The organism is Kytococcus schroeteri (genome assembly GCF_042433515.1).
In the GTDB taxonomy this organism is placed as follows: Bacteria; Actinomycetota; Actinomycetes; order Actinomycetales; family Dermatophilaceae; genus Kytococcus; species Kytococcus schroeteri.
Map to the genome: position 1 here is coordinate 1 of NZ_JBHLVH010000001.1, position 54,997 is coordinate 54,997.

Annotated in this window: 55 protein-coding genes and 1 pseudogene (1 of these 56 cut by a window edge); 28 read left to right on the top strand and 28 right to left on the bottom strand. The window is 72.9% G+C overall.

Annotated elements, in window-relative coordinates; all coding sequences use genetic code 11:
* Window positions 1–562, bottom strand: a pseudogene (locus ACFFHC_RS00005) (ISL3 family transposase); the annotation flags it as partial.
* 345 nt (window positions 563–907) lie between these two features.
* On the opposite strand from ACFFHC_RS00005, the gene ACFFHC_RS00010 reads away from it, so the two are divergent.
* Both ACFFHC_RS00010 and ACFFHC_RS00015 read left to right on the top strand, forming a co-directional pair.
* Window positions 908–1,279, top strand: coding sequence for a DUF2599 domain-containing protein (locus tag ACFFHC_RS00010; RefSeq protein ID WP_379802474.1), 372 nt, complete (start codon window positions 908–910; stop codon window positions 1,277–1,279).
* A 123-nt stretch (window positions 1,280–1,402) separates the two neighbouring features.
* The gene (locus ACFFHC_RS00015) at window positions 1,403–1,744 is read left to right on the top strand and encodes a hypothetical protein (RefSeq protein WP_070705252.1); all 342 of its coding nucleotides are present in this window, start codon (window positions 1,403–1,405) and stop codon (window positions 1,742–1,744) included.
* 46 nt (window positions 1,745–1,790) lie between these two features.
* Here ACFFHC_RS00015 and ACFFHC_RS00020 read toward each other — a convergent pair whose 3' ends face one another.
* The 6 genes from ACFFHC_RS00020 to kynA form a co-directional block, all read right to left on the bottom strand.
* On the bottom strand, window positions 1,791–3,065 hold the full coding sequence (locus tag ACFFHC_RS00020) for a kynureninase (protein ID WP_083323569.1): 1,275 nt from the start codon (window positions 3,063–3,065) through the stop codon (window positions 1,791–1,793).
* A 10-nt stretch (window positions 3,066–3,075) separates the two neighbouring features.
* The gene (locus ACFFHC_RS00025; protein ID WP_070705251.1) at window positions 3,076–3,492 is read right to left on the bottom strand and encodes a type II toxin-antitoxin system VapC family toxin; all 417 of its coding nucleotides are present in this window, start codon (window positions 3,490–3,492) and stop codon (window positions 3,076–3,078) included.
* A complete protein-coding gene (locus ACFFHC_RS00030) occupies window positions 3,489–3,776 on the bottom strand; it encodes a hypothetical protein (RefSeq protein WP_070705250.1) in 288 nt (95 codons plus the stop codon). Before ACFFHC_RS00030 ends, ACFFHC_RS00025 begins: the two co-directional genes overlap by 4 nt.
* A 90-nt stretch (window positions 3,777–3,866) precedes the next feature.
* On the bottom strand, window positions 3,867–4,247 hold the full coding sequence (locus ACFFHC_RS00035) for a hypothetical protein (RefSeq protein ID WP_379802475.1): 381 nt from the start codon (window positions 4,245–4,247) through the stop codon (window positions 3,867–3,869).
* A gap of 251 nt (window positions 4,248–4,498) precedes the next feature.
* Window positions 4,499–5,221 (bottom strand): hypothetical protein, encoded by a 723-nt coding sequence (locus tag ACFFHC_RS00040; RefSeq protein ID WP_070705248.1) that lies wholly within the window; start codon window positions 5,219–5,221, stop codon window positions 4,499–4,501.
* Window positions 5,222–5,323: 102 nt separating this feature from the next.
* Entirely contained in the window at window positions 5,324–6,163 is an 840-nt protein-coding gene (gene kynA, locus ACFFHC_RS00045; protein ID WP_379802476.1) for a tryptophan 2,3-dioxygenase, read from the bottom strand.
* A gap of 396 nt (window positions 6,164–6,559) precedes the next feature.
* On the opposite strand from kynA, the gene ACFFHC_RS00050 reads away from it, so the two are divergent.
* Window positions 6,560–6,865, top strand: a complete 306-nt coding sequence (locus ACFFHC_RS00050; protein WP_379802477.1) for a hypothetical protein — start codon at window positions 6,560–6,562, stop codon at window positions 6,863–6,865.
* Window positions 6,862–7,572, top strand: coding sequence for a M50 family metallopeptidase (locus ACFFHC_RS00055; RefSeq protein WP_379802478.1), 711 nt, complete (start codon window positions 6,862–6,864; stop codon window positions 7,570–7,572). Before ACFFHC_RS00050 ends, ACFFHC_RS00055 begins: the two co-directional genes overlap by 4 nt.
* A gap of 120 nt (window positions 7,573–7,692) precedes the next feature.
* Here the strand turns inward: ACFFHC_RS00055 and ACFFHC_RS00060 are convergent, their stop codons facing one another.
* A complete protein-coding gene (locus ACFFHC_RS00060; RefSeq protein ID WP_379802479.1) occupies window positions 7,693–8,652 on the bottom strand; it encodes an ArsR/SmtB family transcription factor in 960 nt (319 codons plus the stop codon).
* 73 nt (window positions 8,653–8,725) lie between these two features.
* Between ACFFHC_RS00060 and ACFFHC_RS00065 the strand changes: the two genes are divergently transcribed.
* Window positions 8,726–10,042 carry an MFS transporter gene (locus ACFFHC_RS00065; RefSeq protein WP_379802480.1) on the top strand — a complete coding sequence of 439 codons (1,317 nt, stop codon included), beginning with the start codon at window positions 8,726–8,728 and terminating at the stop codon, window positions 10,040–10,042.
* Window positions 10,043–10,066: 24 nt separating this feature from the next.
* Here the strand turns inward: ACFFHC_RS00065 and ACFFHC_RS00070 are convergent, their stop codons facing one another.
* The gene (locus ACFFHC_RS00070; protein WP_379802481.1) at window positions 10,067–11,101 is read right to left on the bottom strand and encodes a pirin family protein; all 1,035 of its coding nucleotides are present in this window, start codon (window positions 11,099–11,101) and stop codon (window positions 10,067–10,069) included.
* 37 nt (window positions 11,102–11,138) lie between these two features.
* Between ACFFHC_RS00070 and ACFFHC_RS00075 the strand changes: the two genes are divergently transcribed.
* Window positions 11,139–11,651, top strand: coding sequence for a low molecular weight protein-tyrosine-phosphatase (locus ACFFHC_RS00075; RefSeq protein ID WP_141494712.1), 513 nt, complete (start codon window positions 11,139–11,141; stop codon window positions 11,649–11,651).
* 139 nt (window positions 11,652–11,790) lie between these two features.
* On the opposite strand, the gene ACFFHC_RS00080 is transcribed toward ACFFHC_RS00075, so the two are convergent.
* The 3 genes from ACFFHC_RS00080 to ACFFHC_RS00090 form a co-directional block, all read right to left on the bottom strand.
* Window positions 11,791–13,332 carry a hypothetical protein gene (locus tag ACFFHC_RS00080; RefSeq protein WP_379802483.1) on the bottom strand — a complete coding sequence of 514 codons (1,542 nt, stop codon included), beginning with the start codon at window positions 13,330–13,332 and terminating at the stop codon, window positions 11,791–11,793.
* Window positions 13,333–13,436: 104 nt separating this feature from the next.
* Window positions 13,437–15,047 carry an alkaline phosphatase D family protein gene (locus ACFFHC_RS00085; protein ID WP_379802484.1) on the bottom strand — a complete coding sequence of 537 codons (1,611 nt, stop codon included), beginning with the start codon at window positions 15,045–15,047 and terminating at the stop codon, window positions 13,437–13,439.
* Between the two features lie 186 nt (window positions 15,048–15,233).
* Window positions 15,234–15,647, bottom strand: a complete 414-nt coding sequence (locus ACFFHC_RS00090) for a phage holin family protein (protein WP_070705242.1) — start codon at window positions 15,645–15,647, stop codon at window positions 15,234–15,236.
* 61 nt (window positions 15,648–15,708) lie between these two features.
* On the opposite strand from ACFFHC_RS00090, the gene hisC reads away from it, so the two are divergent.
* From hisC to ACFFHC_RS00120, 6 genes are all read left to right on the top strand, one after another.
* The gene (gene hisC / locus ACFFHC_RS00095; protein ID WP_070705241.1) at window positions 15,709–16,821 is read left to right on the top strand and encodes a histidinol-phosphate transaminase; all 1,113 of its coding nucleotides are present in this window, start codon (window positions 15,709–15,711) and stop codon (window positions 16,819–16,821) included.
* A 152-nt stretch (window positions 16,822–16,973) separates the two neighbouring features.
* Window positions 16,974–18,224, top strand: coding sequence for a pyruvate dehydrogenase (acetyl-transferring) E1 component subunit alpha (gene pdhA / locus ACFFHC_RS00100; protein WP_070705240.1), 1,251 nt, complete (start codon window positions 16,974–16,976; stop codon window positions 18,222–18,224).
* Window positions 18,225–18,229: 5 nt separating this feature from the next.
* Window positions 18,230–19,219 (top strand): alpha-ketoacid dehydrogenase subunit beta, encoded by a 990-nt coding sequence (locus tag ACFFHC_RS00105; protein ID WP_070705239.1) that lies wholly within the window; start codon window positions 18,230–18,232, stop codon window positions 19,217–19,219.
* Between the two features lie 22 nt (window positions 19,220–19,241).
* The gene (locus tag ACFFHC_RS00110; RefSeq protein ID WP_379802485.1) at window positions 19,242–21,101 is read left to right on the top strand and encodes a dihydrolipoyl dehydrogenase family protein; all 1,860 of its coding nucleotides are present in this window, start codon (window positions 19,242–19,244) and stop codon (window positions 21,099–21,101) included.
* Window positions 21,102–21,393: 292 nt separating this feature from the next.
* Complete coding sequence (locus ACFFHC_RS00115; protein WP_101849503.1) at window positions 21,394–21,933, top strand: NUDIX domain-containing protein; 540 nt, start codon at window positions 21,394–21,396, stop codon at window positions 21,931–21,933.
* Complete coding sequence (locus tag ACFFHC_RS00120) at window positions 21,930–23,135, top strand: MFS transporter (RefSeq protein WP_180802225.1); 1,206 nt, start codon at window positions 21,930–21,932, stop codon at window positions 23,133–23,135. The genes ACFFHC_RS00115 and ACFFHC_RS00120 overlap by 4 nt, the downstream gene beginning before the upstream one ends.
* Here the strand turns inward: ACFFHC_RS00120 and ACFFHC_RS00125 are convergent.
* Both ACFFHC_RS00125 and ACFFHC_RS00130 read right to left on the bottom strand, forming a co-directional pair.
* Window positions 23,056–24,012, bottom strand: a complete 957-nt coding sequence (locus ACFFHC_RS00125) for a type II CAAX endopeptidase family protein (protein WP_070703440.1) — start codon at window positions 24,010–24,012, stop codon at window positions 23,056–23,058. The genes ACFFHC_RS00120 and ACFFHC_RS00125 overlap by 80 nt on opposite strands.
* Window positions 24,013–24,080: 68 nt before the next feature.
* Complete coding sequence (locus ACFFHC_RS00130; RefSeq protein ID WP_238138158.1) at window positions 24,081–25,451, bottom strand: MATE family efflux transporter; 1,371 nt, start codon at window positions 25,449–25,451, stop codon at window positions 24,081–24,083.
* A 121-nt stretch (window positions 25,452–25,572) separates the two neighbouring features.
* Between ACFFHC_RS00130 and ACFFHC_RS00135 the strand changes: the two genes are divergently transcribed.
* Window positions 25,573–26,892 carry a sensor histidine kinase gene (locus ACFFHC_RS00135; protein WP_379802487.1) on the top strand — a complete coding sequence of 440 codons (1,320 nt, stop codon included), beginning with the start codon at window positions 25,573–25,575 and terminating at the stop codon, window positions 26,890–26,892.
* The gene (locus tag ACFFHC_RS00140) at window positions 26,889–27,569 is read left to right on the top strand and encodes a response regulator (RefSeq protein ID WP_379802488.1); all 681 of its coding nucleotides are present in this window, start codon (window positions 26,889–26,891) and stop codon (window positions 27,567–27,569) included. The genes ACFFHC_RS00135 and ACFFHC_RS00140 overlap by 4 nt, the downstream gene beginning before the upstream one ends.
* A 37-nt stretch (window positions 27,570–27,606) precedes the next feature.
* On the opposite strand, the gene ACFFHC_RS00145 is transcribed toward ACFFHC_RS00140, so the two are convergent.
* A complete protein-coding gene (locus tag ACFFHC_RS00145; RefSeq protein ID WP_070703442.1) occupies window positions 27,607–28,203 on the bottom strand; it encodes a TetR/AcrR family transcriptional regulator in 597 nt (198 codons plus the stop codon).
* A 68-nt stretch (window positions 28,204–28,271) separates the two neighbouring features.
* Between ACFFHC_RS00145 and ACFFHC_RS00150 the strand changes: the two genes are divergently transcribed.
* Window positions 28,272–28,751, top strand: coding sequence for a DUF4188 domain-containing protein (locus tag ACFFHC_RS00150; RefSeq protein WP_070703443.1), 480 nt, complete (start codon window positions 28,272–28,274; stop codon window positions 28,749–28,751).
* A gap of 40 nt (window positions 28,752–28,791) precedes the next feature.
* On the opposite strand, the gene ACFFHC_RS00155 is transcribed toward ACFFHC_RS00150, so the two are convergent.
* The 4 genes from ACFFHC_RS00155 to ACFFHC_RS00170 all read right to left on the bottom strand — a co-directional run bounded on the left by ACFFHC_RS00155 (window position 28,792) and on the right by ACFFHC_RS00170 (window position 31,724).
* Entirely contained in the window at window positions 28,792–29,217 is a 426-nt protein-coding gene (locus ACFFHC_RS00155; RefSeq protein ID WP_070703444.1) for a ChaB family protein, read from the bottom strand.
* A 72-nt stretch (window positions 29,218–29,289) separates the two neighbouring features.
* The gene (locus ACFFHC_RS00160) at window positions 29,290–30,198 is read right to left on the bottom strand and encodes a ferredoxin family protein (RefSeq protein ID WP_070703445.1); all 909 of its coding nucleotides are present in this window, start codon (window positions 30,196–30,198) and stop codon (window positions 29,290–29,292) included.
* On the bottom strand, window positions 30,195–31,439 hold the full coding sequence (locus tag ACFFHC_RS00165; RefSeq protein ID WP_141494371.1) for a cupin domain-containing protein: 1,245 nt from the start codon (window positions 31,437–31,439) through the stop codon (window positions 30,195–30,197). Before ACFFHC_RS00165 ends, ACFFHC_RS00160 begins: the two co-directional genes overlap by 4 nt.
* On the bottom strand, window positions 31,440–31,724 hold the full coding sequence (locus tag ACFFHC_RS00170; RefSeq protein WP_141494372.1) for a BatC protein: 285 nt from the start codon (window positions 31,722–31,724) through the stop codon (window positions 31,440–31,442).
* Window positions 31,725–32,142: 418 nt separating this feature from the next.
* Here ACFFHC_RS00170 and ACFFHC_RS00175 point away from each other — a divergent pair, with 418 nt between their 5' ends.
* Window positions 32,143–34,788 (top strand): replicative DNA helicase, encoded by a 2,646-nt coding sequence (locus tag ACFFHC_RS00175; protein WP_141494373.1) that lies wholly within the window; start codon window positions 32,143–32,145, stop codon window positions 34,786–34,788.
* A gap of 66 nt (window positions 34,789–34,854) precedes the next feature.
* Here ACFFHC_RS00175 and ACFFHC_RS00180 read toward each other — a convergent pair whose 3' ends face one another.
* Window positions 34,855–35,361 (bottom strand): FBP domain-containing protein, encoded by a 507-nt coding sequence (locus ACFFHC_RS00180; RefSeq protein WP_070705747.1) that lies wholly within the window; start codon window positions 35,359–35,361, stop codon window positions 34,855–34,857.
* 271 nt (window positions 35,362–35,632) lie between these two features.
* Here ACFFHC_RS00180 and ACFFHC_RS00185 point away from each other — a divergent pair, with 271 nt between their 5' ends.
* A complete protein-coding gene (locus ACFFHC_RS00185; RefSeq protein ID WP_379802489.1) occupies window positions 35,633–35,935 on the top strand; it encodes an antibiotic biosynthesis monooxygenase family protein in 303 nt (100 codons plus the stop codon).
* Between the two features lie 12 nt (window positions 35,936–35,947).
* Here ACFFHC_RS00185 and ACFFHC_RS00190 read toward each other — a convergent pair whose 3' ends face one another.
* Both ACFFHC_RS00190 and ACFFHC_RS00195 read right to left on the bottom strand, forming a co-directional pair.
* The gene (locus ACFFHC_RS00190) at window positions 35,948–36,796 is read right to left on the bottom strand and encodes a GH25 family lysozyme (protein WP_379802492.1); all 849 of its coding nucleotides are present in this window, start codon (window positions 36,794–36,796) and stop codon (window positions 35,948–35,950) included.
* 105 nt (window positions 36,797–36,901) lie between these two features.
* Entirely contained in the window at window positions 36,902–37,753 is an 852-nt protein-coding gene (locus tag ACFFHC_RS00195; RefSeq protein WP_379802494.1) for a spermidine synthase, read from the bottom strand.
* A gap of 119 nt (window positions 37,754–37,872) precedes the next feature.
* Between ACFFHC_RS00195 and ACFFHC_RS00200 the strand changes: the two genes are divergently transcribed.
* Window positions 37,873–39,180 (top strand): YncE family protein, encoded by a 1,308-nt coding sequence (locus tag ACFFHC_RS00200; RefSeq protein ID WP_379802495.1) that lies wholly within the window; start codon window positions 37,873–37,875, stop codon window positions 39,178–39,180.
* Window positions 39,181–39,217: 37 nt separating this feature from the next.
* On the opposite strand, the gene lplAB is transcribed toward ACFFHC_RS00200, so the two are convergent.
* The 3 genes from lplAB to ACFFHC_RS00215 form a co-directional block, all read right to left on the bottom strand.
* Window positions 39,218–40,279, bottom strand: a complete 1,062-nt coding sequence (lplAB, locus tag ACFFHC_RS00205; RefSeq protein ID WP_141494377.1) for a lipoate-protein ligase LplAB — start codon at window positions 40,277–40,279, stop codon at window positions 39,218–39,220.
* Window positions 40,280–40,322: 43 nt separating this feature from the next.
* Window positions 40,323–40,940 carry a maleylpyruvate isomerase N-terminal domain-containing protein gene (locus tag ACFFHC_RS00210; RefSeq protein ID WP_141494378.1) on the bottom strand — a complete coding sequence of 206 codons (618 nt, stop codon included), beginning with the start codon at window positions 40,938–40,940 and terminating at the stop codon, window positions 40,323–40,325.
* Between the two features lie 73 nt (window positions 40,941–41,013).
* Window positions 41,014–42,354, bottom strand: coding sequence for an MFS transporter (locus tag ACFFHC_RS00215; protein WP_141494379.1), 1,341 nt, complete (start codon window positions 42,352–42,354; stop codon window positions 41,014–41,016).
* 195 nt (window positions 42,355–42,549) lie between these two features.
* Here ACFFHC_RS00215 and ACFFHC_RS00220 point away from each other — a divergent pair, with 195 nt between their 5' ends.
* Together ACFFHC_RS00220 and ACFFHC_RS00225 are read left to right on the top strand one after the other, a co-directional pair.
* Window positions 42,550–43,260 carry a C39 family peptidase gene (locus ACFFHC_RS00220; RefSeq protein WP_070705743.1) on the top strand — a complete coding sequence of 237 codons (711 nt, stop codon included), beginning with the start codon at window positions 42,550–42,552 and terminating at the stop codon, window positions 43,258–43,260.
* Window positions 43,261–43,370: 110 nt separating this feature from the next.
* Entirely contained in the window at window positions 43,371–44,339 is a 969-nt protein-coding gene (locus ACFFHC_RS00225) for a LuxR C-terminal-related transcriptional regulator (protein ID WP_202816741.1), read from the top strand.
* Between the two features lie 13 nt (window positions 44,340–44,352).
* On the opposite strand, the gene ACFFHC_RS00230 is transcribed toward ACFFHC_RS00225, so the two are convergent.
* Window positions 44,353–45,267, bottom strand: coding sequence for a cation diffusion facilitator family transporter (locus ACFFHC_RS00230; protein WP_070705741.1), 915 nt, complete (start codon window positions 45,265–45,267; stop codon window positions 44,353–44,355).
* Between the two features lie 145 nt (window positions 45,268–45,412).
* Between ACFFHC_RS00230 and ACFFHC_RS00235 the strand changes: the two genes are divergently transcribed.
* The 5 genes from ACFFHC_RS00235 (at window position 45,413) to ACFFHC_RS00255 (ending at window position 49,779) form a co-directional block, all read left to right on the top strand.
* A complete protein-coding gene (locus ACFFHC_RS00235; RefSeq protein WP_070705740.1) occupies window positions 45,413–46,300 on the top strand; it encodes a dienelactone hydrolase family protein in 888 nt (295 codons plus the stop codon).
* Window positions 46,301–46,539: 239 nt separating this feature from the next.
* Window positions 46,540–47,346 (top strand): molybdate ABC transporter substrate-binding protein, encoded by an 807-nt coding sequence (gene modA, locus ACFFHC_RS00240; RefSeq protein WP_379802499.1) that lies wholly within the window; start codon window positions 46,540–46,542, stop codon window positions 47,344–47,346.
* On the top strand, window positions 47,343–48,170 hold the full coding sequence (locus ACFFHC_RS00245; RefSeq protein WP_379802500.1) for an ABC transporter permease: 828 nt from the start codon (window positions 47,343–47,345) through the stop codon (window positions 48,168–48,170). Before modA ends, ACFFHC_RS00245 begins: the two co-directional genes overlap by 4 nt.
* A complete protein-coding gene (locus ACFFHC_RS00250; RefSeq protein WP_379802501.1) occupies window positions 48,167–48,832 on the top strand; it encodes an ATP-binding cassette domain-containing protein in 666 nt (221 codons plus the stop codon). The genes ACFFHC_RS00245 and ACFFHC_RS00250 overlap by 4 nt, the downstream gene beginning before the upstream one ends.
* An 80-nt stretch (window positions 48,833–48,912) precedes the next feature.
* The gene (locus ACFFHC_RS00255) at window positions 48,913–49,779 is read left to right on the top strand and encodes a dienelactone hydrolase family protein (RefSeq protein ID WP_379802502.1); all 867 of its coding nucleotides are present in this window, start codon (window positions 48,913–48,915) and stop codon (window positions 49,777–49,779) included.
* Window positions 49,780–49,929: 150 nt separating this feature from the next.
* Here the strand turns inward: ACFFHC_RS00255 and ACFFHC_RS00260 are convergent, their stop codons facing one another.
* Complete coding sequence (locus ACFFHC_RS00260; protein WP_141494381.1) at window positions 49,930–51,477, bottom strand: S8 family serine peptidase; 1,548 nt, start codon at window positions 51,475–51,477, stop codon at window positions 49,930–49,932.
* A gap of 153 nt (window positions 51,478–51,630) precedes the next feature.
* On the opposite strand from ACFFHC_RS00260, the gene ACFFHC_RS00265 reads away from it, so the two are divergent.
* Together ACFFHC_RS00265 and ACFFHC_RS00270 are read left to right on the top strand one after the other, a co-directional pair.
* Window positions 51,631–52,122, top strand: coding sequence for a lamin tail domain-containing protein (locus ACFFHC_RS00265; protein ID WP_168168488.1), 492 nt, complete (start codon window positions 51,631–51,633; stop codon window positions 52,120–52,122).
* A 101-nt stretch (window positions 52,123–52,223) separates the two neighbouring features.
* Window positions 52,224–53,972 carry a pyruvate dehydrogenase gene (locus tag ACFFHC_RS00270; protein ID WP_379802503.1) on the top strand — a complete coding sequence of 583 codons (1,749 nt, stop codon included), beginning with the start codon at window positions 52,224–52,226 and terminating at the stop codon, window positions 53,970–53,972.
* A gap of 42 nt (window positions 53,973–54,014) precedes the next feature.
* Here ACFFHC_RS00270 and ACFFHC_RS00275 read toward each other — a convergent pair whose 3' ends face one another.
* Entirely contained in the window at window positions 54,015–54,698 is a 684-nt protein-coding gene (locus tag ACFFHC_RS00275; RefSeq protein WP_379802504.1) for an HNH endonuclease family protein, read from the bottom strand.
* A gap of 155 nt (window positions 54,699–54,853) precedes the next feature.
* On the opposite strand from ACFFHC_RS00275, the gene ACFFHC_RS00280 reads away from it, so the two are divergent.
* On the top strand, window positions 54,854–54,997 hold the 5' end (the start) of the coding sequence (locus ACFFHC_RS00280) for a cytidine deaminase family protein (protein WP_070705532.1). Its footprint extends 327 nt past the window's final position; only the first 144 of its 471 coding nucleotides appear in the window; its start codon is at window positions 54,854–54,856; the stop codon falls past the right edge of the window.

Consider the following 54,997-nt stretch of genomic DNA (forward strand, 5'->3'; position numbering starts at 1 on the left):
CTACCGACTCCGCATGCTCCTCATCGGCGGAGGACTCACCCCATGACCCACGCTCAACTCCGAAGAGCCCCTTCACGTCATCGAATCGGGTCGGGTCGTCCAGCAGGAGCCGCTGGCCTTCGGCCAGCACAGCGGCGTTGGCTGTGTCCCAGGAGACGGCGAGAGCCTCGGCGAGGCGAGCAACGGTGAGGTGTTGGCAGACGAGTCCGACCAGCGCCCACCGCAGCGCGGTCCGGGACAGCTTCGCTCGGGGCTCGGCGGCACGGGTGGTGTCTTGCCGCCAGACGTGCCCGCAGCCGGTGCACTTGTAGCGGCGGACCGTGAGCAACAGCGTGGTCGGCCGCCACCCCAGCGGTTCGTGGGCCAGCTTCCTGGTGACGGTGTCCCGCGCCCTCCCCTCGCAGCCGCAGCGCCGGCGCCAGCGCGCCGCATCGTCCTCTTCGACGCGGCACAGGAGCACCGCTCGGTCCGGCTCCACCTGCTGGCCCACGACCACGAGACCGAGCTCGTCGAGGCGGCAGAAAGTCGTCACATCAGGGGTCGCGAAGGTAGCGTCAGGCACGTCGAGGTCTTCCTGGATGGGCAGTGTGAGAACTTCCATCCTCGGAAGGCCTCGACCACTATCCGGGCACCGACGCGCCGCGCCCTCCCACCACGGCTGCTGCGTCGCCTACACCCTCATCTGGGAAGAGCCTTGTTCACTCAGTTCGACGCGCCTGGCCGACTTGTCGCGGAGTAGCGAATCGACATGCCCCCTGGGTTCCGCATCCGGGTTCTCCCGGAGGCTGCTGGCGTTGCCATCGAGGACTCTCGCGGGAATCTGGTGGCAGGCATGGCGCCGGCTTGGGCGCGGTCGTCATCGGGCAAGAACCTGGGGACGCGCTATGTGTGGGATGAGCAGCGTGGGATGCTTGCCCAGGAGATCGACCCGTCAGGCTTGTTGCCCGAAGATTTCCCTGTGGTCGCCGACCCGTACTTGGGAAAGCGGCTCTATCACAAATCCACGATCTCTGGCACCAAGTCTCGGTACAAGGTCAATGCCTTCGTGACGCCCTGGGGGCGGGCGTGGACTGGGCGCGCCACCTTCGGCTATCACCGGGATGAGGTCCGCTCCCAGCTGGGTGGTCGAGCGGGTTGGTACACGGGAACTATCCGTGAGCAGCACTACTGCCATGTGTTCTTCGGGGGTCCTACCCACTGGGAGCCGGACTACAACCTGGAATCTTGGCGTCGGTATGTGAGTTGGTGGCGTCAAGCTCAAAACAAGTGCAACCCTTGATCTCAGGAGGCGGTTCTCGTGCAGCTGAGAAGATGGACTCTTCTCTCCGTGGTGACATGTCTGCCCATGCTTGTGGCGGGTTGTGCTGGCGTGGGTTCTCCGGACCCGCGTGAGGGGGACAGTGTGGCCACGGCCGCGGCGTTCTTCCACCGAGTGGAGCGCGGCGACGGTGACGCCGCTCGAGGCCTGGTGGTCGGCAGTGCTCCGGAGCAAACCGACGACGACGCGGCGGTCCGCTTCTATGCGGACCACTTCTCCTTCCCCGAGGGTGACTGCGACTTGGCCGACGACTGGAAGAGCAGTCAGCACAGGTCTTCTGAGATGACGATCCCCGCGGGCGTGGTGGGGGCCGAGCCAGGCGATGCTGTTGATTCCGTGACACTTCGCCTTGAGTGCGATGGGCGGGCGGCTACCGTCGACATCGCTGTGGTGCCGGATCGAGCCATGGTGCTCGTGAACGGTTGACCCCAGTGGGGGTGGGGCGTCCGACGGCGCCCACCCCCGCGCCCGCTCAGCCTCGCCCGGCGAGCAGACCATCCAGCACCAGCAGCCCCTCGGCCACCTCGCTGAACGACGTGCTCAGCGGCGACATGCCGATGCGGATGCCGTCCGGGTTGCGGAAGTCCGGCACCACCCCGGCCTCCCACAGCCGTGCGGTGAGCTCCCGCGAGTCCGGGTGCCCCAGCGTGATGTGTCCGCCGCGTCGCGCCGGGTCGGCAGGGGAGTCCACCCGCACCCCGTGGCGGGCCAGCAGCCCCTCGGCCACCTCCACCACGAAGGTGGTGAGGTCCGCGGCCTTGGTTGTCACCGCGGGCAGCCCGGCCTCGGCCAGAAGCTCCACCATCTCGCCCAGCGGCACCATGCCCAGCACCGGCGGCGTGCCGGAGATGAAGCGCCGCATGCCGGGCGAGGGCTCGTAGCCGGGGCCCATCCTGAACGGCTCGGCGTGCCCCATCCACCCCTGGATCGGCTGGCGCATCGACGCCTGGTGCCTGGCCGCCACGTACCCGAAGGCCGGGGCGCCGGGCCCACCGTTGAGGTACTTGTAGGTGCAGCCCACGGCCAGGTCCACCTCGTGGGCGTCCAGGTCCACCGGCACCACGCCGGCCGAGTGGCACAGGTCCCACAGCACCAGCGCGCCGGCCTCGTGCACGATGCGGGTGATCTGCGGCAGGTCGGCGATCCACGCGGACTTGTACGCCACGTGGCTCAGCAGCACCACGGCGGTGGCCGGCCCCACGGCATCGCGCACCTGGTCGGCGGTCACCCCGGTGGCGGGGTCCGGCTCGATCCACACCAGCTCCGCGTCGCACTCCGCCGCCACGCCCTCGGCCACGTACCGGTCGGTGGGGAAGTTCTCGCTGTCCACCACCACCTGCCGGCGCGTGGGGTCGGCGGCCCGGGCGGCCTCCAGGCCGGCACGCAGCAGCTTGTAGAGCATCACCGTGGTGGAGTCGGCCACCACCACCTGTCCGGGCGCGGCTCCCAGGGCCACCTCGCCCACGCGGTCGCCCAGGCGCAGCGGGAGGTCCATCCACTGCTCGTCCCAGGAGCGGATCAGCCGGGTGCCCCAGGCCTCGCGCACGATGCGGTCCAGCGCCTCGCCGGCGGCCTTCAGTGGCCGTCCCAGGGAGTTGCCGTCCAGGTAGGCCAGCACCTCTCCGGCCTCGGCGCCGCGCCCCTCGCCCATTGGCACGAAGTGCTCGTGGTAGCCCGCCAGCGGGTCGGCGGCGTCCAGCTCCGCGGCGCGGGCGCGCACGGCATCGGGGGTGGTCAGGGTGGTCACTCGGGCCTCCTCAGGTGGTGGGCAGGTCGTCGGGGGAGCGGCGGGTCAGTCCCGGCACGCGGTCGAAGTCGCGGTCGGCGGAGACGATCTCGGTGAACCCGGCGGCCAGCGCGGTGGCCGCGTGCACCGCATCGCGACCGCCGATGGCGCCGGTCGCCACCAGGGCGGCCGTGCGGCGCAGGATCTCTTGGTCGACCGGGTGCCAGACGATGAGCTCCTCCATTGCCTCGAACTCCTGCGCGGCGCGCTCGGGTCCCCGGCGACGTGTGCGGTGGAACAGGTACTCCTGGCCCGCCTCCACGCTCGCGTGCAGCACCACCAGCCCCTCGGTCCCCGCCCGCACCCAGCGGACGCTGCCCTCCCGCGCGGCATGGTCGCCGCCCGCAGCGTGGAGCAGCACGGTGGAGTCGATGAAGGCGCGCTTCACAAGCGCCCCATCTTCGCGAGGAACTGAGCATCCATGTCGTCGCGCACCCGCTCGATGGCGTCCGGCTCCTCCGGGGGTTCGTGGTCCACGTTCTCCGCGGCCAGCTCCAGGAACCTCCGCCCGGCCTCGGCCCTGCGCTGCGCGGCGTCGTCCTCGAAGGACGCGTCGATGGCGGCGCGCACCACCGCGGACACCGAGACCCCCTGTTCCTGCGCCCTCTTGCGCAGTCGCGTCAGCCGGGCTTCGTCGAGCAGCAGCTGCATCCGGTGCTCCATCGCGCTCATGCATCAACCATACACATGTGCATGTGCGTGTCTGCTCCGGCTGGCGAGCGGGCCGTGGACGATCGTCCACGGCATGGAGCGCGAGGGTTCTCAGCCCGAGGAGCGACTCGCACCGGTGGCGGGCGTGAGGTCTCCGTGCACCCACAGGAAGCGGCTGACCTCGGCCTGGTCCAATCCGCACTTCTGCGCGTACCCGTCGGCATCGTCGAGGAGCCCCATGCGGGCGACAGGAGTTCTCGTGCTGGAGGGGGTGGCCCCGTCCGCCGGCGCCTCGCCGGTGGGCGCCTCGTCGTCGATCTCCACGCCGGAACTGTGGAAGGGCACGCCGATCTCGATCGAGCTCCCGTCCGGCATCGAGACGCGGTCGTCCTCCACCGTGGAGCCCGCCAGGAGCGAGACCGGATACCGCGTGCCGGTGTCCGGGTCGATACCGGTGAGGCACCCGTCGCGGAGGTCGAACAGGTCAGACATGCGCAGGTCGTTTCCCTCTGCGGGCATCTCATGGAAGAGGATGCCGCCCTCAGCTGTCGAGCTCGGCAGGAACGCGTCCGGCGTGCCGGGGGTGGGTGCCGAGTGCGCCGGCGGGGTGCTCGGAGGGGCGTCCGTGGACGGTGGTCTGGTGGTGTCAGAGCCGTCCGACGTGCCTGTGCACGCGGTGAGGGTGGTGGCCGCAAGGGCGGCCGCCACGATCGCTCGGCTGATCGCGCATGTCGTCGACATGGTCACAGGGCGAGAAATGCGCCGTAGCCGGGGAGGATCCCGGCAGGGGAGAAGGTGGACCTGCTCATGCCGGTGCAGTGGTCGGCAGTCACGATGCCCTGGCGGGAGCCGAACACGTTCTTGATCGCCCACCCCGCGGTGCAGTTCCCATCGTTGAGGGCTCCCCCTCCTTTGAAGGAGTGCTCCGGTTGCGTGGTGACGGTCGGGTCTTCGATGACCCGGATCGAAAGACCCTCCGCCTGCAGGGAAGTGGTCGCGGACAGTGCCCCGTGGAGGGCGTTGTCCGCATGGGGCACATAGACGTCGATGATCCCGGATTCGGGGTGGGACTCGGTGTACTCGGAGCCGGTTGCCGACATGGCAGCGAGTTGGTGTTGGGTCATCTGGTCTTGTGTCATGGTGCCGCTGTAGCGGATGGACACGGTCATGCCCGGCGTGCTGGTGAGGAGCGAGGTGTCGCGTGAGCGGCCCCCAGCGGTCAGGATGACCTCGGCCGAGGAAGGCGATGTGATCTCGGCGGTGGAATAGACGTCACCGTTCTCCTGCAACCACTCGGCGAGCCGGGCATTGAACTCGTGTTCGGGGCTCTCTGGTGCGGTGGTTGCGGCTACGAGTGCCGTTTCTTCGGGGGGCGTGGAGGTGGGCCCCGGATCGTCCTCTGTAGTGATAAGCAGCGCCGACAACAGACTGACTGTGGCAGTAGCGATCGAGGTGCGCTTGATCATGGTCCCCCCTGAATGTGGTGGTCGTACGGCCAAGGTAGAGGCTGCCGTGCCTCGCGATCTTCCCCCCGGGGGGACGTGCTCTGCACTGAAACGCGGTAGGGCTCAGACCTCGGTTCGGACGCTGAACAGCTCGGGGAAGAAGGTGAGGTCCAGTGCCCGCTGCAGGAAGCCCACGCCCGACGACCCGCCGGTGCCGGTCTTCATGCCGATGACACGCTGCACGGTGCGCAGGTGGCGGAAGCGCCAGACCTGGAAGTTCTCCTCCAGGTCCACCAGTTCTTCGCAGGCCTCGTAGACGTCCCAGTGCTCGTCGGCGTTCTCGTAGATGCGGGTGAACACGGCCGTGAGCTCCGGGTCCTCCTCGTGGGCCACGGTCACGTCGCGCTCCAGCACGCGGGCAGGCATCTCGATGCCGCGACGGTGCAGGCAGCGGATGAACTCGTCGTAGAGGCTCGGTGCCTCGAGCAGCTCGGTGAGCAGGGCGTGCGCGGCCGGATCGGCCTCGTGCACCGGCAGCATCGCGGCGTTCTTGTTGCCCAGGGCGAACTCCACGGCGCGGTACTGGAACGACTGGAAGCCGCTGGCGTGGCCCAGGAAGTCGCGGAACTCCATGTACTCGCTGGGGGTGAGGGTGGCCAGCACGCTCCACTGCTCGGTGAGCGTCTTCTGGATGTGCTTCACGCGCGCGATGCGCTTGAGTGACATGCGCATCTCGTCGGCGGCCAGCAGCTCCATGGCCGAGCGGATCTCGTGCAGGACGAGCTTCAGCCACAGCTCGGAGGTCTGGTGCTGGATGATGAAGAGCATCTCGTCGTGGTGCTCGGGCCGACTCACGGGGTGCTGGGCGGAGAGCAGCCGGTCCAGGTCCAGGTAGCTGCCGTAGCTCATCTCGGCACGGAAGTCGGTGTGGATGCCGGACTCCACGTCGCGCGTGTTCTCCACGGGTCCTCCAGGTGGGTGGCGGCACCAGGGGGCCCGATGCCGTGTGGGCGCGGTCACCCTAGCCCGGCCGGCAGGCGGCCCGGGCGGGGAAGGCGGTCCGGTGGTCTCCAGGACGTTCCCGAGGGTGCGGCGGCGCGTGCCCGCATCGCGTCCGCCACCAAGCACCTGGCCCTGCGCCACTGGGCTGGTCGCGACGCAGTGTGCCTGCTGTACGGCGCGCAGACGAGGAGCGCGGTTGGGGATTAGGTCGGGGAACTGGCGGGACGATGGACTTTGCACGGTCGGCCATGGCCAAGATCGCATCAGGCCCTCCCTTCGAGGAGCCGTCGGTTCCAGGGTGGGCGAGCAGGGATCCATGAGGATCGCAAGTGTTCTGCTCAGCACGGCATCCCGGGCGTGCTGCCGCTGCTGGGCGTCTCCGCCCTGCGCACCACCGTGTTCATGGGGCAGCTGGCCTACGCCGCCGTCTGGTACCACGACCGCTTCGGCCTGGACTCGGTCGCCTTCGCCCAGGCGGTGCTCTTCCTCGCCGGGGCCGCCTGGGTGGCGGTGGCCTGCACGGCCCTCGTGGCACTGGGCCACTCGGTGGTGGCCGCCGGGCTGGCGCTCGGGGGCTGGCGGGGTGTGGCCGTGGTGCTCGCCGTCACGATGCTCGCCTGCCTGCCGTGCCTGGCGCGGCCCCGTGGCACCCTGCGGGGGTGATCGACGCGCTCTGGGCCCGCGTGACCGCCACCCAGCCGCCGCTGCACCCCGTGGCCGCGCTGGCGCTGGTGGGGCTGGCGTTCGCCATCACGTGGAGCCCGACCGGCCACCACCTGGCGCGGCACCTGGTGACGGTGGTGCACGAGGCCGCGCACGCCGTGGTGGCGCTGCTGGTGGGGCGCCGGCTGTCGGGCATCACCCTGCATCGCGACACCTCGGGGGTGACCGTCTCGCGCGGGCGGCCGCGCGGGCCCGGCATGGTGGCCACGCTGGCGGCCGGATACCCGGCACCGGCGTTGCTGGGGCTGGCGGGGGCGGCCGTGCTGGGTGCGGGCCACGCGGCGGCCTGGCTGTGGGTGCTGGTGGGCCTGTGCGTGGCGATGCTGCCCCTCGTCCGCAACGGGTACGGCGCCCTGGTGGTCGTCGGACTCGGCGGCGTGGTGGGGGCGCTCTCCTGGTGGGCGCCGGGGTGGCTCGTCACCGCTGCGGCGCACGTGACCGTGTGGGGGCTGCTGCTGGCCGCGCCGCGGGCTGTGCTCTCGCTGCAGGAGGGGCGCTCGCGGGCCCGGCGTCGAGGGCGACGGGGCACCGACGACGCCGATCAGCTGGCCGGGCTCACCGGCATCCCGGGAGGGGTGTGGGTGGGGTTCTTCGGGCTGGCGTGCCTGGCCTGCCTCGGCCTGGCGCTGTGGTGGACCGTCCCCTGAGACCCGCCTCGGCCTCGCCCGGCCTGCCCCAGATGCCCGTCTCCGGTCCAGAGGTACGCCCCGTGGGGCGGATTTCCGGACCACAGGCGGTGATCTGTACCGGGACCTCCTCTCCTGAGGTCACCCGGCCAGGCGGTCGCCCAGCTCGGTGCGCGCGTAGAGCACCTGCCGCCCCGCCCGCTGCCGCACCAGCAGCCCCGCCGCGGCCATCACCCGCAGGTGCTGGTTCACCGCCGATGCCGTGACCCCGACCCTGGCGGCCAGCACCGTGGTGGACGCCGGCTCGGCGAGCATCCGCAGCAGCCGCGCCCGCGGGGCACCCAGCAGCGCGGTCACGGCATCGGCGTCAACGGGTGGCGGCCCGCCCCACATGCCGCCCTGCCCGCGGGCCGGGTACATCACCATCGGCGGGTGGTCGGGTGCGCCCGGGTAGGCCGCGCGGGTCGTGAACAGCGAGGGCAGCAGCCACAGGGGCCGCTCGCCCACCTCCACCGTGTGGTCGATGCCGTGCCGGCTTGCCACCTCCAGTCGGTCGGCCGCCAGGTGCACCGTGGGGCTCAGCCCGCCCAGCGCCGCGGGCATGCCCTGGCGCGCCACCACGTGCCCGCGGTGGGCGAGGTCGGCCTGCATCACGGCGCGGATGCGCGGCCAGTCGGGCTCCAAGCAGGCCCCCCAGTAGGCCTCCAGTGCGTCCGCCACGCGCCGCACCATCGCCCGCCCGCGGCCCAAAGCGGGGTCGAGCCGGCCGGTCACGTCCACGACGTCGCGGGCCAGCAGGGCGGGGTCGGTGGCGCGCAGCCAGCCCAGCTCGTCGGCCATCGAGGCGTGGAGCGCCCGCGGTGCGGGGGTGAGGGCGTCGGGGGTGTGGCCGTGCTCGTTGAGCAGGGCGCGCAGCACGGCGAGGGTGCCGTCGGCCTCCAGGTCGGCCAGGTGCTCGCGGGCCTGACGCTCCCAGGGCACCTGCAGGGGGAACCGCTCCGGGGCGGCCAGCACGCGCAGGGAGAGCACGGTCTCCACCAGTGGCGAGACGGCGAAGCGCACGTCGGCCACCCGCGCATCGGGCAGGTGGAAGGTGACCATGTAGCGCGACGCTACATTCCTCGCCGGCCTCGGCCTGCCCCTCCACGATGGGGACCCCGTCCAGGAGGTCCCCGTGCAGCACACGAGCCACCCCACGCCCAGCCCCACCCCCACCGCGCCCGACGACTCCGCCCGTGCCGTCATTGGCCGCCTCATGCGTCCCCTCTACGTGCCCAGCGCGCTCTACTCGGTGGGCACCGGTGCGGCCATCCCCGCCCAGGTGCTCGTGGGCCTGGCCGTCGGCCTCGATGCCGGGCAGGTCGCCTGGGCGCTCACTGCATCGGGCGTAGTGATGGTGACCGGCACTGCGGCCACCGGCTCCGTGGTGGAGCGATGGGGCGAGCGCGCCGCACTGGTGGGGTCCACCGCGGTGGCAGTGCTGTGCGCGGCGGCCCTCGTTCTGGCCGTGGCCACCGGGCGGGGCGAGGTGCCGGCCTACCTGCTGGTGCTGGCGGTCTTCAACCTCACCGACGGCGTCTGGGGCGTGGCCCGGCAGGAGCTCATGGCGCAGTGGATCCCGCCGGCGGTGCGGGGGCGTGCGGTGAACACCTACGGCGCCTCGCAGCGGGTGGGACGGCTGGTGGGGCCCTTCCTGGCCGGCGGGCTGATCCTGTGGGTGGGGCCGGTGGCGGGGTTCGTGGTGTTCGCGCTGGCGGCGGTGGTGGCATGCACGGCCATCCTCGCGGCACCCGTGCCGGCGGGGGTCGAGGGGAGGGGTACGGCCGCGACGGCTCCGGCGCCGGGCGCCGCGGCGACGGCCACCCCCGCATCGGATCGGCCGGACACGGACGCCGCTCCCCCGGGGACCCCGCCCGCCCGACCCCGCATCCCGTCCGAGGTGTGGGCCGGGTTCTGGGCCGTCGGTCTGGCCGTGGTGGCGCTGAACCTGCTGCGCGCCGACCAGGAGGTGCTGCTGCCCCTGTGGGCCGCCAACGTGGAGCGCCTCACCGACGCCCGCGTCTCCTTCGCCATGGGCGTGTGGATGGTGCTGGAACTCGTGCTCTTCCTGCCCGCCGGGTGGGTCCTGGACCGGTGGGGCACGCTGCCCGTCGCGCTCACCTGTCTGGTGGGACTCACCGCTGGGTTCGCGCTGCTGCTCCTGCCCGGCGGGTTCTGGCCGGCGGTGGTGCTGCTGGGCCTGGCCGGCGGGACGGGGTCCGGCATCGTCAAGACGCTGGGCCTGGTGCTGGCACCGGAGGTGGGGCGGCCTCGCTTCCTGGGGCGGTGGATGGCGCTCGCCACCTCTGGCATGGTGCTCGCGCCGGGCCTGGTGGCCGTCACGCAGCAGGTGTCGCTCACGGCATCGGTGGTGGTGGCTGTGGCGGTGGGAGTGGCTGGGGCGCTCTGGCTCGCGGTGGTGGGGCCCCGGTACCTCGCCCACCGCGTCTGACGGGCCCCGCCGCGGCGCTCCGCGTCAGCCGCGGGGACGCATCCGGGCGTTCGGCAGCCTCGGCGCGGGGATCGGCGCGGGCAGCCCGTCCGGCCACGGCCCGAACAGCTCGGCCGCGTCGTCCACGCTCTCCACCGGCGTCGATGCCGGGTCGCCCGCCTCCGCCCCGATCTCCCGCTGATAGCGCGCCCGGTAGGCCGCCACCTCCTCGTGCGAGCGGCCCACGAAGTTCCACCACATGACGATCTGCTCGCCGAAGGGCACCCCGCCGAGCAGCAGCAGTCGCGCCCCGTCCTCGCCCGCGGTGAGCGCCACGGCATCGCGCCCGGTGGGCAGGAACAGCAGGTGGGCGGCCTCCAGGGGCTCGTCGTCCACCGCCACCGCCCCGGTGTCCAGCAGCACCCCGTGCTCGAACCGGGCCTCCAGCGGCACCACCACCTCGGCGCCCGGGTCCAGCACCAGCTCGGCGCCCAGCAGCCCGGCGGTCCGCGTCTCCACCGGGGAGGTCGCCGCCCCGCCCAGCCCCGCGCCGTCGCCGCCGAGGGACCCGATGAACACCCGCACCCGCGCGCCGTCCAGCTCCACGGCATCGGGGGTGTGCACCTGCAGCCCCGGGTCGCCGTGGCGCGTGGCCGCGGGCAGGGCGTACCAGAGCTGCGCGCCGTGCAGGGTGGTGGTCGCCGGCGTGGAGATCTCCTGGTGGGTGATGCCGCGCCCGGCCGTCATGAGTGCCAGCAGCCCCGGGCGCACCCGCGCCTGCCCGCCGGTGGAGTCGAGGTGGTCGATCTCGCCGGTGAACAGCCAGGACACGGTGGCCAGCCCGGTGTGCGGGTGGCGCGTGACGTCCATGCCGCCGGTCTCGCGCACGTCGTCCGGCCCGTAGTGGTCCAGGAAGCACCACGCCCCGATGAGGGAGCGCTCGCGGGCGGGCAGGGTGCGCCGCACGGTCATGGCGCGCGGCCCGCCCAGGGGCACCTCGCGCGGGGCCAGGACGACCGGGCAGTCGGCGTCGTCGGGGCCGCAGGTGGTCTCGCTGGGGTGCGGGTCGGGGTTGCTCACGCGCTCAGCCTGCCACCGTCCGTGCGAGGGTGGGGCCATGCGCATCGAGGTCGTCTGCCTGGGCAACATCTGCCGCTCGCCCGCTGCCGAGGCCGTGCTCGTGCACGAGCTGCGTGCGGCCGGCATCGAGGACGTGGAGGTGACCTCCGCGGGAACCGGTGGCTGGCACGTGGGGGAGGAGCCGTACCACCTGAGCCGGGCCGAGGGGGAGCGCCGCGGCTACGTCTTCGACACGGTGGCCCGCCAGCTGAGTGCGCGGGAGGTGGCCGAGGCCGACCTGGTGCTGGTGATGGACGAGTCCAACCTGCGCGACGTCCGCGCCCTGTCGCCCGATGCCGAGGCGGCGCGGCGAGTGGTGATGCTCGGGGCGTTCGCGCCGGGGGCCGAGCGGGACGGCGCGCAGGCCGTGCCGGACCCGTACGGCCAGGACGCCCCGGCGTTCACGGCCATGTACGACCAGGTGGAGCCGGCCGTGCGGGGCGTGGTGCGCGCCATCGAGGACGGGCGCGTGGACGAGGTGCTCGACCGGGAGGCAGCACGGATGCCGTGACGCGGCGGGAGCGAGGTGACGCCGCCGCCGGGTGACGGCGCCCAAGAAGGGGTGGGTCCGGTTGGTCGGGGTCGACGCCGCCCACGGCGTACGTCACCCCGGGTGAACCGGACCCACCCCCGATGTGGTGGAGCGGGCCTCAGTGGCTGTGGCCCTCGTGGCCGCTCTCCTCGGAGTGGTCGTGCTCGTGGTCGTGGTCGTGACCCTCGCCGTGGTCGTGGCCCTCGTGGTCGTGACCCTCGCCGTGGTCGTGGCCCTCGTGGTCGTGACCCTCGCCGTGGTCGTGGCCCTCGCCGCGGTCATGGCCCTCGTGGCCGTGGTCACCGTGCTCCTCCTCGACGGCGAACTCCGGCACCTCGGCGTCCACACCGTTGAGCTCGTTGGGCACGTGCTCCAGCGTGGCGGACTTGGTGACCTTCCACGCCTTCAGGTCGATGCGGTGCACCTTCTGGGTGGCCGGCTCGGTCACCCACGCGGTGTCGCCCATGACGTGCAGCGCCGGGCCCGGCTTCTGCCAGTCCTCCTTCTCCTTCCACGCCTTGATCACGGGCAGCTTGTCCGTGACCTTGCCGGTCTCGGTGTCGATGCGGTGCAGCGCGCCGTCGTAGCCCAGGACCAGACCGTCGCCGTCGGACGCACGCCCCAGCGAGCGGAACCAGTACGAGGTGCCCAGGTCCACGGTCCGCATCGTGCCGGTGCGCACGTCCGTCATGGCCACCTGCTCGGGGCGCTCGAACTCGGCGTCCTTCTGCACCTCGAGGTCGTGGAAGGCCACCGGGCTCTTGGCCGAGCCCTTGATGGTGCCCACGCGCGAGTAGTCGCCGGGCCCGTCGACCGGCTTGAAGCGCTTGCCGTCCCAGATGACCGCGCCGTTCTCGCAGCCGAACACCACGCCGCCCTTGACCTCGGCCTCGCCGTGCACACCCGGGCAGTTGTCGTACTCGGCCAGCTTCTTGCCGTCGGCGTCCAGCGCCATGACGCCGTTCCGCTCGTCCTCGGTGCCCACGGTCACGAGCATGCCGCCGTCGTGGGTGGGCACGGCCACGCCGTGGTGGGCGTGCTCGGCGGTCCAGTCCTTGGTCTTGGGGGTGACCCCGGCCAGCAGCGACTCGGCCGTGAACTCCTTGACGGTGCCGGTGCCGTCGGCCCAGGTGAGCACACGGCCGTCGTCGAAGGTCACATGGCCGGGGTGCTCGCCCGCGATGGCGATGTCGGTGCGCACCGGGTCCTTGGCGTAGCTGTGCGAGTGGTCGCCGTGGGGCTGGCTCCACACGCCCAGGTCGAGCACCTGCCAGTGGTTGCCCTCGGAGAGTGCGAGGTGGCGGCCGTCACCCATGTCGTTGAGGCGCACGAAGCCCTCGGCCTCCAGCGGCTTGCCCACGGGCTTCAGCGTGGTGGCGTCGAGCACCTGCACGCCGCCGTCGTACGTGTAGGCGATGCGGGGCTGGGCGCCCGCGGTCTCGGTCGGCTCGGCGGCCTTCGCGTCGTCGCCGTGGTCGTGGGACTCCTCGCCCTCGTGGTCGTGGCTCTCCTCGGCGGCCCCGGTCTCGCTGCCCGAGGTGCTGGCCGAGGTGTCGCCGCCGGACTCCTCGGTTCCGCAGGCGGTCAGGGCGGTGGTGCCGGCGAGGCAGACGGAGAGGGCCAGGCCCAGACGACGCGGATGTGTGAGAATCGTTCGCATGGGCGGAGGATAGGCTCTTCTGAGAACACTTCGCAAAGTAGGGGTTGGGGTGCGAGGGGGCTTGCCCGCTGCTGGGCAGGGCCCGGTCCGCTGGGCTCCAGTCCTCAGGCCCGGGGCGCCACCGCCTCGAGGCCCGGCACGCCGTCGTTGATGCGGAAGCTCACGTCCGTGCGAGCCTCGGCCGTCCCGGAGGAGACGTCGGCCAGCACGCGGAAGTCCGCCGTCATGGCCTCGGGGGTGATGGTGGTGCGCACGTACCCGCGCAGGTCCTTGTAGTAGCGCAGATGGTCGTTCCACCCCAGGATCGGGTCGGTCTTCGTGGCGTCACCGTCGCCGCCGGAGGTGATGGAGGAGCACACCAGCTCAGCGCCCACCACGCGCTCGGCCTCGGCACCCTCGCCCTCGAAGTCCGCCAACACGTCGGCCGCCCAGTGGCGGTGCACGTCACCGGTGAGAACCACCGGGTTGCGCACCCCGGCGTCCACCCACCCGCGGGTGATGCGGTCGCGCGAGCCGACGTAGCCGTCCCAGCCGTCGTTGGAGTGGTGCTCCAGCTCGGGCTCCACCTTTCCGTCGCGCTCGGCGAAGAACACCTGCTGGCCCAGCACGTCCCACCGCTGGGAGGAGCGGCGCAGGTTGCCCAGCAGCCAGGCCTCCTGCTCGTCGCCGGTGAGGGTGCGGGCCGGGTCCAGGCGCTCGGTGCAGTTGGTGTCCCAGCCGTCGCCGCAGGCCTGGTCGTCGCGGTACTGGCGGGTGTCCATCATGTGGAAGTTCGCCAACTGTCCCCACTGCACCCTGCGGTACAGCAGGGTGTCGATGCCGCGAGGCATCTGCCGGCGGCGCAGCGGCATGTTCTCGTAGTAGGCCTGCATCGCCGCGGCGCGGCGGGCCAGGAAGTCCGGCTGCGGGATCTCGGGCTTCTCGTGCACCTCGTCGGCCCAGTTGTTGTCCACCTCGTGGTCGTCCCACACGACCAGCCACGGCGCCACCAGGTGGGCGGCCTGCAGGTCGGGGTCCGTCTTGTACTGGGCGTGGCGCTGGCGGTAGCCGGCGAGGGTGACCGTCTCCGGGCCCAGGTGGTCGCGGACGTTGCCGCCGGGGGTCACGTAGTCGCCCGCGGTGTACTCGTACTGGTAGTCGCCCAGGTGCAGCACCAGGTCCGGCTGGTCCTCGGCCAGTCGCCGGTAGGCGGTGAACCAGCCGTGCTCGTACTGCGCGCAGCTGGCAAAGGCCATGGCCAGCGCCGCGGGCATCTCGCCGGGGGCGGGGGCGGTCCGGGTGCGCCCCACCTCCGAGAGGTGGCGGCCGGCGCGGAAGCGGTAGAAGTACTCGCGGCCGGGGCGCAGCCCGTGCAGCTCCACGTGCACCGAGTGGGCGCCGGTGGGGCGGGCCAGCTCCGTGCCGCGTGCCACCACGTGGCGCATGCGCGCGTCGGTGGCCACCTGCCACTGCACGGGGACGGTGCGGGCCGGCATGCCGCCGAGCCCGTCCTCGGCCAGGGGGTCGGTGGCCAGGCGGGTCCACAGCACCATGCCGTCGGGGGCGGGATCGCCCGAGGCCACCCCGAGGGTGAACGGGTTGCCGCGCAGGGGGCGGTGGGCGGGGGTCACGTCCTGTCCGAGGGCCGTGGCCCCCGAGGCGGTGGTGAGGCCGGCCAGTGTGGCGCCGGCGGTGGAGGCGGTGAGCAGGGTACGGCGGGTGAGGGTGGGGGGCATGCGCGGGACGCTAGGTGGCAGAGGTGCTTTCACGGTGATGAGCGGGTGACGGAATCGTTGCCGGTCGGTGAACGCGACGTGCCTCGGTTGCGGACCGGCCCGTCTCCCGGCGCCCCACCAGAGCTCCCGATCCGGGCAGACCCCCGGTGCAGCGTCCGGGCCAGCGCGCCGCCCCGCCTCGGCTGGTCAGTACCGCCGCAGCGTGCGCCGGTCGGACTCCGTGTCGGGCACCACGGCATCGAGCACCATGGCCACCACCGTCACCACCACGGCCCCGATCACGGCGCTCCAGAAGAAGCGGTCCACGTGGAAGGCCAGTCCCAGCCTGCCGGCCGCCCAGGAGAGCAGCTGCAGCATCAGCGCGTTCACCACGAAGGTGAACAACCCCAGGGTCAGCACGATGAACGGGAAGCTGAAGAACTTCACCACCGGCTTCACCAGGGCGTTGATGACGCCGAACACCAGCGCCACCAGCAGGACGGTCACCAGGCGGGAGCCGAGCGGGTCCGAGGGGTCGCCCAGCGCGATGCCGGGCACGAGCAGGGCGGCCACCCACAGGGCGGCACCGTTGACGACGGTCTTGAGCAGCAGGTCGGCCATGCCCCCCAGCCTCCCACCACCGCGGTCCGGGTGTGACCTGGGCGACGTTAGATTGAGCCCCATGAGCGACCCCACCGACCAGGCCACCTTCACCACCGACCAGGTGCGTCTCCGCGACGCCCTCGACGCGCTGCCGGCCTACAAGCCCGGCAAGCCCGCCCCCGCGGTGGAGGGCCTCACGAGCTACAAGATCAGCTCCAACGAGAACCCCTACCCGCCGCTGCCGTCGGTGGCCCGGGCCGTGGCCGACGCCGCCCAGAGCTTCCACCGCTACCCGGACATGGGCGCCACCCGCCTGCTGGAGGCCATCGCCGACAACTGCGGCACCCAGCCGGAGAACGTGGCCGTGGGCACGGGCTCGGTGGGCCTGCTCCAGCAGCTCGTGCAGATCACCTGCGAGCCCGGCGACGAGGTGGTCTACGCCTGGCGCTCGTTCGAGGCCTACCCCATCGTCATCGGCCTGGCCGGCGCGAGGAGCGTGCAGGTGCCGCTGGACGCCGAGGCCCGCCATGACCTGCCCGCGATGGCGGAGGCGGTCACCGAGCGCACCCGCCTGGTGATCGTCTGCACGCCCAACAACCCCACCGGCCCCACGGTCCGCACCGGCGAGCTCGAGGAGTTCCTCGCCGCCGTGCCCAAGGACGTGTTGGTGGTCATCGACGAGGCCTACCTGGAGTTCACCGACGCCGAGGACGTGCCGGACGCCCTGGCCGTGCAGCGCGCCCACCCCAACGTGGTGGTGCTGCGCACCTTCTCCAAGGCCTACGGCCTGGCGGGCCTGCGCGTGGGCTACGCCATCGCCAGCCCCCGCGTGGCCGAGGCGCTGCGCAAGGCCGCCGTGCCCTTCGGTGTGAGCCAGCTGGCGCAGGACGCCGTGGTGGCCAGCTATGCCGCCATGGACGAGCTCGACGAGCGCGTGGCACATCTCAAGGACCAGCGCCGCGTGGTGGTGGACGGCCTGCGCGAGCAGGGCTGGGAGATCCCCGACGCACAGGGCAATTTCGTGTGGCTGCCGCTGGGTGAGCAGACCGTGGACTTCGCCGAGGCCGCCGCCGCGCAGGGCCTCGTGGTGCGCCCCTTCGCCGGCGAGGGCGTGCGCGTCACCATCGGCGAGGACGAGGCGAACGCGCGCTTCCTGGAGGTCGCCCGCGCCTTCCGCGAGCGGAACGCCTGAGCGCGTCACGGCCGGGGCCGTCGGGTCCCCACCCGGGTCCGACGGCCCCGGCCCCCGTAGTAGCGTGACCTGAGCCACAAGCCCGCCCGTTCGATCCCACGGGTGAGGCGGTGCGCGCCGTGACGGCGCCCAGTACCGAACGAGGAGACATCGTGAGCGACCAGAACGCCCCGATCCCGGAGGACGCCCTCCAGGACAGCGCGGCACGGGCCCCCGAGGGTGCCGCCCCGGCCGCACAGTCACCGGAGGCGCGTGCCGCCGCCGAGACCGCCGGGACCCCGGTGGACATCACCGACGGCGGCCCGGAGATGGTGCAGTTCCTGACCGCCGAGGGGGAGCGCGTCGAGACCGAGTTGAACGCGCCGTACGCCCACTACCTGCAGGGCGTGGACGACGAGTTCCTCAAGGCGCTCTACCGCGACATGGTGCTGGTGCGCCGCGTGGACGCCGAGGGCTTCGCGCTGCAGCGCCAGGGCGAGCTGGGCCTGTGGCCGAGCCTGCTGGGCCAGGAGGCCGCGCAGGTGGGTCTGGGCCGTGCGCTCAAGCCGCAGGACTACGTCTTCCCGGGCTACCGCGAGCACGGCCTGGCCTGGACCAAGGGCGTCCCGCCGGAGAACCTGCTGGGCATGTTCCGCGGCGTCAACCACGGTGGCTGGGACTCCAAGGAGAACAACTTCCACCTGTACACCATCGTCATCGGCAACCAGATGCTGCACGCCACCGGCTACGCCCGCGGCGTGCAGCTGGACGGCGCCTGGGCCACCGGCGACGACACCGTGGACACCGCCGTGGTGGCCTGCACCGGTGACGGCGGCACCTCGCAGGGTGACTACAACGAGGCCATGGTCTTCGCGGCCGTCGCCAAGTCGCCGTGCGTGTTCTTCGTGCAGAACAACCAGTGGGCCATCTCCGAGCCCACGCACCGCAACTTCGTCATCGAGCCCTTCAAGCGCGCCGCCGGCTTCGGCTTCCCGGGCGTGCGCGTGGACGGCAACGACGTCCTGGCCTCGATGGCGGTGGGCGCCTGGGCGCTCGACCACGCCCGTTCCGGCAAGGGCCCGGTGCTGGTGGAGGCGTTCACCTACCGCATGGGTGCGCACACCACGTCGGACGACCCCACCAAGTACCGCGACGACGCGCACGTGCAGGCGTGGAAGGCCAAGGACCCCATCGACCGCCTGAAGAAGCACATGGTGGCCCGCGGGGTCGGGGACGACGAGTACTTCGCCGCAGTGGACGCCGAGGCCGACGAGCTGGCCGCGCGCGTGCGCAAGGCTTGCCAGACCATGCCGGACCCCGAGCTGGCCACCATGTTCGACCACACCTACTCCGGCGAGCACGCCCCGCTGACCGACGAGGGTCGGGCGTTCGTCGAGTACCACGCCGGCTTCGAAGGGAACTGAGCACCATGAGCGCCAAGAAGATGACGCTGGCGAAGGCACTCAACGCCGGCATGCGCAAGGCCATGCAGGACGACCCCAAGGTGGTCATGCTCGGCGAGGACATCGGCCGCCTGGGTGGCGTGTTCCGCATCACCGAGGGCCTGGTGGACGAGTTCGGCGAGGAGCGGGTCATCGACACCCCGCTGGCCGAGTCCGGCATCGTCGGGTCCGCCGTGGGCCTGGCCCTGCGCGGCTACCGCCCGGTGGTGGAGATCCAGTTCGACGGCTTCGTTTACCCGGCCTTCGACCACATCGTCAGCCAGGTGTCCAAGATGCACGCCCGCTCGCTGGGCCACCTGAAGATGCCGATCGTCATCCGCATCCCGTTCGGCGGCGGCATCGGTGCCGTGGAGCACCACAGCGAGTCCAACGAGGCCTACTTCGCGCACACCGCGGGCCTCAAGGTGGTCTGTGCGGCCACTCCGGAGGACGGTTACTGGATGATGCAGCAGGCCATCAAGTCCGACGACCCGGTGGTCTTCTACGAGCCCAAGCGCCGCTACCACGAGAAGGGCGAGGTCGACTTCGCCACCGATGGCGAGGCCGCGCTGCCGCTGCACGCCTCGCAGGTGGTGCGCCCGGGCACGGACGTCACCGTGGTGACCTATGGCCCCATGGTGAAGACCTGCATGCAGGCCGCCGCCGCGGCCGAGCAGGAGGGCCGCTCGCTCGAGGTCATCAACCTGCGCACGCTCAACCCGCTGGACCTCGGCCCGGTGCTGGAGTCCGTGCGCAAGACCGGTCGCGTGGTGGTGGTGCACGAGGCGCCCACCTTCCTGGGCATGGGCTCGGAGATCGCCGCGCAGATCACGGAGAAGTGCTTCTACGAGCTGGAGGCGCCGGTGGCGCGCTGCGGTGGGTACAACATCCCCTACCCGCCCAGCCGCTACGAGGAGGAGTACCTCCCCAACCTGGACCGCATCCTGTTCCACGTCGACGAGGTCCTGGCGCACTGACGCGCCGGAGGGAGCAACGCACATGACCATTCAGCACTACGTGCTTCCGGACCCCGGTGAGGGTCTGACCGAGGCCGAGATCGTCTCCTGGAAGGTGAAGGTCGGCGACCAGGTCAAGGTCAACGACGTCGTCGTCGAGGTGGAGACCGCCAAGTCGCTGGTGGAGCTGCCCGTGCCGTTCGCCGGCACCGTGGTGGAGCTGCTGGCCCAGGAGGGTGACGAGGTGGAGGTCGGCGCGCCGATCATCGCCATCGAGGACGGTGAGGGCGGTGAGGGCGGTGGGTCCGCCGCGCCGGCCGGTGGTGCCTCGTCCATGGGTGCCGCCGATGCCGGTGGGGCGCCCGCCGTTGCCGAGGCGCCCGCACCGTCGGCCCCGGCCGCCGGCGGTGCCGCCTCCGGTGGGGGCGTGGAGCACTACGTGCTCCCGGACCCCGGCGAGGGCCTGACGGAGGCCGAGATCGTCTCCTGGAAGGTGAAGGTCGGCGACCAGGTCAAGGTCAACGACGTCGTCGTGGAGGTGGAGACCGCCAAGTCGCTGGTGGAGCTGCCGATCCCGTTCGCCGGCACGGTCGAGGCGATCCTGGCCGAGGAGGGCCAGGAGGTCCCGGTGGGTGAGGCGATCATCGCCATCCGCACCGGTGCCGGTGCGCCCGCCGCCGCGGCCCCGGCCGACCCGGGTGCCGGCGCCGCCGAGGCCCCCGCGGGCGAGGGCGACGGCGAGGAGCGCGTGGCCAACCTGGTGGGCTACGGCGCGGTGGCCGGTGCCACCTCGCGCCGCCGCCGCAAGGGTGGCGCCCCGGCGCCGTCCGGTGAGCGCATGCCCGAGGTGCCCGGCGAGGGCGCCTACGGCCAGCGTCAGGTGGCCGAGCCGACGCAGGCCTCGGCCCGCACGGCCCAGCCGGTGCACGAGTCCGTGGGACACGCGGCCTCCGGCGGTTCGCGCCCCAAGGCCAAGCCGCCGGTGCGCAAGTTCGCCAAGGACAACGGCATCGACCTGCGGACCGTGACGCCCACCGGGCCGAACGGCGTCATCACGCGCCAGGACGTGGAGCAGGCGCTGGCCGGTGGCGGTCAGGGCGGGGCCCAGGCGGCTCCGGCCGCTGCGGCCGCCCCCGCGGCTGCCCAGGCCCCCGAGGCCGCCGCGGCTGCCGCCCCGGTCGCCGCCGGCGAGCGGGAGACCCGCACCCCGGTCAAGGGCGTGCGCAAGATGACCGCGCAGGCCATGGTGAACAGCGCCTTCACCGCCCCGCACGTCACGGAGTTCATCACCGTGGACGTCAGCGCCATGATGGAGATGGTCGAGAAGCTCAAGGGCGACCGCGCGTTCAAGGACGTCAAGGTCACCCCGCTGCTGCTCGTGGCCAAGGCCGTGGTGCTGGCTGCCCGGCGCAACCCGGAGATCAACGCCAAGTGGGACGAGGCCAACCAGGAGATCGTGCAGTACCACGACGTGAACCTGGGCATCGCCGCGGCGACCCCGCGTGGCCTCATCGTGCCCAACATCAAGGGTGCGCAGGAGAAGTCGCTGGTGGAGCTCGGCGGCGCGCTGGGCGACCTGGTGTCCACGGCGCGTGCCGGGAAGACGTCCCCGGCCGACATGTCCGGCGGCACCATCACCATCACCAACGTGGGTGTCTTCGGGGTGGACTCGGGCACGCCGATCCTCAACTCCGGCGAGGCGGCCATCCTGTGCTTCGGCGCGGTGAACCGTCGCCCGTGGGTGGTCACCGACCGCGACGGCAACGAGACCATCGAGCCGCGCTGGGTGACCGAGCTGGCGCTGAGCTTCGACCACCGCCTCGTGGACGGTGACCTGGGCTCGCGCTACCTGGCCGACGTGGCCGCGCTGCTGCAGGACCCGGGCACGGCGTTCACCTGGTGAGGTACCGCCCCCGCACCGGGGTGACGCGATGACGTGAGCGGGCTCGTCCAGAGGGGCGGGCCCGCTCCGTCGTGCCCGGCCCCCGGGCGCCCTCCCACTCCTACGCCACCCACCCTCGTTGCCCCCCCCGCCCCGCCCACCCCCCCCGTTGAGTCGTCGCTTCCGGGGGTGAAACGGGCCAGTCGACCCCGAGGAACGACGACTCAACGGGGGGGGTGGGGCTGCGGGTGCGGATGCGGCCGCGGAGGTGGAGGCTGGCGGGGCCCCGTCCTCGGCGGGCTAGCCTGCGGCCATGCGACTGGTGGTGGGTGCGGTGATCGTGGACGACCTCGCGCACCCCACCGCCGTGCTCGCGGCCCACCGGGCGGCGGAGCGCGACCTGGCCCCCATCCCCGGTGCCACCGGCGAGGTGCCGCTGTGGGAGTTCCCCGGCGGCAAGGTCGATGCGGGGGAGGCGCCCGGGCAGGCCCTGCGCCGCGAGCTGGCCGAGGAGCTCGGCATCGAGGTGCGCCTGGGCGACGAGCTGGTGCCCCCGGCGGGCGGGGCCTGGCCCATCAACGACCGGCTCGAGCTGCGCCTGTTCCTCGCGGTCGTCACCGGCGTGGCCGGCGCCGGCCCCGAGGGGGTGGGCGATCTGCCGCGCGACGCGGCCGGGCGTGTGGTGCCGGACCCCGCATCGGCGCCGGATCCCTCCCACGACGCGGTGCGTTGGCTGGCCTGGCGCGAGGTGGCCGCCCACCCGTGGCTGCCCACCAACGTGGCGCCCGCCCGGCTCCTCGCGCAGCGATGGGGCGACGCCTCCCCGGGCCACGCGCGACGGGGGACCGGGTGAGGACACGCTGGGACACCCCGGTCACCGACGGAGGCCCCACCCTCGGGCAGCTCGCGGTCTCGGCCTACGGGCCGATGGTGCTCTGGTCGGTGGCGTTCGCCGCCGTGCAGCCGGTGATCCCCCTCATCGCGCTGCGGCTGGGTGCGCCGGCCGGACAGGCGGCGCTGGTGGTCTCCGTGCAGGGGGTCGCGGCCATGTTGGTGGGCATCCCCGCCGGCCTGGCGACCGAACGGGTCGGTGAGCGGCGTGCCATGACGGCGGCCGCAGGGCTGGCGGTGGTGTCGCTGGCGGTGGTGCTGACCACGTCATCGCTGGTGCTCCTGACCCTGGGCGTCGCCCTCCTGGGGGTCTCCAGCAGCGTGTTCATGCTGGCGCGGCAGAGCTACCTCACCTCGGCGTTCCCGCGGCAGATGCTGGCCCGGGCCATGTCCACGCTGGGAGGCATGGCCCGCATCGGGTTCTTCGTCGGCCCGGTGCTGGGCGCCGGGACCATCTGGGCCGTGGGCATCCGCGGGCCGGTGGGGCTGTCTCTGGTGCTGGTGCTGGCCCTGGTGGGGCTCACCCTGCGCCTGCCGGCCCTGCCGGGGGAGTCCCACTGCAGCGACACCCGACCCCCACCGCTGCGGGGTGTGGTGCGGGCGCACTGGAGGCTCTTCGCCACCCTCGGGTTCGGGGTGGTGCTGTGCGCTGCGGCCCGGAGCTCGCGGACGGTGGTGATGCCGTTGTGGGGGCACCACATCGGGGTGGATGACTCGGTCATCGCGCTGGTGGTGGGCCTGGCCGGCCTGCTGGAGACGCTGGTGTTCTACCCGGCCGGTGTGCTCATGGACCGGGTCTCCCGGCGGGCCAACGCCATCCCGTCCATGGCGATCCTGGGCCTGGGCATCGCACTGGTGGCATTCGCTGACTCGGCGGCGCCCCTGGCCCTGGCCGCGGTCGTCATCGGCCTGGGCAACGGGTTGGGGTCCGGCATCGTCATGACCCTGTCGGGCGACGTGGCACCGCGGGTGGGTAGGCCGTCCTTCCTCGCGGTGTTTCGCACCCTGGCCGATGCGGGGGCGGCCACCGGTCCGGTGGTCCTGTCGGGGGTCACGGCGGTGGCGGGTCTGACGACCGCGGTGCTCACGGCCGCCGGGTTCGGGTTCGGCGCCTCGGCGGCGTTCGCCCGGTGGGTGCCGCGGGAGCACCGCGCCGAGGGCTGAGTCGGGCGGTGGCGCCGCCCCGGCGCTCGGTACTGCTGGTGCTGCGGGTGCGCTCCGTGTGTCCGAGGCGGCCGTGGGTCCCCAAGGCGACGAACAGCGCCAGCACCCCCAGGCCCAGAGCGGCCGGCCAGGTGCTCTCGACCTCCCGACCGGTGAGCGTGCCCGCCACCAGGAGCGCCCAGTTGAGGGCGTTGTGCCCCAGTACCGCCAGCAGGAGGGAGCCTCCGGAGCCGTCGTGCACCCAGCACAGCACCACTGACAGGCTCACCACCAGCAGCAGGTAGGCCAGGAGCTGGCTGGGCTCGTGTCGGGCGGTGTCCCACTCGGTGGTGAGGAAGAGCGGGGCGTGCCACAGGCAGTGGATGACGCCCAGCACCAGCGCACTCGGTAGAGGGGCGAGCCGTGACTGGAGGCGGGGGAGGGCCACGCCCCGCCAGCCGATCTCCTCCTGCAGCGGTCCGCCCATCAGGTAGACCACGAAGCTGCTGGCCAGCAGCGTGAGCGTGGCGGCCGTTCCGCCGGGGGCCTGGAGGCCGTCCGCGGGGGTGAGGAAATAGCCCACGGCCGTGGCCACCGGGATCGCCGCGAGCGCCACCAGGTACCAGCCGGGGTGCGCGCGCCACTGGAGAAGTCGCCCGAGGAGGCGACCCACGGCGGACCGTCCCTCGGCCGCCCAGGTCACCAGCAGCGCGGCCGCGAAGGGCCCGGCGAACATGCCCAGCTGGTTGATGCCGGCGACCTGACTCAGCGTGGGCTGCCATGGCAGGACGTCCAGGCCACTGGCCGACAGCCACCAAGGGCTCCAGATCAGCCACGAGCTGAGGTAGGCCAGCGCGACGAAGGAGACCAGTGGGTGACGGCGGACGAACGTGGCCATGGGCGTCCTCGGGTGTCGGGGACCGGGTGGTACCTCCAGCATCGCACCTGCCCCGCACCCGGCCGCGGCTACTCTCCGGTGACCATCCACGCCGTGCCGCGAGCACGCCACACCAGGGCCGCCCCACGCAGGACCATGAAGGCGGCGAAGGCGCACCAGAGCCAGACCATGGCCGAGGGGGCCGAGGTGCCGGCGGGCACGGCCTCGCGCACCAGCCACACCACGGGCAGGTAGGCCACCAGCACCGCGGTCTGTGCCCACGCCAGCCAGCGGGCGTCGCCGGCGCCGATGAGCACCCCGTCGAGCACGAACACCACCCCCGCCACGGGCTGCACCAGCCCGGCCACCAGCAACCCGGCTGACAGCGCCTCCTGAACGGCCGGGTCGTCGGTGAACAGTGCCGGCAGCACGCCCGCCAGCGCCACCAGCAGCACCCCGGTGACCACGCCGAACCACACGCCCCACCAGGTCATCAGACGGGTCATGGCGCGGGTACCCCTGGTGTCCCCGGCGCCCAGCGCCTTGCCGGTGAGCGCCTGGGCGGCGATGGCCAGCGCGTCCAGGGCAAAGGCCAGGAATCCCCAGACGGTCATGGCCACCTGGTGGGCCGCCAGGGGCACGTCGCCCAGCCCGGCCGCGAGCCACGTGGTGAGCAGGATGACCCCGCGCAGCGCCAGGGTGCGCACCAGCAGCGGGACCCCGCCGAGGGCCGCGGTGAGCACCCCGGCCGGCGTGAACGCGGTGGGCGCGGCATGGCGCCGCACGTGCCGGCCGAGGAGCCACAGCAGGCCGGCCGCCATGCCCGTCTGCGCGATGACGGTGCCGGTGGCCGCCCCGGCGATGCCCCAGCCCATGCCGAAGATCAGCCAGGCGTTGAGCGCCGCGTTGGCCGCGAAGCCGAGCGTGGCCGCCACGAGCGGCGAGCGGGTGTCCTGCAGGCCGCGCAGCACCCCCGTGACCGCCAGCACCACCAGCATCGGTGGGATGCCGAGGGCCGAGATGCGCAGGTAGGTGGCGGCCTGTCCCGTGGCCGGGCCGGACGCCCCGAAGAGGCCCGCCAGCGGCGCGGCGAGCGCCGCGGTGAGTGCCGCCGTCACACCGCCGAGCAGCAGCGCCAGCCACACGCCGTCCACGCCGGCGGCCAGGGCGCCACGCGTGTTGCCGGCCCCCATCCGCCGCGAGACCACGGCGGTGGTGCCGTAGGCCAGGAAGACGAACATGCCCACCGCCGTGCCCAGCGCGGCCGTGGCCACGCCCATGCCGGCCAGCGCCTCGGTGGAGACGCGTCCCACCATGGCGGTGTCCAGCAGCAGGAACAGCGGTTCGGCGATGAGGGCGAAGAACGCCGGCACCGCCAGCGCGAGGATCTCGCGCGGCCCGGCGCCCTCAGGGCCCGTGGTCTGGTCCGGGGTCGAGGACGTGGGCTCCGGGCTGGTCACGCGCGGAGTGTCGCAGACAGACCGTGGACCGGGCCCGCCGGGTCGCCGTCGGGCCAGCCCGACAGCGATCCGGCCGGCTGGCAGGATGTCGCTCGACGCCGGAGATCACGAGGGTGGAGACATGAACGGACGCACCGCACCAGCCCACCTGAACCCCACCGATCCGATGGCCGTGGCGGGAACGGCTGTAGATGATCTGCACACGACCGGCCCGCTGCGCCGCGAGCTCTCCCGCACGGCCCGTAGCGCGCTCTACCTCCTGCTCGACCTGCCCCTCACCGTCGCCGCCTTCTGCGTGGCCGCCATCGGGGTGAGCGGGAGCCTCAGCATCCTCCTGGCGCCTCTCCTCCTGCCGGGGACCGGGATGGCCCTGCGCGCCCTGGCCCGCGTGGAGCGCGGGGCGCTGGGTGGTCTCCTCGGGATCCGTACCGAGGAGCCCCCGTACCCCGCCCCGCTGCGGGACGCCCGCGACCTCCGCGAGCATATCCTGCACCCCCAGCTCTGGCTCGACGTCGTCTGGGCCCTGGTCGGGTTCCTGGCCTCCCTGCTGACCTTCACCCTGGTGGTGACGTCCGGCGGCCTGGCGCTGTCCGGTGTCACCGCGCCGCTGTGGCTCCCGTTCCTCCGCAGGCTGGACGGGTACCGGTCCTCCGCCGAGGACCTCTTCGGGACCGGAGGCTTCTGGCCGGACCTCCTGGTCAACCTGGGCCTTGGCGCTGCGGGTGCGCTGCTCCTGTGGGCCGTCTGCCGCTGGATCGCCCCGGTCCAGGGCCACGCGGCCGCCGTCCTGCTCTCCGGCCGGGCCACCCAGGACAACCTTGCTGCCTCCCGTCGGGCCCACCGGGCCTCGCAGCAGGCCGAGCTCAGCGGTCTGCAGCGGCTGGAGCGCGACCTGCACGACGGCCCTCAGCAGCAGCTCGTGCGGCTGCAGATGGACCTCGCCCGGGCCCGAGCGGCCGTGGACGCCGACCCGCAGCGTGCAGGCCGGATGCTGGACGACGCGAGCCGTCTGACCCGGGACACCCTCGGGGAGCTGCGCCAGCTGTCGCGCGGCATCGCCCCGCCGGTGCTCGTCGACCGCGGCCTGGTCGAGGCCGTCCGGGAGCGCGCCGTCAGCCACCCCCTGCCGGTCGCGGTGACTGGCAGGCTGGAGCGGCGCCTGCCCGAGCACCTCGAGACCGCCCTCTACTACGCCGCCAGCGAGGCCCTGGCCAACGCGGCCAAGCACGCCGACGCCCAGCACGTGCGCGTGAGCATCGGCCAGCGTGACGGGTGGGTCGGGCTCACGGTGGCCGACGACGGACGGGGCGGCGCGGACCCCGCATCGGGCCATGGTCTGGCCGGGCTGGCCCAGCGCCTGGAGGGGGTCTACGGTCGACTCACCGTCGACTCTCCGGTCGGCGGCCCCACCCGGATCACCGCGGAGGTGCCCCTGCCGTGAGCACGTCCCCGTCGCTGCGGGTCGTCGTGGCCGACGACTCGGTCCTCCTGCGGGAGGGGTTGCAGCTCATCCTCGCCGACGCCGGCCACCAGGTGGTGGCCGGCGTCGGCGACGGTGACGCCTTCGTCGCCGCGATGGCCGAGCACCGGCCCGACCTCGGCATCGTCGACGTGCGCATGCCGCCCACCCACACCGACGAGGGGTTGCGCGCCACGCTCGCCGTGCGGCGGGCCGACCCCTCGGCGCGCGTGCTCGTCCTCAGCCAGTACGTGGTGGCCGGGTACGTGGACGAGCTGCTCGCCGAGGACGCCTCCGGCATCGGCTACCTGCTGAAGGACCGCGTGGCCGACCTGCGGATGCTCGGTGAGTCTCTGCAGCAGGTGGCTGCCGGGGGGACGGTGCTCGACCCGGACGTCGTCCGCCAGCTGCTCGGGCGTCGGCCCGTCGCCGACCCGGTGGCCACCCTGACCCCGCGGGAGCGGGACGTGCTCGAGCTCATGGCTGCCGGGCGCACGAATGCCGGCATCGCCGAGGAGCTGGTGGTCACCGAGGGGGCGGTGGAGAAGCACACGCAGCGGTTGTTCGCGAAGCTCGGACTCAGCGAGGGGGACCACCACCGGCGCGTGCAGGCCGTGCTGGCCTGGCTCCGGCACACCGGGATCGACCTGCCCGACTGAAGTGGATCGTCCGTTGCCCGTGCTGTGCGGGGACCTCTCAGGCCGCCGAGGAGCTGCTGCCCCAGGCGGCCTGCAGGATGTCGAGCTGCCGGGAGAACGCGGTCTCGCGGGCCTTGGCGGGGAGTCCGGCGCACGACCCGAGCTCCAGGGCCACGTACCCGTGCACCCCGGCCCACAGGCTGAGGACGGCGGCCGGCAGCTCGGCCGCGCGTGACGTGGGCAGGACACGCCGCACGGCCTCCACGAGGGGGGCGATGCCCTCGAACTCCAGCCACGACCCCGCCGGGCTGGCGCCCTGCGGCGGCGCGTCGAACATCACCGCGTAGAGGTCGGGGTGCCCCAGGGCCCAGTCGCGGTAGGCGTGGCCCAGGCGTCGCAGGTCCGCCTCGGGGTCGTCGGTGGTGCCGATGGCGTGCTGGGCCGCGCTGAAGCTGCTGACGGCGGCCTCGCGCACGGCCTCGAGGAGCTCGTCCTTCCCTCCGAAGAGGGTGTAGACGGCAGCGGTGGAGGTGCCGCACCGGGTGGCCAGGCGTCGCAGGGAGAGCGCGGCCGAGCCCTCCTCGGTGAGGGTGCGCGCGGCTGCCGCCACGAGGCGGTCGCGGAGCGCGTCGTCGTGCACACGGGGTCTGGCCACTGGACGAGCCTACCCGCGAGGTGGTTCACTAACGGTGTTACAAAACGGCGTCATGAAAAGGGTGGGTCATGTCCACGAGGTTCACGCGCTACACCGCATCGCCCGAGGGGGAGGTCACGGTCTTCCTCATCGGCATGCGCGTCAACAGCCCGCTGCAGGTGCGCCGATGGGGGCCCGTGGTGATGGCCATGCCGCGCATGCTGAGGTACCTGTCGAGCACGCCCGAGGCCGGGATGTTGGGACACCACCAGTGGTTCGGCCGCACCACGATCCTGCTGAGCTACTGGCGCAGCCCGGAGCACCTGCAGCGCTTCGCGGCGGACGCCGAGGGGCCGCACCTGGAGCCGTGGCGTCGGTTCCGCGCCCTGGCCCAGGACGGCGACGTGGGCGTGTGGCACGAGACCTACGTGGCCGGACCGGGCTCGCGGGAGGCCGTCTACGCCAACATGGGCGAGGGGTTCGGCCTGGCCGGGGCCCTGGGGGCGGTGCAGATGGGCGCGGGCCTGCAGACCCATGCGCAGCGCCTGCGGGCGGTCGGCCAAGGCTGAGCGCCCGCAGGCCGTCCGGCGGGGCTCGGGGGGCACCCCGTCAGTCCTCGCGGGCCTTGCGGGTCTCGCGCTCGCTGGCCTTCTGCAGTGCCTCGACCAGCTCGTCCTTGGTCATGTCGGACCGGCCCTCGACGTCCAGCTCCTGGGCCAGCTCGTAGAGGTGCTCCTTGGAGGCGTTGGCGTCCACACCGCCGGCGGTGTCGCCCTGCGGGTCCGGGCCGCCCTCCTCGGAGGCCTCGTCCGAGGGGCCGTTCTCGGGCTTGGGCTCCCAGTGGTCGCCGACCTTCTCGTGGGTCTGCTTCACCGCGGCCCAGGCCGTCCGGGCGGCGCGGGACTCGTCGTCGTACTGCTCCACCGCGGAGTCGTAGGCCTTGGCGAAGGTGTCCTGGGCCTTCTGGTCAGAGCGCTCCAAGGTGTCGGGGATCTCGCTGCCCTTCGCGTGGTCGTCCTTGCCGGTCTTCGGCATCGTGTCCTCCTGGCTCTCGGGGGTGACGGGTCGGGACGGGTGGCTCGGGCCTGACCGGCGCCGTGGGTGTCCTCAGCTGGCGCGGACGTCCTTGACCACCGGCAGGCGCATCGGGGCAGGACCGGCAGCGCGACAGGTCAGCTGGTGCGGCTCGGTGGTCACGGTGTGGCCGGTGACCTGCACGGGCTCACCACGCACCACCAGATCCACCTGCCAGGCCTCCTCGCTGCCCGACTGGCCGGTCACGACCACCTCGCCCCACCCCATCGGGCCGAGTTCCCGCATCGATGCGGCGACGGCCGCCTGGGCGGGCGGGGTCAGCCCACAGCGGCCCCGCAGGCGGGTGGGGTCCACGGCGCTGGCGAGGTGGGCGCGCAGGTCGGCGGTGGCCGATGCGGGGTCGCTGCCGCCGTAGATCGCCCCGTCGGGCAACAGCACCACGTTGGCGGCGAACCGGTCGCCGCCGGTGTGGGTGCACTCCCACACCGCCTCGGGCCACTCCTCGGCCAGCGCAGCGGCCACCGGCCGGCCGCGGATCGCGCAGCACACGTCCTTCAGCCCGTGCGTGCAGACCATGACGATGCCGGGTTCGCCGGCCTGCGGCACGGTCGCCTCCGCATCGGGCCAGGTGCCGAACGACTCCACGGCCCGCACCAGGTCACCGTCGCTGTGCGCAGTCCCCCAGAGCAGGGGGCGCGGGCGGTCGGTGTCCACCAAGCAGAACCGGCGCGTGGGGTGACCGGGCTCGGGGCGTGCCCCCGGGCGGCGGATCAGCATCAGGCGGGCGCCGGCGGACTCCAGGCGGGCTCGGAGCTCCTCCTTGGCGCGGTCGTAGCAGTCGAGGCCCTCCCAAGCGCTACGGCCCCAGTCACCGTTCTGCTCCACCAGGAACCAGCGTCGCGCCGGCGGGGCGGTGCCCACCATCGTGTCGCCGCGCTCGCGGGCGCCGTCGGAGCAGCGGAAGGCGGGGGAGGGGCTCACGGCTGCACCTCCACCAGGCCCCGGCGCACGAGGTCCTGCACCACAGTCAGCGGGGCGGGGAGGGCGTCGGTGCGGTGCGGGCCGTCCTGCAGCGCGGTCACCACCGCGCGGGCGTCCTCGTCCAGGTCGAACCAGCCCAGTCGGGTGTGCAGACGGTCGGGGCGAGCGGGGTCGTCCCCGAGCTCCAGCCCACCGCGCAGGGCGACGGTGCTGGCCGTGCCGAGCCCCTCGGCGGCTGCCAGCTGGGCCAGCGGGGGCGCGGGGTCCGGGCGCCGGGTGGCCCGCACCTGGGTGCGGAACGCCCGGGCGAGCGCCGCGGCATCGAGGGAGTCGATCGCCTCGTGCAGGGCGCCGCGCAGCTGCTCCAGCGTGGGGCCGACGACGGCGGCGTCGTCGGGGCGGGCCCCCAGCGGCAGGTTGGCACGCAGGGCGGGTTCTTGGCGCAGGCGCGCGCGGGCCGCCTCCAGGGCGGCGCCGGCGACGTGGTCGGGAGTCCAGGTGTGGACCCCGATGGTCAGGTGGGCGCTGATGCCGCCGAGGGCCGCCGCGGCGTGGATGGTGCCGCGGGGCAGGTAGAGCACGTCACCGGGCTCCAGGACGGTGTCGACCACGGGGTCCTCGTGCGCGGTGCGGTGGGCGACCTGCTCGCGCACGGTGTCCCACGGCTGGTCGCGCAGCGGGTGCTCGATGACGGGCTCGTGGAGGGTCCAGTGCTTGGTGCCGTGGACCTGCAGGACGAACACGTCGTGCACGTCGTAGTGGGCGGAGAAACCCTGGTTCTGGGGAGGGGTGATGTAGGCATTCACCTGAACCGGGTGACGCAGGTCCTCGCCGAGACGGCGGGCGAACTCCGCGATCGGCCGCCAGGTGCGGTGCAGCCCCTGCAGCACGATGGTGGAGCCGCCGGCGAACAGGGAGCGCACCCGGTCCTCGTCCACCTGGTCGGAGGCCCCCGCGCCGGTGCCCCCGCCGCGGGTGAAGCGCGACTCGGGCAGGGTCTGCCCCTCCTTGGCCATACGCAGGAAGGGGGTGCGCAGGGCGCGGTGCGTCAGCAGCTCGTCGACGGCCTCGAGGGAGAAGAGGTCGGCGAAGTCGTCACCACCGCGTTCGGCGGCGGTGACGTGGAGGGGGCGGGTGCCCCAGGACCGCCCCGCGAAGTCGGCCGGGTCCGTGTGGAGGAGCCGACGCAGTGCGGGGCGGTCCTGGGAGGCCGGGGCGGACCCGGCAGCTGGGGTGCTCACTCAGACCGCGGCGCCACCGTCGGCCGGGCCGTGGGCACCGCTGTCGGCGCCGGCGTCGGCACCGCCGTCACCCGCGCCACCATCCGCACCGCCGTCGCCGGCAGCGCCATCCGCACCGCCGTCGCCGGCGGCACCGTCACCGGCCGCGCCGTCGGCACCGCCGTCGCCCGCGGCGCCGTCAGCACCACCGTCACCGGCAGCGCCATCGCCGGCAGCACCGTCAGCGCCGCCGTCGCCGAGCAGCTGGGCCGGGTCGAGCTCGTCGTTCTTCGGGGCGTCCGTCATGGTTCCTCCTTCTCGACGGCCCCGCCGGTCGGGGCCAGGTGCCCAGTCTGGTGCAGCACCCCGGCTCCTTCAACAGCGGGATCCCGCGGCCTGTGGACGGGGTGACGGGTGGTCGCCCCCTGCGCCGCGGACTGTGGGGGACGCGGTGCGGGCCCAGCTCGTCCACGACTTTCCACGCACACGCGGTGGACGGCGTCTGCGCAGGTCAGAGGCCCCTTCACCGGGCGCCCGGGCGTGTTGCCCACCGGCTTCCCCACAGGCTCGTCCACAGCCTGTGGGGAGAGGTAGACCATCGGTCCACACCGGTCTCCACAGACTGTCCACAGGGCCGTTTGGGGCTGTCGGTGGTGGGGCCTACCGTGTGCACGCGCGCGCAGGCCGGGGACCGACGAGGGCGCTTCGAGGAGTGGGAGAGCACATGAGCGATCACGAGTACGAGCCGCCGCCGGACGACGGCCCGGGCATGGACCGGATGCCCCCGCAGGACGTGGACGCCGAGCGTTCCGTGCTGGGCGGCATGCTGCTGAGCAAGGACGCCATCGCCGACGTGCTCGAGGTGGTGCGCGGGGCGGACTACTACCGTCCGGCCCACGAGCTCATCCACGAGGCGATCCTCGACCTGTTCGGCCGGGGCGAGCCGGCCGACGCCATCACCGTGGCCGACGAGCTCACCAAGCGCGGCAACCTGCAGCGCGCCGGCGGGCAGGCCTACCTGCACGAGCTGATGCAGGCCGTGCCCACGGCGGCCAACGCCGGCTACTACGCCGAGATCGTGGCCGAGCGCGCCATCCTGCGCCGCCTCGTGGAGGCCGGCACCCGCATCGTGCAGATGGGCTACGGGCAGGGCGGGGGCGAGGTCGAGGACGTCGTCAACGCCGCCCAGGCCGAGGTGTACGCGGTCTCGGACAAGCGTGGCGCGGAGGACTACCAGATCATCGGCGACATCTTCGACGCCACCGTCGACGAGATCGAGCACGCCGCCGGCAGCTCGGGCGAGATGGTCGGAGTGCCCACCGGATTCGCCGACCTCGACCGCCTCACCAACGGTCTCCACGGTGGTCAGATGATCGTGGTGGCCGCCCGACCGGCCATGGGAAAGTCGACGCTCGGCCTGGACATCTGCCGGTCGGCCAGCATCGAGCACGGCCTGGCGTCGTGCATCTTCTCGCTGGAGATGAGCAAGACCGAGATCGTCATGCGCATGCTCTCGGCCGAGGCGTCCATCCAGCTGCAGAAGCTCCGCAAGGGCGACGTGGACGAGGGTGACTGGGCGAAGATCGCCGAGACCCAGGGGCGGCTCAGCGTGGCCCCGCTGTTCATCGACGACAGCCCCAACCTGTCGCTCATGGAGATCCGGGCCAAGGCGCGGCGCCTCAAGCAGCAGCACAACCTCAAGCTCGTGGTCATCGACTACCTGCAGCTCATGACCTCCGGCAAGAAGGTGGAGAGCCGCCAGCAGGAGGTCTCGGAGTTCTCCCGTGCGCTCAAGCTGCTGGCCAAGGAGCTCGAGGTGCCGGTCATCGCCATCTCGCAGCTGAACCGTGGACCCGAGCAGCGCACGGACAAGAAGCCGCAGATGAGTGACCTGCGTGAGTCGGGCTGCCTCACGGCCGACACGCGGGTGCTCCGGGCGGACACCGGGGCCGAGGTCACCCTGGGTGAGCTGATGGTGAGTGGTGCCCGGGACGTGCCGGTGTGGGCGCTGGACGACTCGATGCGGTATGTCCGCCGCCACCTCACGCACGTCTTCCCGACGGGCATCAAGCCGGTCTTCCGCCTCACCACCACGTCCGGCAAGACGCTGCGGGCCACCGCGAACCACCCGTTCCGCACCTACCGCGGGTGGACGGCCCTGGAGGAACTCCGCCCTGGTGACCGGCTCGCCGTGCCGCGGCACGTCCCGGCGCCGGAGCAGTGCACCCCGTGGACCGCGGCGGAGGTCGTCATGCTGGCCCACCTCATCGGGGACGGGTCGTTCGTCCGGCGTCAGCCGATTCGGTATGCGAGCGTCGACGAGGCAAATCTCGCGGCCGTGACGGAGGCGGCGCAGCACTTCGGGATCACAGCGGTGCGTGACGACCACGAAGCCGCGCGGTGCACCTCCTTGCGGCTCCCCGCGCCGTACCGCCTGACCCATGGCAAGCGGAACCCCATCGCGGCGTGGCTCGACGAGATGGGCCTGTTCGGTGCGCGGAGCCACGAGAAGTTCGTCCCCGAGGGTGTGTACTCGCTGCCCAAGGAGCAGATCTCCTTGTTCCTGCGCCACCTCTGGGCCACGGACGGGTCGGTGACCGTCACGAGGGGTGGCCGTGGGGGTCGCGTCTACTATGCCTCGACGTCCAGAGAACTTGTGGACGGCGTCTCGCGTCTGCTTCTGCGTTTCGGGATCTCCTCGCGGATCCGCACCACCTCAAAGGGTGACTACCGACCGGGCTACACGCTGGACATCTCCGGGACCAACAGCCAGCGTCGCTTCCTGCAGGAGATCGGCGTCCACGGTCAGCGGGGAGAGGCGGCAACGCAACTCCTGGAGATCCTGCGGGGTCTCACCGCGAACACCAACGTCGACACCGTCCCGCGTGAGGTCTGGGACGACGTGCGGGTAGCCATGCAGGAGAAGGGCATGACCACCCGTGCCTTCCAAGCCGAGCTCGGAACCCAGTACTGCGGATCGGCGCTGTACAAGAGCGCTCCGTCCCGTGAGCGACTGGCCCGCGTGGCTCAGGTACTGGACTCGGCCGAGCTCGACCTCGTGGCGTCCAACGACGTGCTGTGGGACGAGGTGCGATCCGTCGAGTTGGAGGGCGTCGAGCCTGTCTTCGACGCCACCGTGGCCGGAGCGCACAACTTCGTCGCCAACGGCATCGCCGTCCACAACAGCATCGAGCAGGACGCCGACATGGTGATCCTCCTGCACCGCGAGGAGGCCTACGAGAAGGAGTCACCCCGGGCGGGTGAGGCGGACTTCATCGTGGCCAAGCACCGAAACGGCCCGACGGACACCATCACTGTGGCGTTCCAGGGTCACTTCAGCCGGTTCAAGGACATGGCCCAGGGCTTCTGACGGGCAGGCCGCGGGGCCGGGCGGGGGCCATCTGCCCCGCCCGGCCCTGCCGCGGTTCGGTGCGCCTTAGGCGTCCCGCTGGATGCGCCGCGCGAACTTCGCGATGCGGTCCCGCAGGCCCTCGATGCGCAGCTCGGTCCAGAACTCCTTCTCCTCCGGGGTGGCCCGGTCACCGACCTCGCTGACCGTCGGCGCCCGCCGTACGTTGCGCGAGCACGAGAAGTCGGTGCAGGCCAGTACGCCCACGGTGGCGCCGCGGCGCCCGGCGGCGCCGGCCAGCGAGGCCACCACCATCCGGACGTTCTCCGTGGCCTCGATGTCCTGGCACCACACGCAGATGGCCTTGCGGCGCGTGGGTGTGCCGGAAGCGGGTCGCAGCAGGATGGAGGTGACGACGCTGTCCAGATGCAGGACGACGTAGGACCGGTTCGGTCGCTTGGCGTCCGTCCAGCCGAGGTAGTCCAGCGACTCCCAGTCGACGGTGTCGAGCTCGGGGAGGATCGCCTGGGTGGCCTCGCGCCTGGAGGCGTTGACGAAGGACGTGCGGATGTCCTGTTCGGTCACGGGGTGCATGGGGGTCTCTCTTCGTGGCGGTGCGGGGCGCACGCGGGCACGACGGACCCCGAGGGGGTCACCGCCAGCCGTGGGTGCGCAGGGGGATGCGGGGGAAGGTCGCGCGCACCGCGCTGCAGGCCTGCATGGCCGCCTCCTCTCCCGCGCCGTGGCGCGTCACCGTCGATGCCGCCGTGGGCCCGGTCGGCGGTGGGCAAGGTTAGGGAGCGGCCTCCGGCAGGGTCAAACGCCGTCCGGGGCCATGCCCCCCGCATCGGGCAGGATGGTGCCCATGAAGGTGATGTTCCACGGGTGCCTGCGCACCGTCCCGGGCCGCGGCGCCGACCTGCTGGCCATCCTCTCCGAGCAGGGCGGCGCCGAGCCGATGCCCGGCAACCTGCTCTACCTCGTCGCCTCCGACCCGGAGGACCCCGATGCCGTGTGGGTCACCGAGGTGTGGGAGTCGGCCGAGCACCACCAGGCCTCGCTGCAGCTGCCCGCGGTGCGCTCCCGCATCGAGCGGGCGGTGCCGATCCTCGACCCCGAGGGCATGAGCCACCAGGTGCTCACGCCGGTGGCGGGCATCCCCGGCTGACCGGCCGGCCCCTCAGGCGCCGTTCGTGGCGAACGCCTTGAGCGCCGTCAGGTCGCCGTTGAACAGGTCGGTGTCGTACCCGAGCTCCTCCCACGCGGCGTTCTGCCAGATGGTGTGCTCGACGCCCTTCCACGCGTCCGGCAGCGGTCCCGGGGAGTCGGTCCAGTGGGCGATCCACAGCGGCGTGGAGCGCCACGAGGGGCTGCTGCCCATGCACTGATCCCACCAGCTGCGGGCGGTGTAGATGATCGGCCGCGTGCCGGTGCGCTCCTGGTAGCGGCCCACGAAGTCGGCCACGAACTGCTGCAGTTCCGCGGGGGTCCTGTCGTAGCAGTCGTTGCCCTCGTAGGGGTTCCACTCGATGTCGAGGGCTCCCGGCAGGGTGCGGTCGTCCGGCGTCCACCCGCCACCGTGCTCGATGAAGTAGTCGGCCTGGGTGGCGCCGTCCGTCACCTTGGGGTTGGCGAAGTGGTACGAGCCGCGCACCACGCCCTCCTGTGTGGCGCCGGTCCACTGCTCGGCGAACTTGGTGTTGAGCAGGTAGTCGCCCTCGCTGGCCTTGATGTACGCGAACTCGATGCCGTTGCCGTGCCAGGTCTTCCAGTCGTTGCCCACCGTGTGGCCGCTGACGTCCATGCCGGGGACCGCAGCCTCGGCGCGGAAGGGGTCGGCCGGGGTGGTCTGCGGGGCTGCCGGGCCGGCGGCGTCGTGGCCGTCCCGGAGGCGCCACCCCATCGGCGCGCCGTGCCGGGCGTCCACGCCGTGCTGGCGGGCCACCGCATCGGGGCGGGGTGCCTCCCGGCGGTCCTCGGCCACCGATTCCGCAGTGGCGGCGGGCGCGGTCAGGCCGGTGACGGCCACGGTAAGGAAAGCGTAAAGACTTGTGCGACGAGCGTTTTGGAGTACTGTGATCCTCGGGTTGGGGTCGGCGCGGTCAGTGAACCACATCACCCCGGACGACGCTCCTCAGTCGCGGAGCGCCTCCGTCAGCTCGCGCGAACCCGCCGGGTCCAGCACCACGCCCGGGTGGGGCCCGGCGGCCACCAGCGCCTCGCGCACCCCGTCCCCGAGCGGGCCCACCACCAGTACCGCGTTGCCTGCAGTGCGGCGCTCCAGCATCCCGGAGTCGGCCAGGGTCCACACGCCGTCGTGCCCCTCGGTGGTGGCGGCCTCGTCGAGCACCTCCAGCTGGTCGGCCAGGAAGTCCAGCCCGTCCTCGGTGCCGATGTTGGTCATGAGCAACCCCTGGGTATCGAGCAGTTCCAGCAGCTCGAGGTGGAAGTCCGGCCCGGCCAGGTGGGCGCACGCCTCAGTGTCGGTGGGCAGGTCCACCACCACCACGGCGAACTGCTCCCCGGCGGCCACCAGTTGGCCCACGGCATCGCGGGCGTCGCCCACCACCACCTCCAGGTCGGTGCCGGCGGGCAGCGGCAGGGTCTCGGTGACGAACGAGACCAGCTCGCGGTCGATGTCCACCACCACCTGCTCCGACCCGGGCCGCGTGGCCTCCACATAGCGCGGCAGGGTGAGCGCCCCGGCGCCCAGGTGCAGCACCCGCAGCGGCGCACCGGGGTGTGCCACGGCATCGAGCACGTTGGCCATGCGCCGCAGGTACTCGTAGCGCACCTCGAGTGGGTCGGCAGGGTCCACGTGGCTCTGCACGTGCTGCCCCACGAACAGCTCCCAGCCGCTCCCGTGCTCGGCGGGTGCCAGGCGTGCGCGGACCCCGCTGGTGGAGAGCTGCACCGACCGTTCGGCCGGGTGGGGCACGGGGGTGCCGGCGGGGGTCGATGGGGTGGGTGCCGGGTGCTGCGTCACGCCCCCAGTGTGCGTGATGGTCAGGAATCCGTATGGATCCCGGGACAGGTTGTGCCGGGTACTCGGGTGCTGGCTACCTTGGGCCCGTCCCGCCCTGCGCCTCACCCCTCGGAGGAACCGTGTCCGCGCGCACCCGCAGCCCCCGCACCCTGACCCGCCTGGCCGTCGCCGGCCTCGCCGCCACCACTGTGGTGGCGCCCACCACCCTCGCCACCGCCGCCGGCCCCGATGCCGGTGGGTCCACCGCGTCGACCAGCGCGGCCGCCGCCGGTGGGCTCGAGGACGTGCTCTTCGTGGGCAACAACTGGGACGGCACCATCGATGTGGTGGAGGACGAGGGGCAGATGCGCCGCCTCGGCCGCATCAACGCCGTGCCGGACTACCACCAGCGCCTCACCGAGATCGCGTTCAACCCCATCCACTGGCCGGTGTTCCTCTACATCCGCCACACCGCGGGCGAGGGCCACGACCAGCTCGTGGACGACGTGTACTCCGCCAAGGACGGCCGCCACGTGGTGGTCTCCCGCCCGAGCTTCCGCGACGTCGTCTCCATCGACACCGTCACCGGCAAGATCGCCTGGCGCTACAAGCTGACCGGCTTCCGTGCCGACCACATGGCCCTCTCGCCCGACGGCTCGCGCGTCGCCGTCTCGGACTCCAGCGCCAACCTGGTGCACGTGCTGGACATGGCCACCGGGAAGGTGCAGGGCAAGGTCAGGACCGGTGACCGCCCGCACGAGAACGTGTTCAGCCCCGACGGCAAGCAGCTGTGGACCATGGCCATCGGCAACGTGGAGAACAAGAGCGACGCCCCGGACCAGCAGCGCAACGACCTGCTCAAGGGCAAGCGCTACATCACCGTCACGGACACCGAGACCTTCCAGCCGGTGCGCACCATCGACATGCGCGACCGCCTGGACGCCGCCGGCCACGCGGAGCTCTCCGACGCCGTGCGACCCATCGCGTTCACGCCGGAGTTCGACAAGGCGTACTTCCAGGTGAGCTACTTCAACGGCTTCCTGGAGTACGACGTGCAGGCCGACCGCATCACCCGCACGAAGGTGCTGCCCGAGAACCCCGCCACCCCCGCCGACCGCAGCACGTGGGTGAACGACTCGCGCCACCACGGCATCACCATGAAGCCCGACGGCAAGCAGCTGTGCGTGGCCGGCACCATGGACGACTACGCCACCGTGGTGGACCGCCAGACGCTGGAGCACGGCCCGCTGGTGCCCACCAGCAAGCCGTACTGCGCCACGGTGAGCAACAACGGGCAGCGCTGCATCGTCTCGGAGTCCGGGGCCGATGCGGTGACCGCCATCGACTTCGCCACCGGCAAGAAGGTGGGCAGCGTGGCCGTGGGCGACCACCCGCAGCGCGTGCGCCAGGGCGTGGTGCCCGAGGGCTGGGCCGGTCCGCAGGGCTGAGCCGCGCCGGCCGGCGGGGACCCGGACGGCCCGCCCGTCACGGGATGCGGCGGGTCCACTCCGGGGTGCTGAACTTGGTCTCCACCAGCTCGCGTGCGGCGTCCAGCTCGTCCTGCGTGTAGGTGCGGCGCGTGGTGTCGTAGCGGCCCTCGAAGAAGCGCATGAAGCCGTCGATGATCTCCTCGCGCGGCAGCCCGCTCTGCGACCGCATCGGGTCCACGCGCTTCTTGGCGCTGCGCGTGCCCTTGTCCGACATCTTCTCCTTGCCGATGCGCAGCACCTCGAGCATCTTGTCGGCATCGATGTCGTAGGCCATCGTCACGTGGTGCAGCACCACCCCGCCGGCCAGGCGGCGCTGCGCGGCGCCGGCGATCTTGCCCTGCTCGGAGGCGATGTCGTTGAGCGGCACGTACTTCGCCCGGATGCCGATCTCGGCGAGCGCCCCCATCACCCAGTCGTCGAGGAACTCGTAGGCGCGCTGGAAGCTCAGCCCCTCCACGAGCGACTCGGGCACCACCAGCGAGTAGGTGATGCAGTTGCCGGGCTCCATGAACATGGCCCCGCCGCCGGTGATGCGGCGCACCACGTCGATGCCGTGGCGGGCGCGCCCCTCCTCGTCGATCTCGTTGGCGTACGACTGGAAGCTGCCGATGACCACCAGGGGGCTGTCCCACTCCCAGAAGCGCAGGCTCGGGCCGGCCTCGCCGCGCGCCACCCGGCGGGCCAGCACCTCGTCGAGCGCCACGTGCATGCGCGGGTCCATGCTCACCGGGCCGATGAGGTCGAACCGGTGGTCCTCCCAGCTCGTGGCCTTGCCCAGCGCGCGGCGCACGGCTATGCCGACCGCCTCGGGGGAGAAGCCGATCATCGAGACGTCGGCGGCCAGGCGCTGGCGGATGGCAGTGGCCAGGTCGTCCACGGAGGCGTCGGTGGGCAGGCCGGTCAGGGCGCCGTTGATGTCCTCCAGGGCCTCGTCGGGCTCGAGGAAGAAGTCGCCGGAGACGAACGCCCGGCTGATGCGGTCCCCGGTCGCGCCGGCCTCGGTCTCGATCTCGACGGCGACCAGCTTGCCGCCCGGCACCTTGTACTCACCACGCATGCGGCGAGCGTAGACCGGGGGAGGGAGTCCTCGGGAGGATCGCTCAGCGTCCGAAGCCGGCCAGCACGGCCCGGGCGTCGTCGGGCTCGTCGACGGGCGCGGTCCCCAGGGCCTCGACGGTGCGGCGGGCGATCCCCAGCGCGCTGGCCGGCGGGGTCGGGGCGTCGACCGCAAGGTCCAGGTCGAGCTGGTGCACGACGAGCTCCACGGCCCACGTGGCCAGGAAGTCCCCGGTGGTGAGCACCAGCCCCTGGAAGGAGATCCGCCCGTCGGGCAGAGCAGGCGCGTGGTGCTCCCACCCGGCGCACACCTCGTCGAGGTGCTGCAGCGCTTGGCGCGGGCGGGTGTACGCCGATGCCGTGCGGCGCGTCACGAAGATCCCGGGCACGGGGTCGTCGGCCTCCTGTGCGGCGAAGGCCGTCCAGTACGACGCGGCGTCGGTGTCCGCCGGGGCCCGCGTGCCCGCGCACGATCCGGCGAGCATCTCCTGCAGCCCCGTGCGCACGTGCACGATGCAGTCCAGACGTGACCAGCCCTGGGCCCGGCTCGGGGCCAGCAGGGCGAGGTCGTCCAGCGAGTCGCACCCGGCCCGGAACGTCTGGAGGGCCTCGAGGAAGGCGCGGCGGCCCTCCTCGAGCGGGATGCTGAGCGGTCGGGGCATGCCCGCAGCCTGCCACCCCTGCCGGTGGTCCCCAGGGCACACCGCCTCGATGCAGGGGCCCCGACCCCGTGCCTCAGGCCGCCGGGCGGTCCCGCGCGCTGCGCGCCACCAGCACCGCGAGCACGCCGATGCCGGCCAGCCCCGCGTAGGTCCACGCGAGACCGTCGCCGAGGTGCACCTGGGCGGCGCCGCCGAGCGCGAGGGTGGCCGCGACCGCGCAGGCCTCACCCAGCTGGAGGCTCGACCCGACCCGGCCGTGCTCGCGGCGGGGGCTCAGGGCCAGGGCCTGCGAGGAGATCTGTGGGTAGGCCACGCCCATGCCCACCCCGGCCAGCGCCACGCCCACAGAGACCGGCCACCACGCCCAGCCGGTCGCGACCACCAGGCCGGTGGACACCGGGCCGCAGAGCACCAGCAGCGCAGCCGGCAGCAGCGACGGCGGGCCGGGCCTCCTCGGGCGCGCCTGCCACCAGGCCCCCACGGCCCAGCCGACCGCCGAGCCGGCCAGCGCCAGGCCGGAGAGCACGATGGGCACGCCCCGGTCCCGCTGGAGGAAGAGCGGGACGTAGGTCTCCGTGGTGTAGGCGCAGGCGGCCAGCAGGCTCCGCATCGCGACCAGCCGCGGAACCCCCTGCTGGGCCCGCAGTGTCCCGGGCGGGAGCAGCCGCGTCAGGACGGCGACGACCGCGGTGGTGGAGAGCGCCAGCGCCAGCAGGCTCCACGCACTCCGGGTGCCGCCCGAGAGGCTCATGGCGAGCACCGCGGCCGATGCGGCGACGGCCCAGCCCCACGGGATGCGCACGTCCCCGTCCCCGGCGGGCCGTGTGTCCCGACCGCGCAGACCGACCAGCAGGCCGGCCGCCGAGAGCACGGCGACCACCGCCACGCTGCCGTAGACCCAGCGCCACCCGAGGTGCTCGGTGAGCAGCCCGGACACCACCGGACCCGCCAGCGAGGGGACCACCCAGGCCGCGTTGACCACCCCGAACAGCGCCGGGTGGTGCTCCTGCGGGACGGTGGCCGAGGCGATGGCGTAGACCGTCACCGCGGCCATGCCCACGCCCACGCCCTGCACGAGTCGCCCCAGCACGAAGACGCCGATGTGGCCGGCGAGCGCGCACATCAGCACCCCGGTGACGAACAGGGCGATCGCCGTGAGCAGGGGTGGCCGGGCGCCGACGCGGTCGCACCAGGGGCCCGCCAGCACCATGCCGGTCACGGAGGTGATGAGCGTGGCCGCGAAGGCGGCTGAGTACCACGCCGGGGCGGCCAGCGCGTCGACCACCGAGGGCAGGGAGGTGGTGACCGCGTAGGTCTCGAAGGCGATGGTCGCCTCGAGGCCGGCCAGGCCCGCCACCAGCAGGATCCCGACGGTCGCGATCAGCCCGGGGTGTCGTGCGTCCGTGGTGGGCATGGGGACCTCCCTCCAGGTGGCTCGGCGGCGGCGGTTCGGCCGCCGACGGTAGCGGTCCACCGGCAGGGTCCTAAGACCCTGCCGTCCAGATCTCGGTCCGCGACCGATGGTGCGCCCGCGCCGGGTGCGGCACCGTCGAGGCCGTGGCAGGCAACCGCCCGCCGATCCGCACCCCGCGATCGAGAGGACAGGACCATGAACACCCACACCCGCTTCACCACCTCGCTGGCCGGGCTGGCCGCCTGCAGCGCCCTCGTGCTGGGCGCCGGCGCCCCCACCCAGGCCGCCCCGGCACAGGCCCCCGCCGAGCAGGTCGCAGCCGCGGCCCCGAGCCAGCCGGCCGCCACCGCCTCGCCCTTCTCCGTCGACGCCGCTGCCGGCAAGCTGGTGCCCATCCGCCAGGCCAACAGCCAGGTGAGCACCTGGTACGACTGCGGTCCGGTGTCGCTGCTCATGTCGCTGTTCGACCGGGGCGTCACCCCGGAGAAGTGGAGCGGCGACCCGGCCGACCCCACCGAGGCCGTGCGCGACATGCGCGCCACGATGGGGGCCGCACCCACGGGCAACACCAACGTCGAGCAGGTGCGCAACGGCTTCGCCGCCTACGGCTTCGACACCCACTGGGTGGCCACCGCCGACGAGGCCGAGGCCGCGGCCCGCGAGGGCAAGACGGTGATGGTGCTCGGTGACGCCCAGGTGGCCGGCAAGTACTGGCAGGAGGACCTGGCCACCTCCGAGTCGGTCTCGCACTGGGTGGTGCTGGCCGGGTACGACAAGGACTCCGGCAAGTACACCGTGCTCGACCCGCTGTCCGGGCCCGACGCCAACGAGCCGCACTCGGTGGGTGCCGACTGGACCAACCAGTTCCACGACGTGTACGGCTACGGCGCCGTGGTGGTTGACTGACCCCTCACCCCGCCGCGCCGGTTGATCGCGCGTCCCTCCCCGCCGGGCCGCTCCCCTCCACGGACGAGGGGGCGGCCCGGCGCGTGGTCGAGGCTCAGTACGGTGCCCCCGTGGACGGCGAGACGCGCAGCGAGCACGGCACCCAGGCCCTGGACGAGACGACGAGCCGTGCTCTGCGTCGCACTGCCCGGCGGCTCGCCGTGCTCGGACCCGACCGGGCGCGGGACCGGTACCGGTGCGTGCACCACGCCGTGCGCACCCTCACCCCCACGGACGCCCTCGTCATCGCCTTCTTCCACGAGGACCACGTGGTGGTGCCCTTCGTCATCGAGGGCGACCGCCTGGAGGGGCCGGACGTGATGGACTCCCCGCCCGGGTCGGTCACCGAGTGGGTGCGTGACCACCAGCGCTCGTACGTGTTCGGCCAGGACGCGGGGGCCCTGCTGGGGGAGGCCCTCCCGTTCGGCGATGCCGGGGAGCCCACCCGTGACGCCGTGTGCGCCCCCATCCTCTCCCCGGCGCGCGAGGTCCGTGGCGTGCTGGCCGCCCACGCCCTGCGGCCGCGCGTGTTCACCGACCAGCACGTGCGCGTGGTGGAGGCGCTGGCGGTGATGCTGGGCCGCGAGGGCCACGACCTGACCGACCCCCGGGACACCGAGTTGCACCGTGCCTTCCCCGAGCTGGCGCCCGACCCGGGCGACCTCGTGGACCAGCTGCACGACCTCACCGCCCTCGTGGGGCGGATGCGCACCGGGCTGGAGGGGCTCGACGACCTCGGCGGTGCCGGGGTGGCCGAGCGGGTGCGGGAGGTGGTGGGCCTCTGCGAGCTCCTGGAGGCCCGCATGGCCACACTGGCCACCGAGACGCCGCCGGCCCCGCCCGGCCCGCTGTCGCCCCTGACCCCACGCGAGGCCGAGGTGGCCGAGCTGATCGTCTCCGAGCAGCTCACGAACGCGCAGATCGCCGAGCGCCTCGTCATCAGCGAGAAGACGGTGAAGACGCACGTGGGGTCGGTGCTGCGCAAGTGCGGGCAGAGCCAGCGCTCGGGCATCGCGCTGGTGCTGGGCGCGCCCTCCTGACGCGCGCCCCCCGTCAGGCGTGCACGTCGACCTCGTGCCCGGCGTGCGCCGGGGGTTCGAACTGCACGGTGGAGTGCGTGATGCCGAAGTCCTCCCGGAGGCACTCCTGCACCCGGTCGAGCAGGCCGGTCATGTGGCCGTCGTGGAAGCAGGACTCGTCGGCCACCACGTGCGCGGTGAGCACCGGGACGCCCGTGGCCACCTGGCTGGCGTGCAGGTCGTGCACCTCGCGGACGTGCGGCAGGTCCTCGATGTGGGCGCGCACCTCGTCCAGGTCCAGGCCGCCGGGCGTGGCCTCCAGGAGCACGCGCAGCACCTGCCGCAGCAGCACCAGCGTGCGCGGCACGATGAGGGCCACGATCACCAGCGAGGCCACGGCGTCGGCGCGCTCCCAACCGGTCCACCGCACCGCGAGGGCCGCGGCGAGCACGGCCACCGACCCGAGTGCGTCGTTGAACACCTCCAGGAAGGCGGCCCGGAGATTCAGGTTGGCCTCCCGGGCCCCGGCGAGCACGAGCAGGCCGATGACGTTGCCCACCAGGCCGACGGCGCCGAACACGAGCATCGCCCCGGGGGCCACGGGCTCGGGCGAGACGAGGTGCTGCACGGCCTCGACCAGCACCACCACGCCCACCACGAGCAGCAGCAGGGCCTGCGCGCCGGCGCCGAGCACCTCCGCGCGCAGCCAGCCCCAGGTGCGCTCCGGGGTGGCGGGGCGGCGGGCCAGCTGGGCGGCCACCAAGGCCATGACCAGGCCGGCGAGGTCGGTGAGCATGTGCCCGGCATCGGCCAGCAGGGCCACCGACCCCGAGACCCAGGCGCCCACCAGCTCGGTCACGAGGACCGTGGCGGTGATGCCCAGGACCACGGCGAGCCGCCCACGGTGGGTACCAGCGCCGTGGGGCAGGTGGTCGTGGTGGTGGCTCATTGCCGGCGATCATAGGGGACCGCGGCGACGCGCCGTCTTCATGCCAAGTCCTGACCGTTCCTTGACCTGATGGGGGTACTCGGCACGCGTGTTGCGCCTACTGTGGCGGCACCCCTCCTCCCCCCTCACGCACAAGGAGCACATGATGCGCGCACGCACCCGCCTCACCGCCCTGGCTGCCGGACTCACCCTGGCCCTGGGCGCCCCGGCCGCCACCGCCGCCACCGCCGACCAGGCCCAGACCGCCACCACCGCCGACCAGGCCCAGCCCGCCGCCAGCGCCTCCGTCGAGCACGGCCCGGCCCCCACCAAGGAGTCCATCGGCGTGGACGGTCCGTACAAGGTGGCCAGCAAGAAGGCCCCGATCGACCTGAAGCGGTCCTTCTACGGCGGCACGATCTACTACCCGGCCGACGCCGGCAAGGGCGAGACCTACGGCACCGTCGTGACCATGCCCGGCTTCCTCGAGCCCGGTGCCGTGATGGACCTGGTGGCCAAGCGTCTGGCCTCCCACGGCTTCGTGGTGATGCGGGCCGAGGCCCTCACGCCGTTCAGCATCCCACTGGTCCGCGCCCAGGCGGTCCTCTCGGCCCAGAAGGTGCTGCACGCCGACGCGGACCTGGCCCCGATCATGGACACCGAGCGCACCGCCCTGGTGGGCCACTCGATGGGTGGTGGCGGGGTCCTGCACGCCGCGGCCATGTCCGAGCAGGACGCTGTCATCCCGATCCACCCCTGGGCCCAGACCATCTTCCCGCTGGTCAAGGAGCCCACCCTGACGATCGGCGGCCTGCTCGACAACGTGGCCCCGATGGTGGAGTACACGCTGCCCATTTACGCCTCGATCGGCTCGGAGACCAAGGGCCTGTTCACCGACCTGGCGGGCACCCACTGGGCCGGGCTCGTGGACAACAAGGTCATCCAGGGCCGCATCCTCAGCTTCGTCAAGCTGCACGTGGACGGTGACACGCGCTACGAGCAGTTCGTGTGCGCCCCGGCCGAGAAGGGCTTCACCTACAAGTCCCCCTGCTGAGCCGCCGGCAACCCCGTCGCGAGGGGCCACCGTCACCCGACGGTGGCCCCTCGCCGTGTGCGCACCCGGGGGTGACGCCGCCTGTCCGGGGGTGACGCCGCCCACGACGTGACCTCACCCCGGCGAACCGGAGTCACCCCCGGGTCTGGCGACTCGGGGCGCCTCAACCCGGGGCACCGGTCGCGACAGGACACCCCTGCGCCGAGTGGACCCGGAACGCCCGCCCGTACAGTCGGGCCATGCGTACCCGACCCCGCCCCCTCCTGCGCCGTGCGGGAGCCCCGACCGGCGCGCTCGCGGTGGTGGCTGCCCTGACCCTCGGCGCCTGTGGCGCACCGGGCCCCGGGACCGAGGAGGGCGCGCCGGCCGAGGGGGAGCCGACCGGTCAGGTGACCGTGCTGGCCGCCGCGTCGCTCACCGAGGCGTTCGAGCAGATCGCCGCCGACGTGGAGCGCGACCACCCCGGCACCGACGTGCGCCTGAGCTTCGGTGGTTCCTCGGCGCTGGTCACGCAGGTCACCCAGGGTGCCCCGGCCGACGTGCTCGCCACCGCCTCGGCCACCACCATGGACACCGGGGTGCAGGCCGGCGCGGTGGAGGAACCCGCCGTGGTGGCGCGCAACCGCCTCACCATCGCCGTGCCGCGGGGCAACCCCGCCGGCATCGACGGCGTGGAGGACCTGGCCCGCGAGGACGTGCGCCTGGCGACCTGCCTGCCCGAGGTGCCCTGCGGTGCGGCAGCCCAGCAGCTTGCCGACGCCACCGGCACCACGCTCCACCCGGTCACCCAGGAGCGCGACGTCAAGGCCACCCTGGCCAAGGTGCGCCTCGGCGAGGTGGATGCGGGGCTCGTCTACGTGACGGACGTGCGCGCCGCGGGGTCCGCCGTGGACGAGGTGCCGCTGCCCGAGGCGCCCACCACCGACTACCCCTTGGCGGTGGTGTCCGACGCCGCCAACCCCGCCCTGGCGCGGGCCTTCGTCGACGCCGTGCGGTCCGACCGCGGCCGGGCCGTGCTGCGCGAGGCCGGGTTCACCACCCCGTGACCCCCGACCGTGCCCGCCGTCGGCCCCCCGTGGCGCTCGCGCTGCCCGCGGCGGTGGGTGCACTGCTGCTGCTCACCCCCCTCGTGGCGATGGTGGTGCTCGCCCCGTGGCACGACCTGCCCGCGCTGCTGGCCCGCCCCGCCGTGATCGACGCACTGCGCCTCTCGCTGGTGACGGCCAGCCTGTCCACCCTGCTCTGCCTCGCGATGGGGGTGCCGTTGGCGTGGGTGCTGGCCCGCGCCGGAACCCACCCCGGCCGCCCAGTGCGCGCGGCCGCCCTCCGGGTGCTGCGTGCCGTGGTGACGCTGCCGATGGTGCTGCCCCCGGTGGTGGGCGGTGTGGCGCTCCTCCTGGCCTACGGCCGCACCGGTCTGGTGGGCCGCTGGCTGTACGAGGCCACGGGCTGGCAGGTCCCCTTCACCGCCGCGGCGGTGGTGCTGGCGCAGACCTTCGTGGCCCTGCCCTTCCTAGTGGTCACCGTGGAGGGCGCGCTGCGCTCCACCGGCACGGCCCTGGAGGAGGCCGCCGCCACGCTGGGGGCCGGGCCGCTCACCACCTTCCGCCGCATCACCCTGCCGGCGCTGGGGCCCGGCATCGCGGCCGGGGCGGTGCTGGGGTGGGCCCGGGCGCTGGGGGAGTTCGGCGCCACGGTGACCTTCGCCGGCAACCTGCCCGGCGTCACCCAGACCATGCCGAGCGCCGTGTACCGGGCGTTCGAGACCGACCCGCCGGCCGCCGTGGCCCTGAGCCTGGTGCTGCTGGCCGTCTGCGTGACCGTGCTGGTGCTCCTGCGCGACCGCTGGACCCCGGGGCTGCCCCGATGACGGACGCCACGCCCGCGCTCGAGGTGGACGCCCGCCTCCGCCGCGGCGCGCTGGACCTGCGCGTGACCTGCGCCGTGGAGCCCGGGCGCCCCCTGGCCGTGCTGGGCCCCAACGGGGTGGGCAAGACCTCCCTGCTGCGGGCCGTCGCCGGTCTCGATGCCGTGGCGTCCGGCCGCGTGCGCTGCGCCGGCCGGGTGTGGGACGACGCCGCCACCGGCACCTTCGTGCCGCCGGAGCGCCGCCGGGTGGGGGTGGTCTTCCAGGACCACCGGCTGTTCGGGCACCTCTCCGTGCGGCAGAACGTCGCCTTCGGGCCGAGCGTCCGCGGGGCCGGGCGCCGCGCCGCCGAGGCCCGGGCCGATGCGGTGCTGGCGGAGCTCGGCATCGAGCACCTGGCCGCCCGACGCCCGGCCGAGCTCTCCGGGGGGCAGTCCCAGCGGGTGGCCGTAGCCCGGGCCCTGGCCACGGACCCCGTCGCCCTCCTGCTCGACGAGCCCCTCTCGGCCCTGGACACCACCGCCCGCGGCGAGGTGCGCACCTGGCTGCGTGCCACCCTCGAGCGCCTGGCCTGCCCGGTGCTCCTGGTGACCCACGACCCGGCCGACGTGGACGCCTTGGCCGACGACGAGCTGCGCCTGCCGGCAACCCGTACGGACTCCTGACCGCTCCTTGACCCGCAGGAGGGGGTCGCGTCACCTGGGCTCCCTAGCGTGGGGGCTCCCCTCAACAACAGGAGCAGATGATGCGTTCTCTGACCCGCACCACCGTCCTCGCCGCCGGTCTGGCCCTCGGCCTGGCCGCCCCCGCGACCGCCGGCCCGGTCGCGCCGGCCGCGTTCTCGGCCCAGGAGGTGCAGCCCGCCGCCGAGCACGGCCCGGCCCCGACCAAGGACTCGGTCGGCGTGGACGGCCCCTACGAGGTGGCCAGCAAGAAGCTGGAGGCCGCCCCGGACGCGGACTTCTACGGCGGCACCGTGTTCCACCCCTCCAACGGCGCCGAGGGCGAGACCTTCGGTGGCGTGGTGACCATGCCCGGCTTCACCGAGCCCGGGTCGGCGATGGAGTTCGTGGCCAAGCGTTTGGCCTCCCACGGGTTCGTGGTGCTCATGGCCGAGGCCCCCACCGTCATGAGCCAGCCGCAGGCCCGCGGCAAGGCGGCGCTGGGCGCGCAGAAGGCGCTCGCCGCCGATGCCGACGTGGCCCCGCTGCTCGATGCCGAGCGCACCGCCCTGGTGGGCCACTCGATGGGTGGTGGCGGCGTGCTCTACGCCGCGCAGGAGTCCGAGCAGGACGCGGTCATCCCGATCCACCCGTGGGCCCAGGAGGGCTTCAAGGGCGTCACCGAGCCGTCGCTCACCATCGCCGGGGGGATCGACAACGTGGCCCCGGCCGGCCAGTACGCGGTGCCGATCCACGAGTCCATCGGCTCGGAGACCAAGGGCCTGTTCACCGACCTGGCGGGCACGCACTGGGCCGGGCTGGTGGACAACAAGGTCATCCAGGGCCGCATCCTCAGCTTCCTCAAGGTGCACGTGGACGGTGACAAGCGCTACGAGCAGTTCGTGTGCGCCCCGGCCGAGCAGGGCTTCGTGTACCGCAGCCCCTGCTGAGCCGCGCGGACGCTCGCGTCACCCCGGCCGGCACGGGAAAGGCGTCGGGCACACCGGAAGTTTCCGGTGTGCCCGACGCCTTTCCCGTGCGGGGAGATCCCCGAGGTGCGAAGGGGCCGCTCCACCGGGAGCGGCCCCTTCACCATCGGGTCACTCGGCGGAGCCGGAACCCAGTCCCTCGACGGCCTTGACCACGTTGGGCAGCGGCCCGATGTGCGCGCTGTCGTTCCCGGCCTGCGGGGTGCCGGTCTCCATGAGCAGTGTGCGCATGGCGGCCGGGTCGAGCTCCACGCCCTTCTCCTGCGCGATGGAGGAGACCAGGGCCACGGCACCGGTCACGATGGGGGAGGCCGAGGAGGTGCCGGAGAACTGGTCGGTGTACTGCACGGTCTCGTCGCCACCCTGCAGGTCGCCGTACCCGGCGCTGGCCACCATCTCGCCCCAGCCCTGCACGTTCACACGCGAGCCGTAGGTGGAGTAGCTCAGGACCTCGCCGGGCGTCCGGCCGCTGCGGGAGCTGGCGCCCGCGCCGACGATGATGGCGCCGGAGTCGCCCTTGCCGTCGGGGAAGCCCTCGCCGCCGTAGCAGGGGTCGTCGAGGTCCTGGGCGCCGTTGCCGGCGGCCTCCACCACGTGGATGCCCTTGGCGACGGCGGTCTTGATGGCGTCGTAGGCGGCGGGGTCGATCTCCACGGGGGCGAAGCCGCCGCCGCAGCCGGTGAGCTGCTGCTCGAGGAGGATCACGTCGCCGGGCTCGAGCACCTCGGCGGCCCCGGCGATGGCGGCGCCCGGGGTGAAGCCGGCCTCGGCGCTCACCGCGTTGGCCACGTACCCGGTGGCCTCCGGGGCGATGCCGGTGACGCCGAACTCGTTGGCGTCGCCGATGATCTCGCCCATCACGGAGGTGCCGTGCTCAGGGTAGCTGTACGAGGGGGTGCCGTTGGCGATGAGGGCGTCCTCCCGGGCCAACTGGGTGAGGTCCTCGTGGTCCATGGTCCAGCCGAACTCCACGTCGGCCACGGCCACGTTCTTGCCCTTGCCGCCGGGCATCTCGTGCGCGGCGAGGGCCTCGATGCCCTGCTCGTCCGCCGGGCCACGGTAGGTCTGGCGGTCGGTGAAGTCCGGGGTGGCCAGCGGGTTCACCGGGTCGGTGGCGTCGGTGCGCAGGGCGGCCAGCGGGGTGGCCGGCGACGTACCGGCGCGCGGCGGCTGCACCGGCAGTGGGGCGGCCATGGCCACCTCCACGGCCGGGTCGGCGTTCAGCTGGGCCAGGGTGTCGGCCATCTCACCGGGGGCCACCTCGGCCACCAGCCACAGCGACATGTCGGCCTGCTCGTCGCCGGAGCGCTGCTCCGCGGTGGCCTTGAGGGCCCTCAGCGAGGAGGCGGGGGCGTCCACCATCGGACGCACGTCACGCAGGGTGCCGGAGCGGTTCAGGGCGGCCACGCGGGAGTCGCCCTCGCCGGAGAGCGCGGCGGTGCGCAGCGCGGAGGACGAGCCCTCGGCGAGCTTCACCTGGATGCGGGTGGCCGAGCGGCCCTCCGTCGGGTGCAGGGCGGAGGGGGCCGAGTCGGCCGATGCGGCGAGGCGCGGTGTGAGCTCGGCCTCGGAACGGTGCTGGGTGGCGCCGGCGGCGACGGGCACGCTCAGCGCACCGGCCATGGCGGCCGCGACGGCGGTGGTCAGGAAGCGGGACATGGGCTCTCCTCGGGCCAGTGTGCGATCTGAAAGGGGGCCCTCATCGTGTCTGCCGGGCAGTCAGGCCCGGACCAAGGAAGCCTGAGGATTGCCCCAGTCCTGGTGAGGTGGTCCTGCGCTGAGAGCCGGACGCCGATGCGGCACACTGGGAGGGTGAACCGTCACGCACGTCTGGTGGGGGGCCTGCTCGCGGCCGCTCTCGCTGCCCCCACCGTGCTCACCTCCGCACCGGCCGCCGAGGCACTGCCTCCCGTCTCTATCTCGCAGATCGTGTACGACTCCTACGGGGCCAAGCGCGACGACTACTCCAACGCCAGCCTCAACGCCGAGTACGTGGTGCTGCGCAACAACACCAGCGTGCGGCGCACCATCACCGGTTACACGGTGCGCGACGCGATGGGCTTCACCTACAGGCTGCCCACCACCGTGGTGCCGGCAAAGGGGACGGTTCGCATCATGACCGGCCGGGGCACCAACACCGCGGGTGTGCGTTCCACCACGCTGCGCTACTGGGGCAAGACCTCCTACGTGTGGAACAACACCGGCGACACGATCACGCTCAAGAGCCCCAAGGGCGCGGTGCTCGACACCTGCACCTACAAGGACCGGAGCACCAAGGACGACATCAAGTCCGCCGCCTGCTGACCCGACGACCTCCTGGACCCCGGTGCCCCCTGGCGCCGGGGTCCAGTCGTCGGTGCGGCCGCTGGCTGGCCGCACGAGGGTTCTCGCAATACGGTGACCGCATGGCCAAGAACGTCGCGGAACAGCTCGTCCAGCAGCTCGTGGAAGCGGGCGTCAACAGGATCTACGGGGTGGTGGGCGACAGCCTCAACCCCATCGTCGATGCGGTGCGCCGCACCGGGGGTGCCGCCAAGGGCGGCATCGACTGGGTGCACGTGCGGCACGAGGAGGTGGGCGCCTTCGCGGCGGCCGCCGAGGCCCAGGTGACCGGGAGGCTCGCGGTGTGCGCCGGCTCCTGCGGCCCGGGCAACACCCACCTGGTGAACGGTCTCTACGACGCGCACCGCTCCGGGGCGCCCGTGCTGGCGCTGGCCAGCCACATCCCCAGCAGCCAGATCGGTCAGGGCTACTTCCAGGAGACCCACCCCGACCGCGTGTTCACCGACTGCTCGGACTACTGCGAGCTGGTCTCCACCGCCGAGCAGGCGCCGCGGGTGGTGCACGCCGCCATCCGCCACGCCGTGCAGAACCGGAGCGTCTCGGTGGTGAGCCTCCCCGGCGACATCGCCGACCTCGACGTGGCGGCCGAGGCACCCCGGTACGTGCCGGTGCGCCGGGGCGTCACGGTGCCCACCGTGGACGCCGTGCGGGAGCTGGCCGACGAGCTCAACCGCGCCGAGAAGGTGGCCCTGTTCTGCGGCGAGGGAGTGCGCGGCGCCCACGCCGAGGTGATGCAGCTGGCCGACACCCTGGCCGCCCCGGTGGGCCACTCGCTGCGCGGCAAGGACGCCATCCAGTTCGACAACCCCTTCGACGTGGGCATGACCGGCCTGCTCGGCTACGGCGCGGCCGCGGCCGGCATCGAGGACGCCGACCTGCTGGTCATGCTCGGTACGGACTTCCCCTACGACCAGTTCCTCCCCGGCACCCGCACCGTGCAGGTCGACACCGACGCCGCCGTCATCGGCCGCCGCACGGACGTGGACCTGCCCATCCAGGGTGACGTGCGCTCCGTCGTCGAGGCCGTGCTGCCGCTGCTGGAGCGCAAGACTGACCGCCGCTTCCTGGAGAAGATGCTCGAGAAGCACGAGCGGCTCATGACCAAGTCGGTGGGCGCCTACACCCACGACGTGCTCGACATGAAGCCCGTGCACCCGGAGTACGCCGCCGACCTGCTGGACCAGCTCATGGACGACGACGCCGTGGTCACCGCGGACACCGGCATGTGCAACGTGTGGAGCGCCCGCTACGTGCGTCCGCTGGGCACGCGGCGCCTCATCGGCTCGTTCCTGCACGGGTCCATGGCCAACGCGCTGCCCCACGCCATCGGCGCCCAGCTGGCCGACCGGGAGCGTCAGGTGGTGGCCATGTGCGGCGACGGCGGCCTCTCGATGCTGCTGGGCGACCTGCTCACCCCGGTGACCTACGACCTGCCGATGACGGCGGTGGTCTTCAACAACTCCACGCTGGGCATGGTGAAGCTCGAGATGCTCGTGGACGAGCTGCCCAGCTTCGGCACCGACGTGCCGGCCACGGACTACGCGGCCATCGCCGGCGCGATGGGGTGGCGCACCTGGCGCGTGGAGGACCCGCGCGACCTGGAGGCGGCCTACCGCGAGGCCCTGGCCCACCGTGGGCCGAGTCTGGTGGACGTGGTCACCGACCCGAACGCGCTCTCGCTGCCTCCCAAGATCACCAGTGACCAGGTGTTCGGCTTCGCCACCGCCATGAGCAAGATCGTGCTCAACGGCGGCGTAGGCGAGGCGGTGTCGATGGCCCGCTCCAACATGCGCAACATCCCGCGGCGGTGAGCCGTGCCCTGGCCCGCGTGGGCGGGCCCGGGCACGCGGCTGTCACACGACGGTGACGGTGATGGTGGTCTCCGGGCAGGAGGCCGCCATCTCGGCCATCTTCGCCTTCTCCGCCTCGTCCACCGTGAGGCCCCAGCGCACCTTCATGGCGGTCCAGTCGGCCACGTAGGTGCACTGGTCCTTCGGCGGCAGCCACTCCTCGGGACCCTTGGAGCCCTTCTCGGTGTTCAGCGCGCCGGTCTGCGCGGTGAGGAGGCGCTCGTCGCCGAGGTCGTTGGCGTAGGCCTTGCGGCGGGTGTCCTCCCACTCCTGTGCGCCGGAGCCCCACGCCTCGTGGAGCGGCACGGTGTGGTCGATCTGTGTCTCGGAGGCCTTGCGGTGCACCACGCCGTCCCAGGTGGTGGTCCACGTGCCGCCGTCCACCGTGCACTCCTTCTCGTTGGTGAAGGTGACCTCGGTGCTGCTCTCCTCGATGAGCACCTCGGCGCGGGCGTTCTGGCAGTCGCCGTCCTCGTCCTTCCAGGAGCCGAAGTGCTTCTTGCGGTCGTAGCCGGCGTTGTCCTCGGCGGCCACGGGCAGCTCCTCCACCGCCTGGGTCAGCGGGGCGCTGTACTCGGTGCTGCCGGCCGTGGCCGTCATCGGCGCCAGGGCGGTGAGCAACAGGGTGCCGGCGGTCACCGGTGCGAGGGCGAGCAGGCGGTGGGGACCGCGCGAGGTGGGGGTCACGAGAGTTCTCCGTTCGCTGGAAACTGATGGGGGAGCGCTGTTCTCACGCCCTGCGAAGGTAGCGCGGCCCGGGTCACGGAAAGCCCATGAAAGGGTGCGTTTTCCCTCTGGTCGCGCAGCCCGGTGGCACCGGGTGTGCGCCTACGCTGGGGTCCATGACCTTCCCCACCGCCCGGCCCCTGGACGCCTCCGAGCAGGAGCTGCTGGCCGTGGCCACGCGCACCATCGACGCCGCCACCGACCGCACCGACCCCGAGGCCGACGGCCTGCACACCGTGGGCGCCGCGGTGCTCGACGGT

Excerpts from the sequence above, each read along its gene's own strand:
- ACFFHC_RS00010 (WP_379802474.1), top strand. The coding sequence starts at position 908 with ATGCTTGCCCAGGAGATCGACCCGTCAGGCTTGTTGCCCGAAGATTTC.
- ACFFHC_RS00255 (WP_379802502.1), top strand. The coding sequence starts at position 48,913 with ATGCGTTCTCTGACCCGCACCACCGTCCTCGCCGCCGGTCTGGCCCTC.
- ACFFHC_RS00215 (WP_141494379.1), bottom strand. The coding sequence starts at position 42,354 with ATGCCCACCACGGACGCACGACACCCCGGGCTGATCGCGACCGTCGGG.
- modA (WP_379802499.1), top strand. The coding sequence starts at position 46,540 with ATGCGTACCCGACCCCGCCCCCTCCTGCGCCGTGCGGGAGCCCCGACC.
- ACFFHC_RS00260 (WP_141494381.1), bottom strand. The coding sequence starts at position 51,477 with ATGTCCCGCTTCCTGACCACCGCCGTCGCGGCCGCCATGGCCGGTGCG.
- ACFFHC_RS00175 (WP_141494373.1), top strand. The coding sequence starts at position 32,143 with ATGAGCGATCACGAGTACGAGCCGCCGCCGGACGACGGCCCGGGCATG.
- ACFFHC_RS00125 (WP_070703440.1), bottom strand. The coding sequence starts at position 24,012 with ATGGCCACGTTCGTCCGCCGTCACCCACTGGTCTCCTTCGTCGCGCTG.
- ACFFHC_RS00040 (WP_070705248.1), bottom strand. The coding sequence starts at position 5,221 with ATGATCAAGCGCACCTCGATCGCTACTGCCACAGTCAGTCTGTTGTCG.
- ACFFHC_RS00235 (WP_070705740.1), top strand. The coding sequence starts at position 45,413 with ATGCGCGCACGCACCCGCCTCACCGCCCTGGCTGCCGGACTCACCCTG.
- ACFFHC_RS00170 (WP_141494372.1), bottom strand. The coding sequence starts at position 31,724 with ATGACGGACGCCCCGAAGAACGACGAGCTCGACCCGGCCCAGCTGCTC.
- ACFFHC_RS00180 (WP_070705747.1), bottom strand. The coding sequence starts at position 35,361 with ATGCACCCCGTGACCGAACAGGACATCCGCACGTCCTTCGTCAACGCC.
- lplAB (WP_141494377.1), bottom strand. The coding sequence starts at position 40,279 with ATGCGTGGTGAGTACAAGGTGCCGGGCGGCAAGCTGGTCGCCGTCGAG.
- ACFFHC_RS00220 (WP_070705743.1), top strand. The coding sequence starts at position 42,550 with ATGAACACCCACACCCGCTTCACCACCTCGCTGGCCGGGCTGGCCGCC.
- ACFFHC_RS00250 (WP_379802501.1), top strand. The coding sequence starts at position 48,167 with ATGACGGACGCCACGCCCGCGCTCGAGGTGGACGCCCGCCTCCGCCGC.
- ACFFHC_RS00155 (WP_070703444.1), bottom strand. The coding sequence starts at position 29,217 with ATGCCGAAGACCGGCAAGGACGACCACGCGAAGGGCAGCGAGATCCCC.
- ACFFHC_RS00115 (WP_101849503.1), top strand. The coding sequence starts at position 21,394 with ATGCGACTGGTGGTGGGTGCGGTGATCGTGGACGACCTCGCGCACCCC.
- ACFFHC_RS00060 (WP_379802479.1), bottom strand. The coding sequence starts at position 8,652 with ATGGTCACCTTCCACCTGCCCGATGCGCGGGTGGCCGACGTGCGCTTC.
- ACFFHC_RS00110 (WP_379802485.1), top strand. The coding sequence starts at position 19,242 with ATGACCATTCAGCACTACGTGCTTCCGGACCCCGGTGAGGGTCTGACC.
- ACFFHC_RS00135 (WP_379802487.1), top strand. The coding sequence starts at position 25,573 with ATGAACGGACGCACCGCACCAGCCCACCTGAACCCCACCGATCCGATG.
- ACFFHC_RS00075 (WP_141494712.1), top strand. The coding sequence starts at position 11,139 with ATGCGCATCGAGGTCGTCTGCCTGGGCAACATCTGCCGCTCGCCCGCT.
- ACFFHC_RS00030 (WP_070705250.1), bottom strand. The coding sequence starts at position 3,776 with ATGAGCGCGATGGAGCACCGGATGCAGCTGCTGCTCGACGAAGCCCGG.
- ACFFHC_RS00230 (WP_070705741.1), bottom strand. The coding sequence starts at position 45,267 with ATGAGCCACCACCACGACCACCTGCCCCACGGCGCTGGTACCCACCGT.
- ACFFHC_RS00210 (WP_141494378.1), bottom strand. The coding sequence starts at position 40,940 with ATGCCCCGACCGCTCAGCATCCCGCTCGAGGAGGGCCGCCGCGCCTTC.
- ACFFHC_RS00150 (WP_070703443.1), top strand. The coding sequence starts at position 28,272 with ATGTCCACGAGGTTCACGCGCTACACCGCATCGCCCGAGGGGGAGGTC.
- ACFFHC_RS00090 (WP_070705242.1), bottom strand. The coding sequence starts at position 15,647 with ATGGCCGACCTGCTGCTCAAGACCGTCGTCAACGGTGCCGCCCTGTGG.
- hisC (WP_070705241.1), top strand. The coding sequence starts at position 15,709 with ATGAGCGACCCCACCGACCAGGCCACCTTCACCACCGACCAGGTGCGT.
- ACFFHC_RS00105 (WP_070705239.1), top strand. The coding sequence starts at position 18,230 with ATGAGCGCCAAGAAGATGACGCTGGCGAAGGCACTCAACGCCGGCATG.
- ACFFHC_RS00085 (WP_379802484.1), bottom strand. The coding sequence starts at position 15,047 with ATGCCCCCCACCCTCACCCGCCGTACCCTGCTCACCGCCTCCACCGCC.
- ACFFHC_RS00035 (WP_379802475.1), bottom strand. The coding sequence starts at position 4,247 with ATGTCTGACCTGTTCGACCTCCGCGACGGGTGCCTCACCGGTATCGAC.
- ACFFHC_RS00270 (WP_379802503.1), top strand. The coding sequence starts at position 52,224 with ATGGCCAAGAACGTCGCGGAACAGCTCGTCCAGCAGCTCGTGGAAGCG.
- ACFFHC_RS00185 (WP_379802489.1), top strand. The coding sequence starts at position 35,633 with ATGAAGGTGATGTTCCACGGGTGCCTGCGCACCGTCCCGGGCCGCGGC.
- ACFFHC_RS00080 (WP_379802483.1), bottom strand. The coding sequence starts at position 13,332 with ATGCGAACGATTCTCACACATCCGCGTCGTCTGGGCCTGGCCCTCTCC.